Source organism: Pseudoalteromonas sp. 5Ae-yellow (genome assembly GCF_014077565.1).
In the GTDB taxonomy this organism is placed as follows: Bacteria; Pseudomonadota; Gammaproteobacteria; order Enterobacterales; family Alteromonadaceae; genus Pseudoalteromonas.
Genome location: NZ_JACGWD010000028.1, coordinates 1 through 47,679, shown reverse-complemented (window position 1 = coordinate 47,679; position 47,679 = coordinate 1). Strand labels below are relative to the sequence as shown.

Sequence of the window (47,679 nt, the reverse complement as noted above, 5' to 3'; positions counted from 1 at the left end):
CCAGTACAGCAACGTTAACTATCACTATTACACCTGTAAATGATGCTCCAATAGCAAATGCTGACACGGCAACTATGGCGGAAGATGCAGCGCCAATACTGATAAACGTATTAGCCAATGACTCAGATGAGGATGGCGACAGCCTGACGATCAGTGCTGCCTCAGCTGATATTGGCTCAGCCTCAGTAGTTGGCAATCAAATTCAATATACCCCAGCTGCGAATACCAATGGACTCGCCACGGTAACTTATACTGTAAGTGATAATAATGGTGGAACCAATACAGCCACAGTCGCTATTACAATAACTGCCGTGAATGATGCACCAGTGACTAATAACGATACTGCAACTATGGCTGAAGATGCAGCGCCAATACTGATAAACGTATTAGCCAATGACTCTGATGAAGATGGCGACAGCCTGGCGATCAGTGCAGCATCAGCCGATATTGGCTCAGTCTCAGTAGTTGGCAATCAAATTCAATACACCCCTGCACCGAATGAAAATGGACTCGCCACTATAACTTATACTGTTAGTGATAATAATGGTGGAACGAACACTGCTACACTCACTATTACGATAACTGCAGTAAACGATGCGCCTGTTGCCAATAACGATACCGCGACCATGGCTGAAGATGCTGCACCAATACTGATAAACGTATTAGCAAATGATACTGACTCTGATGGCGATAACCTAAGCATAACAGCAGCGTCAGCCGATAGCGGTTCAGTATCCGTTGTTGATAACAAACTACAGTACACACCGGCTGCAAATACCAACGGTATTGTTGTTGTCAGTTATACTGTTGATGATGGGAATAACGCTACAGATACTGGTAGTTTGTCAATTACGATTGCTCCTATTAACGATGCTCCAGTTGCGTCAAACCAAGGTTTTAATATTAGCGAAAACGCAACCGATGGCGACACTATTGGGTCTGTTAGTGCCTCAGACATTGAGAACCAAAATTTAAGTTACACCATACTCAGTGGTGCCCCCATATTCGAAATAAATAATGATTCTGGCTTATTAACTGTAAAAGGTGAAAGCCCGTTTGATTTTGAAACAACTCCTCAGTACATATTGAGCCTAGCTATTACTGACGACGGTACGCCTAACGAAACAACTCCTATTAATATAATAATTGATATCACTGATGATATGGAGCCCCTAGTTCCTGTTGAAGATGAAACATTTGGTCGCCCTATAACAGGTGAACTTGAGCTTTCTGGAGTTTTTTCAAGCGGTGAATTTAATGACAGTATTGAGCTAAATAATAACCTTTACTTTGTAGGTTTTAGTAATAACAGCGACAAAGATATTGTTATTGCATCGTATACAACGAGTGGTGTGATAAATACAGCATTTAATGGTGATGGCGTTAAAGTATTAGATTTAGAAAATGATGAACAAGCAACAGCTATCATCTCTGATGGTACAAGCCTCTTTGTTGCTTACACTAGTTTTGATGGCACAAATACCGAAGCATGTTTGTTGAAAATGAATACCGCTGGCGTATTAAGTAATAACTCTGGAGATAATAATTCAGGTATTCACTGTACCGCATTAGCAAGCACCCTCGTGATTAATGACCTTGAATTTAGCGACAATAAAATTCAGGCTGTTGGTAAGTCATTTAATGGTAACGACAACGATAGCTTATGGATAAAATACGACATATCTACGCTCGCTTATGAAGCCGGAAGCCCTAAAATTGTCGATGTGAGCGGCGCTAGTAGAGATGACGAAGCGTTTGCTATTAAAAACTTTAATAGCTCTGATCTTATGGTTGTTGGCAGTGTCACAAGTGCAACTGGTGATAAAGACGTACTTATTCGTTATTTAATTTCTGATGGTGAAAACAATGGAAGCTTTAATGGTAGCGCAGCATTATCGCTCGACTTGTCCAAGAATAATAAAGATGACGAACTATTTGCAATTGGCGGCGCTAAAAACACCGAATTTACAGCTTTTGCAGGTGGTTACATAACTCGTAACAGTGGTGAAAAAGAAGCCGTGGTTTTGGCTATTGATAAAACGGGTACTCTTATAACGAGTTTTGGTGATGCAGGTACTGCTATTTACGATATTGATGGTAACGGTGGTGCAGGTAATGGTGGCGCGAACGTAACAGGCGTAAAATACGAGCCAATTAAAAATGGAATTACTTTATCTGGCACTACCGGTGTTTCAGCTAACGAAAAGTTATTTTCTGCCCGTATTTTAACTTCAGACGGCTCACTTGATAGTACTTATGGTGCATCAGGTATTAATATCATTTCAGATATCAATGGAAAACAATTTGCCAAATCAGCAACTATAGATGCTAATGATACTGTATGGATATCGGGTGTTGTTGACGACTCAACCACCAAACCATTTGTTGCTGCAGTTGACGAGCAAGCCACATTATTTACCAACTTTGCAGACGTTGGTTATCTTGCTTTTGATACTATAAGCGCAGAATCTGACGATCAATCAATGCACGTTTTACAACTTAGCAATGACCCTCATGCCGGTAAGTACATTCTTGCATCAACGGCTAAATCGGACTCAATTACTAAGTTAGTATTAACACGCTTTACGAGTGCAGGTGATATCGATACTAGCTTTAGCGAAAGTGGCCATAAAGAAATTGCCATAGATTTAAGCGCATCTAATATAGCGTTGGTTGAACACAATAGCGGAAGCTTATTTATTGTGGGATCTAAAAGCAAAACTGACGGTGAAGAGGGCTTTATAGCTAAAGTTGAACAGTCTGGTAATTTAGACACTTCATTTGCAACAGACGGTGTATACACAACCTCTGTCAGTGGCGCAGAATTGGTAAACCTGACAGATATTGCACTTGATAACAGCGGTAACATTATTACTGTCGGGTCAATAGTAACAAGTGGTACTCCTAGCCCAATCGTTATAATGTTGACTCCAGAAGGCACCCTTGAGCCTAACTTTGGCACTGGCGGAAGTATCATAGGCTCAGCTTTTGAGTACTATAACCGCGTACATACCGACAATGCAGATATTTTCATTGGTGGTAAGTCTGTATTAAGTGGCACTTCAAAGCTAATCGCATTGAAGTTGAGCTCAAACGGTACTGAAATCTTTAAATATGTAGGTCAAGAAACTACAGATACCGACAATAAAATAGTGCAGATTTTAACTGACACAACGGGTAAGTTATATTTAATAGCAAACCTTATTGATTCGCCAAATAAAGCCAATGTTATTAGGTTGCTTGTTACGGGTACGCTTGATACTAGCTTTGCCGCAAATGGTGTCGGTGAATATACTTTGGCCTCAACCGGTAACACTGAGCTAAGTGGTGCAGCGCTAGATAGCAGCAATCAACTTATTTTAGCAGGCAAGGCTAACAATAAAGGCATGTTAGCGCGCATTTTAACTGACGGTACTTTGGATAATACGTTTGGAGCCAGTGGTGCCGGCTTTTATGAAGCAAGCCAATGTGTCAGTACACATGTGTTTACTTCAATCATCCTGCAAAATGATACCCAAGTTGTTGTAAGTAGCACCTGTAATGACACTAACTCTAACAATGTTAGTATTTCTAAATTCAATTTTGAAGCAGATGGAGCTTAGCCTTAAATTATGAAAGTTGAATTTTTTGGTGTTAGAGGCTCGATGCCTTCAGCTGGAAGTAATACACACATTTTTGGGGGAAATACCTCATGTGTGTACATTGAACAAAACAACGGTAAAGATCTTATTTTAGACTCTGGTACCGGTATTGTAGAACTCGGTACACGTTTACTAGAAACACAAAGTCCTATCAATATTTTGCTAACGCACAATCATTGGGATCATATTCAAGGGTTTCCTTTTTTTAAACCTATCTACCAGCCCAACCGCAATATAACCATTGTAGCTGGCAACGTTGATGATAAAAAAAGCCAAGATGCCATATTAAAGCAAATGAGTGGTTCGTACTTTCCTGTGTGTTATCAGGATTTACCTGCCAATATTACGCTTAATACTGATTTATCGTCTCAAAAGCAATTTACACTTAACGGTTTTTTGGTTTCTACTGCTCCACTGAATCACCCTGGTGGCGGTACTGCTTATTGCATTAAAGCAGATGAAAAAAAGATAGCTTACGTTACCGACAATGAGCTAAACCCACCAGATAAGCTAAACACAAGTATTTGCGAATGGAGTAATTTTATTGAAGGCGCTGATTTACTAATTCACGATGCTCAATTTATAGATGCAGACTTGCCTCTTAAGCATGGTTGGGGTCATAGCACCATAGATCAGGTTGCTGAGCTTGCTATAAAAGCGAGTATTAAAAATGTGATTATTATTAGCCACGATCCATCAAGAACCGATGAACAGTTAGTCGCTATAGAAAAGTATTTACACACGCAGTACGCTCAACAGGTAAAAATAGAATGCGGCCGAGAAGGACGAGTTTTTGATTTTTAGTCTATCAAGGAGCGTTACTCATTAGCTTCTTAAAACCCATTACCTCAAAGCACTTTTTTATTGGCGCTGTTATTACATTATTAATTGCATCAATAGAGTTATTTTCAACTGGGTCGCTTGCAAAGTTAGTTAACCGTGTAGAAGGCATAATATACGACTCTCGGTTATTACTGACGCTTTCAGAGACGCCTAGGCGCATCGATGAAACCGTTGTAATAATTGATATCGATGAAAAGAGCATGCAAGAACAAGGACGCTTTCCTTGGAGTCGCTCAAAATTAGCCGACCTTGTTACAAAGCTTAGCGATGCAGGTGTTATTGTTATTGCATTCGATATATTTTTTTCTGAACAGGAAGAAAACCCTGTTACAAAAATTATGTCTGAGATTCCTGATTTATCAAAAAAGTACACCATCCCCTTTGCTGAAATTACTAAACAAGTCGATGCAGACTCAAAGCTAGCAAGCGCATTATCTAAAAATGATACTGTTCTTGGTTTTTTATTAATTGATGAACAACTCACAAATCAAAACTTGCCAGCTAAAAGCAGTGTTGTATGGGCAAATGCAGATCATACTAATTCACAAATAAACCAGTTTCCTGGTGCTATTGTAAATATTCCTCAGTTACAAAATGCGACAACGGGTACCGGTTTTATCAATGCACATAGCGATGAAGATGGTTTTATACGTAAAGCAGCTCTTGTAAATCGAGTTGGCGATACACTCTACCCTTCTTTAGCACTTGAAGTTGCTCGGCTGTATACCCTTGCTGAAAACATAGAAACCCGTTCCAATATGTTAGATGGTATAACCTTATTCGAAGGTATAAAGTTTCAAGATAAGTGGATTCAAACTGATGAGTATGGGCAAGTATTAATTCCTTACAAAGGCCGTGCGCATAGCTTTCCTTATTATTCGGCTACCGATATTTTGACTCAGCGAATTGGCTCAGAGGAATTAGAAGGCACTGTAGCGTTTATTGGCACATCGGCAATTGGGCTCGCTGATTTAAGATCAACACCGGTTGGTTTGCAGTACCCTGGTGTTGAGGTACATGCCAACATATTTGAAGGATTAATGCACCCAGAACTACTTCCATCTAAACCTAATTGGTCACTGGGGGCAAGCTTACTCATCATTGCATTAACTGGTGGCGTATTATCGTTTTTTAGCCACGGTAAGAGCGCACGTTTTATTATTATTTTGTCTCTTATAGTCACAAGTGTCGTTATATTTTCAAACGTTTATTTATGGTCAGTACAAAAAATTAGTTTACCTTTATTAATGCCTCTTTTACTCATCATTATATTAGCCGGTTATTACATCATTGTAGGCTCTATCGCTGAAATGAAACACAGCCGAAAAATAAAATCTATGTTTGACCAATATGTTCCTCCTGAGCGTATAAACCAAATGATACTGCAAGGTAAAAGTTTATCTCAAAAAAGTGAGCGAAAAAATATGACTGTGTTGTTTGCCGACATTCGTAGTTTCACTTCACTATCAGAAAGTATGACCCCTCATCAGTTAAGTGAATATTTAAACGAATATCTTACGGCTATTACCAAAATCATATTTGATCATCACGGAACTATTGATAAGTACGTAGGCGATATGGTGATGGCATTTTGGAATGCCCCACTAAAAGATGAAAATCACGCTCGCCATGGTGTTGAAGCCGCAATGTCTATGATCCACGGGTTAACGAAAATAAATCAGTTATTTGCAGAAAACAACCAGCCTGCAATAAAAATAGGTATCGGTTTAAGTACTGGCGACATGAATGTAGGTGATATGGGTTCGGTTTACCGTAAAGCCTATACAGTTCTTGGTGATACTGTTAATTTAGGTGCTAGAGTAGAAAGCTTGACCAAATTTTATGGCGTAGCTATTCTTGTTACAGAAGAAACGATGAAGGAATGCCCTCATATTTCATTTCGTCTAATAGATAAAGTGCAAGTTGTTGGTAAAACAGCTGCTGTACAGTTGTTTGAACCTATAAACTTTACAGATAAGCTCGATGAAGAGCAGTTAAATGAAGTTAAAAAGTCGCAGCAGGCCATAACGCTTTTTTATAATAAAAACTGGCCACAAGCACTTAGCTTATTTAAAGAACTACACAGTACAACCGTATTTAGCCCCAACATTTATGCCATTTTTATTGAACGTATTAAGGGCACTGATTTGCAAACACTAGCTAAGGATTGGAATGGTGCCTTTAAACATACTCAAAAGTAGTAAACATATGCGACAGCACATTAAAGACAAAACAAATCTTCAACACTTTATCGATATTAGCATTAGACTAACAACCGAAAAAAACTCGTCTAAGTTACTTGATGAAATACTGCAAGTTGTAATGTCGATAGCAAATTCTGATGCTGGCAGCATTTACTCTATTACCTCAAACAAACAACTAAAGTTTGAAACAGTAATAAACAAATCATTGAATCTTTATTTAGGCGGCACATTAGGTGGTCCTGTTGATTTTCCTAATATAGAGCTTTTTATTGATGGCAAACCAAATGACACCGCTATTGTTGCGCATTCTGTTAATACAGGGGAAGTAATAAATATTCCTGACGTGTATGATGCCTTGCCTTTTGATATGAGCGCTGCACGCAAAATGGATGCTCGCACGGGTTATCGTTCTGAGTCCATGCTAACAATTCCTTTAAAAGATCATGAAGATGACATTATTGGTGTAATCCAGCTTATAAATGTAAAAGATGCGCAAAATAAAAACATTCCTTTTAGTGAAGAGCTCGTCACTCTGATTCGATCTTTTGCCTCTTTAGGCGCTATTTCACTAACTAACTCTACTTTAGTTAAAGATATGGAAGTGCTTTTTTCAACGTTTGCCGAAGCTATCGCAATGGCAATAGATGAAAAGTCTCCTCACACGGGCGGCCACTGTAAGCGGGTACCAGCACTGACGTTAATGCTTGCTGATGCAGTGCATAAAATAGATAAAGGTCCACTAGCAGATTTTATAATGAGCCCAGAGGATCGCCATGAACTAAGTGTTGCGGGATGGCTACATGACTGTGGGAAAATTGCTACTCCTGATCATATTATGGAAAAGTCGACCAAGTTAGAGACTATTTTCGATCGCATAGAGTTTATTGATGCTAAGTTTGAAATAATTAGTCGAGATTTAGAACTCTCTTATCAGCAGCAAATTATTTCAGCAATAAAACAGAACAAGTCGGTTGAGGTTTTACAATTTGAACGATTGCTTGAAACTGAGCTTAAACAACTAGCCCTCGACCGTGCATTATTACAGCGGGTGAATATTGGCGGTGAGTTTTTGGGCGAAGAAGAACAAGCCCATATACTGAGAATATCAAAACAGTATTCGCTTAAAATAAACGGCGAAGAAACACCTCTACTGACTGATGATGAAGTAGAAAACCTCATGATACGACGCGGCACACTTACCCAAGGTGAGCGCGAAATCATGAAACGCCATATGGATATAACTAAAAATATATTAGATATTTTGCCGTTCCCTAAACATCTTAGTAATGTAGCTGAATATGCATTAGGTCATCATGAAAAACTTGACGGTACTGGTTACCCAAGAGGTTTAACCAAAGAACAAATGTCGGTGCCTGCAAGGTTAATGGCTATTACGGATATTTTTGAAGCACTCTCTGCCGTAGACAGGCCCTATAAAAAAGCAAAACCGGTAAGTGAATGTTTGAATATTCTAGGGAACATGGTTAGTAATAATCACCTTGATCCTGATATTTTTGCTATTTTTATTGAGTCAGAAGTCTATAAAAATTATATCAACGAATATGCTAACCCAGAGCAGCTAGATGAGGTAGATTTTGATAACTTACCTGGTTACACACCTATAAGTTAGCACCTATAAAGTAATATCTTTATTCAAAATGTGCTTATTACAGTCTATGACTATTCAAACAAAAAAATGCCACCTGACGGTGGCATTTACACACGGGGTTATTTCTACTTATAGAAATACTTTTACTTTTTATTTGTTTTTTTATGTTGTTTTATTAACAAAAAATATGGCTCCAAAGGTAGCATTTAGTGCTTTGTGTAGCAACAGTAAAAGATAAAGTTCATATATCTGCCATATTAACGTCATAAAAAAAGCGCGAAGTAAATTCGCGCTCATAAACTTAACGGGCGTTATATTTTAATACACACGTACTTTTCTTCTAAGTACTCATCAAGCCCTTGATGACCGCCTTCTCGGCCTAAACCAGATTGCTTAACACCACCAAATGGCGCTACTGGGTTTGATATAACACCTTCATTTACGCCGACCATACCAAATTCAAGCCCTTCACTAACTCGGTAAATTTGCTTAATATTTTGGCTGTAAAAATAGGCTGCTAGGCCAAATGGTACATCGTTAGCAAGTGCAAGCACTTCACTTTCTTCATCAAAAGGAATAACCGTCAATACTGGACCAAATACCTCTTCGTGGTAAATATCCATTTCTGTGGTGACATTGTTTACTATTAATGGATTTTGAAAGCTGCCACCTAAGTCGCTATTATCGCCAACCAGCGTCGCGCCTTTATCGAGTGCGTCTTGTACTAACTTCTGTACTTTCTCTTTGGCTTTAGGGTAAATGAGTGGACCAATATCAACATCGTCTTCAAAACCATTTGCCACTTTTAACGCTGCAACCTTAGGCGTGATTTTTGACAGTACTTTGTCGAGAATATTACGCTGTATAAAAATACGGTTTGCAGCAACACATGCCTGCCCACTGTTTCTAAATTTAGCCGCCATTAGCCCTTCAACAGCTTCATCTAAGTCAGCATTATCAAAAATAATAAAAGGTGCATTACCGCCAAGCTCCATCGAGGTGCGTTTAATTGTGTCTGCACATTGCGATAGCAACTGCTTACCTACACCGGTAGAACCGGTAAATGTAAACTTACGCACAACTTCTGAATCAGTCAGCATTTTGCCTACTGTTTTGGCATCTTGAGAAACCAGTACATTAAATGCACCTTTAACAAAACCAGCTTGATCAGCTAAGTAAGCAAGTGCGATAGCACAAAGTGGTGTGTGCTCAGAAGGTTTTAATATAAAGCTACAGCCCGCAGCGTAAGCTGGCGCTACTTTACGAGTAACCATAGCAATAGGGAAGTTCCACGGCGTTATACCAGCTACAACACCTACAGGCTGCTTAAAGCTAGTTAAACGATGCGAGTCATCTGTTGGCGGAATTACATCTCCGTAACTACGTTTGGCTTCTTCTGCAAACCATTTGATAAAACCTGCACCGTAATCAATCTCACCAAGGGATTCTTTGAGTGGTTTGCCTTGCTCTTTAGTCATCAGCTCTGCAAGTGTTTGCTTGTGCTTTATTACTAGCTCATACCAGCGCATCAAGGTTTCGCTTCGCTCAGTGGCATTTGTCGTTTTTAACTTAACAAAAGCCCCTTGAGCTGCGGTTATTGCGCTATTTACACCCTGCTCGTCAATATCACTTACTTCAACAATACTTTTTTCGGTAGCGGGATCGTTAACGCTAAAGCGCGTATCAGTTTTATAAAATTCGCCGTTAATAAATGAGTCTGAGAAAATAAGATTACTCAAAATAAACCTCCGAAATAGATTTTAGGGATTGGGTTGAACTCGTAGCAGCGGGTTTAACCCGCGTTTATATAATCTAAAAAATACGTGATCATTTTGATGTTCAAGTTTGAGATTAGAAAAATTTAACTTAAAACGTTTGATATTTAAAAACGCGACATAAAGTCGCTGCTACGTATTTATAAATGCTTTCTTGAAACAAAAAAGCCGCTGTATCAAACAGCGGCTTTTAATATATACATCGTTAAAAACTAGTGCTCTTCATTAACGATATTGAGATTGTACTTAGGTATTTCAACCACTAGGTCTTCATCTCTTATAATTGCTTGGCAACCAAGGCGTGATTCAGGCTCTAAGCCCCATGCTTTATCTAGCATGTCGTCTTCTAGCTCATCACTTTCTTCAAGTGAATCAAATCCTTCACGAATCACTAAGTGACACGTAGTACATGCACACGATTTTTCACAAGCATGCGCAATGCTAATACCATTTTTAAGCGCAGCGTCGAGTACCGTTTGACCTGTAGGAGCTTCAATTGCAGCGCCGTCAGGACATAATTCAGGATGTGGAAGAAAAACAATTTGTGGCATTCTAATCTCTCTTAAATGTTGTCTACTGACTGCCCTGTAAGGGCCTTTTTAATTGATGCATCCATTCTACGCGATGCAAAGTCGCTACTCGCATTATCGACTTTTTCGATAGCTGCTTTAATTTCGCCAGGCTCTTGTGCATTTTCGCGCACTTTTACCAGTTCTGCAATTTCAGCGCGTAAGTTAGCTAGTTGCATATCGTCAAGTAATGCACCATCGGCTTCAAGTGATGCGTTAAGCGCTTCTATTACGCGCAACGCTTCTACTTGTTGCTCTTTAAGCATACGCGCTTGCATGTCGCCTTTAGCGTAGCTCATTGATTCTTTTAGCATGTTAGCTACTTGGTCATCAGATAAACCAAACGAAGGCTTAACTTGAATCTCAGCTTGTACACCTGTTGATTTTTCCATAGCTGAAACACTTAATAGGCCATCAGCATCAACTTTAAAGGTTACACGAATATGCGCAGCGCCTGCCGCCATTGGTGGAATACCTTTTAAGCTAAACTTAGCAAGCGATCGACAATCATCAACAAGCTCACGCTCACCTTGCAGCACATGTAATGACATGGCTGTTTGGCCGTCTTTGAACGTTGTAAATTCTTGCGCGCGTGCTACCGGTATCGTGGTATTACGCGGAATGATTTTTTCAACCAAACCGCCCATCGTTTCAAGGCCCAGCGACAACGGCAATACATCAAGTAATAACATGTCAGAATCGGGCTTATTGCCAATTAACACGTCGGCTTGAAGCGCGGCACCTAAGGCTACAACACGATCAGGATCGATTGAAGTTAGCGGCTCTTTATCAAAAAAGCTTTGTACTTGGCTACGTACCAATGGCATACGGGTTGAACCGCCTACCATAATAACTTGCAGCACTTCTTCATTTTCAATGCCAGCATCTTTTACAGCACGACGACACGAGCGCAGCGTTTTTTTAATTAGTGGCATAGCCATTTCATCAAACGTTTCGCGCGTTACTTCAACGGTGTATTTTTGATCGTCAAACTCAAGGCCCACGTTTACTTTAGCGTATTGGCTTAATGCTTCTTTACACGCTTTTGCTTTATTGATGAATAAACGTAAAACTGAAGGTGATAATGCTGACACACCTGTTTGCTGCTTAAAGTAATCAACAAGGAGCGAATCAAAGTCATCGCCGCCGAGGCTAGAGTCGCCACCGGTTGCCATTACTTCAAACACACCTTGGTGTAATCTAAGTACTGATATATCAAACGTACCACCACCTAAATCGTAAACAGCAATAATACCTTCTTGACCTGAATCTAAACCATAAGCAACCGCTGCTGCTGTTGGCTCATTTAATAAACGTAGTACGTTAATACCAGCAAGCTCTGCGGCATCCTTAGTACTTTGGCGCTGTGCGTCATCAAAGTACGCTGGTACTGTGATTACAGCCCCTAAAATTTCTTGGTTGCCAAAACTTTGCTCAGCTCGTGCTTTTAATGCAGCTAAAATATGGCTTGATGCTTTAATTGGACTAATTTTACCTGCCGCAGTTTCTATTGCTAGCGCACCATTGTGCTCACAAAATTCATACGGTAGTTGCCCATAACTTTGCTCTATTTCAGCCTGAGTTTTACCTAAAAAACGCTTAACCGAAATAAGTGTGTTAGCAGGGTCTTGCGTTGCGGCTTGTGCAGCTTCTGCGCCAACAGTAATACCGCCTGCTTGATAACGAACAACCGACGGTAACATAGCCGCGCCAAGATCATCAGTTAACGTGCGGGCTTCGCCACTTTGTACTGTTGCAACTAATGAATTGGTTGTACCAAGGTCAATACCAATAGCTAGTTTATGTTCGTGTGGTGCCGCGCTCTGCCCCGGCTCAGCAATTTGCAATAATGCCATAATGCTCTTTAAACTCGTGTTGCTCGCTTTGCAGCAAGTAATTAATCGTCAAATAAACTGTCTTCAATGCGCTCTAGTTCGTCACGCAACTTATAAACAAACTTCAGTTTACGAATATTATCTGCGGCAAGTTGATATTGCTGCTCATCGTTACTCGCTAGTTGCTCGGCAAGTTGTGCACTGTACTGCGCGTTTAGTTGCTTAATTTGTTTTTCAAAATTTGCAATGGCGGTATCAGGATCGCTTGATGATGTTAGCTCTTCAAGTTCTTCGCGAAGTTCCATTTGCTGCATTAAAAACATTGGATCTTGCAAGGTTTGCTGCTCTGCACGAATATCAACGCCTAGCTCGCTCAACATATATTCGGCACGTTTTACTGGGTGCTTTAACGTTTGTAGCGCATCGTTAATTTCGGCAGTGCTTTGCACAGCCATTAACTTATCGCGGTTGCTCGCATTCGCGTGGCGATCGGGATGTACAGTACGCTGTAATTCCAAGTAGTGCTTGTTAACCGTTGCTAAATCAATATTGTAATCAACGGGGACTGCAAATAATTCAAAGTAACGCATAACTTCAACCAATAATATTCAGAAATAACAAAGCCCTACATTAACTGGCAGGGCTTATTTATACTACAAAGATATTTAAAGCTTAAACGGTAAAGCTTTCGCCACAACCACACTCATCTGCTTGATTCGGGTTATTAAATTTAAACCCTTCATTTAAGCCTTCTTTAGTGTAGTCGAGCTCTGTGCCATCGATGTAAACTAAGCTTTTAGCGTCAACAATTAATGTGACACCTTTAGCCGCAAAAGTTTCATCGTCTTCGTTTAAATCGTCAACAAACTCAAGTACATAAGCAAGACCTGAACAGCCCGTCGTTTTAATGCCAACGCGCAGGCCTAAACCTTTACCGCGGTTTGCTAAAAATGATTGTACGCGGTTTGCTGCCGCATCTGTCAATGTCACTGCCATGAGTTTCTCTTCTTACTTCGCTTGTTTGCTTTTGTAGTCTGCAATTGCTGCTTGAATTGCGTCTTCGGCTAAAATTGAACAGTGAATTTTCACTGGTGGCAACTCAAGCTCTGCACTGATATCAGTGTTTTTAATTGTCGCTGCTTCGTCTAGCGTTTTGCCTTTAACCCACTCTGTTACAAGTGAAGATGAAGCAATTGCGCTACCACAACCGTAGGTTTTGAATTTTGCATCTTCAATAACGCCAGTGGCAGATACTTTAATTTGCAGTTTCATTACGTCACCACATGCTGGTGCGCCTACCATACCCGTTGCCACTGACGGATCGTTCTTATCTAGAGTACCTACGTTACGTGGGTTTTCTACGTGGTCGATTACTTTATCACTATAAGCCATTATTCTATCCTCATTACCTGCTAGGGTATGTGCCCACACTATTAGTGGTGAGCCCATTCAACTGAATCTAAATCAATACCTTCTTGATGCATCTCCCAAAGTGGAGACATCTCACGTAGGCGACCGATAGAGTTTTTCATTAATTCGACGGTGTAATCAATCTCTTCTTCGGTAGTAAAGCGACCAATACTAAAACGAATTGAGCTATGTGCTAATTCGTCGTTACGGCCAAGTGCACGTAATACATAAGAAGGCTCTAAGCTTGCAGATGTACAGGCTGAACCTGACGATACTGCAATGTCTTTTACTGCCATAAGTAACGACTCACCTTCAACAAAGTTAAAGCTGATGTTTACAATACCCGGTACTGATTGGTCTTGTGTGCCGTTAAAGTATACTTCGTCCATATCAGCCATAATGCCGTCGATTAAACGATTACGTAAGGCGCTGATGTGTGCGTGATCTTTTTCGAAATCTTGCTTAGCAATTTTAAACGCAGTACCCATACCCACTAATTGGTGAGTTGCTAGTGTACCAGAGCGCATACCGCGTTCATGTCCGCCACCGTGCATTTGCGCTTCAAGGCGAGCACGTGGTTTACGACGAACGTAAAGTGCACCAACACCTTTAGGTCCATACACTTTATGTGCAGAGAACGACATAAAATCAACTTTAAGCTGTTGCACGTCGATTAATACTTTGCCCGCGCTTTGCGCTGCATCTACGTGGAACATAATTTTACGTTCGCGACACATTTCGCCAATAGTCGCGATATCTTGAATCACACCTAGCTCGTTATTAACGTGCATGATGCTTACAAGTACTGTGTCGTCACGCATTGTGTCGGCAAGTTTTTGTAAATCAAGTAGGCCGTTTTCTTCAACGTCCATGTAAGTCACTTCAAAACCTTGGCGCTCAAGCTCACGACATGTGTCGATTACAGCTTTATGCTCAGTTTTAGCGGTAATAACGTGCTTACCTTTTTTCTTGTAAAACTGTGCAGCACCTTTAATAGCAAGGTTATTTGATTCTGTTGCACCCGATGTGAAAACAATTTCACGTGGGTCTGCATTAATTAAATCAGCAATATCTGTACGCGCTTGGTCAACAGCTTCTTCTGCTTGCCAACCAAAACGGTGTGAGCGTGACGCAGGATTACCAAACTTACCGTCCATTGTCAGGCATTGCATCATTTCTTTAGCAACACGTTCGTCAACAGGCGTGGTCGCTGCGTAATCTAAATAAATCGGTAACTTCATTTCTCTCTCCGCTGCAGGTCAACCTTAAAGTTGACAGCTTACTTGAATGTTTTCCAACTGCTTAATTGCATTATTGATACTGTTATCTTGGCGCGATGCTATTTCTTTCACATCTGATTTTTCCACCAATTCAGCAAGGGTAATATTATTCAAAAATTCTTCTATGCGTGCGCTTAAGTCTGACCACAAATTATGTGTTAAACAGCGCATACCACTCTGACAGCCGGTATCGGCACCTTGGCAACGTGTTGCATCGACCGATTCGTCTACGGCGCTAATAATATCGCCAACAGAGATAACGCTCGCTTCACGTCCTAGTAGATAACCTCCACCAGGTCCACGAACAGAACTTACTAGGCCATTTTTACGTAAACGAGCAAATAATTGTTCAAGGTAAGACAAAGAAATTTCTTGTCTTTGTGAAATATCAGCAAGGGCTACAGGACCTACACCTGTGTGTAGTGCAACATCCAGCATAGCTGTAACGGCATATCTGCCTTTTGATGTTAACTTCATAACGCCCCCTGCACAAAAGAGTGCAAATTTTAATTACCAGAGTAAATTAGTCAAGTATTATCACTTGATAAAAATTTGATTTAGAAACTCTTACTTTTAAATTGTAGAGTTAACAAATTTTCAATACTTGACCTCTTTGGTCAAGTATTACAGCCATTGTAATTACCTGAGTAATTTAGTCAAGTATTAGCGCGTTAATTAGTCTAGGTCTTTTATAACTAATAGCTATACCTAAGTTACTTAGGGATAGCCTTATTAATTGAGGTGAGAATACCGCGTAAAATATTCATTTCAGCATCTTCAGGGTGAGCTCGGTTAAACAAACGGCGCAATTTAGTCATAACTAAACCAGGGTGTTGCTTGATGATAAAGCCTGTTTTAAACAACGTGTCTTCAAGGTGATCATAAAACAGCTCAGTTTGCTTTGAGCTTGGGTAAACTGCATCGTCTTCTTCAACCTTTTTAGGTTGTTGATTTAAAAATGCCATGCGAGTTTCGTAGCTAAGTGTTTGTACGGCCATAGCTAAATTAAGCGAGCTGTACTCTGGATTAGCAGGAATACATACATGGTAATTACAAAGCTGTAATTCTTCATTAGTTAAACCACTGTTTTCACGACCAAATACTAGCGCTACAGGACCATTTACGGCTTCAGCAACGAGCTTTTCACCACATTCACGTGGTTCAACCATTGGCCACGAAAGCGTACGAGAACGCGCACTTGTGCCAATCGTTAATGTACAGTCAGCGATAGCTTCTTCAACAGTACCTACAATAACTGCATTGCCTAAAACATCAGTTGCGCCTGCAGCTAATGCACTTGCTTGGCTGTCTATTTCGCAAGCAGGATCAACTAAATAAAGTTTTGATAAACCCATGGTTTTCATGGCGCGAGCCGCCGAACCAATATTGCCCGAATGTGACGTGTTAACTAAAACAATGCGAATATCATCTAAGATCATTACTGTGCTACTTTGCTATGCCAAAAAATTGCGCAAATTCTAACATGAAAGTACAATAAGATCCTAGATTCAAAAGGCTAGATCCAAAACTCCACTAGCTAATACAGTAAAATAAAAAGCTTCTTTGATGTGGAGGACTGCTTGAATTAGCGAAGTTATTATAAACCAGCACAACTAAATGCACACACAGGTAGATTGCGTTATTACTAGAGAAAAACGTAAGCTACTTAGCATTATAAATTAATTAGATGACTCTGTTTTCGAAAGATGTTCAAAACACAACCCTCTAAAGTAGTATTTCACAGTTAACACTAATTTTTGAAACTTTAGGAAAAGTTAAATATATATTTACAAGCTCAGAAGTATAATATCTTTAATAGCAGCGAAAACCCCAAAAACGGATTGGGGCTTAATACACCTAAACAAAAAATTTACTATTAAGTTCAGTTATTTTGTGGCCTTGATAATTCTATGTAACTTCAAATCTTTTGTATCCGGATGTTGAAAATCAATCGTTTCTTCGTATACATTAAAGCCTATATCTTTCAATTTATTGATTATCTTTTTCGTATGAAAAGGATATTTATTATATACGTAATCATTATATATAAAGCTTCCACCATTTCTAAGCACTCGATATAGTTCTTCGAGCTGGTTATCATAAATGGTAAAATGCATTACAAAACTAGAAAGTATTGCATCAATAGAGTTACTTGGAACAGGCAATGGTTCAGAACCATCGAATACAAATGCAAAATGCTCAAACTCCTTATACTTTTTCTTAGCCGAAGCTACAGCAAAGCTTGAAATATCGAGACTAACAATTTTTTTCACTTTATTTCTGTAATCTGCAACTTCAAGAACTTCAGACAGAATTCCTCCCCCACACCCAAAATCAATGATGCTATTTATAGGTAAACCATCGACTTTATTTATCAAAGTATTAATTAGCTCTTTCGTATAAGAATAATCAATTACCTGATCATTTAACTTAATTCTAATCTCAGAAAGTGCGGCAACATCTTCCATGCTCAATTTTGAAGGTGTATTAGGTATATAAATAGTATCCATGTATCGATAATAGGTCCTATTATCGTAAGTTAGCTCTTCCGCTAAAGTGTGCTCTCCTCCAACAGGAGTTTTTACATAAATTAAGTTTTTATAAATTTCCATTACAACTCCCCTTTGAGTACTTTGATAATTTTTTTAAATTTAATTTTAAAATTACTAAGTATTTTTATTTTTTCGGATAATTTTATAGATACACCCCCAATAAGCAAAATACTAGCTATTACAATATTGGATTTATACAAAAAATGAGAAAAGGCAAGTCCAATATTGCTTACAAGTATTTCATTACCCCAAATACTCCCATTTAAAATTAAATAACTAAAAAACCATAAGGAAATTGGTGAAATAGCAATAATTTTAAACCTCAAACGCCATGTGAAATTCTTGAGAGAATAATAAAAAATCAATATACCAATGCATACTATCAGCCAATTAACATCTATAGATAGATAGTTTGAAAATGGAAAAATGTCTTTAAACCCTACATCACCTTGCCTGGTTCGATCAAATCCAAAAGACGCAAAAAGAGAAAAAATAATACTAAAAATTAATAAATTTATTTCTCTACGACGAGGAAGCTCTAAATCTTCAAGTTCAGCAGTAACAGATATAGACTTTAACCCACTCTCTTTAATTGCTTTTTCTGCAGTTGTACCAGGGCTTGCTTTAAATAAGGATGAACTATAAATGCCATGTTCAGCCCACTCTGTAAAGTATTTAATTTTGGACTGAGAGAAAACTTTAACCACTTCACCGAAGTAATCAGTTTTCTGGCCAACTACAGTAATTTTACTACTTCTTAAGTCGTATTTTTTTCCTGTTTGAATATATATTTTAAAGTCAGGCGATTTGAATTTTGATTTATTAGAAAACTCTAATCTCGATTCAATATTAAATCCACTAGGCCCCGTATTTAAATCAAGTTCAAACTCAGCTTTAAACCAATAGCCATTAGAGAGTAATTTAGGACTATCTTCTTGTTTACTTGGAAAATGACACGGTAGCTTTACTTGGCCCGTTGAAAACTCAGCTGTCGATGGATTAATTATAAAGTTTTCTATAGAATCTTTATTTTCTGAAACACCAAATACACCACTAGAACAACAAGCACTTAAAGCCTCCTGTATCTTAGTTCTTTCTTCAGATTCTAAATCTTTAGCGAAATTGTTAATTGTAGCTGAAATGTTAGCAGAGTATTCTGAACTTTTCCCCCAGAATTGCTTGAGGATATTAGTTTCTTCATAAAACTTTTTGTAGTCCATAAATTTCACGCTGGAAATTTGATCATTTTTTTGATCAAAAAATTCTATGACTAATTTACTATGATCGCCATCATTACTAAATGAAATTGCATTATATATAGACACTTTACAACGATTTCCATCCAATTTATCAATAATAATAAATTGGAAGAATTTATCTAAAGTAGTTGTAGTATCGTTATTCTGAGAGTCGAATTTTATTTTTGTTGTAAGTATCATTTTTATTTTTAAGGACTTTTAGTTAGTTTCTAATACGTAGAAGCGTAGATCATTACATCGTTAATAAAGCTAAAAACATCGTATGATTAATAGTATTCTGATGATTTAAAAGCTAATATTTTGATATCCTATTTTAGCGAATTAAGAAAAATCATTTTTTAAAATAGGTTTCTTATTTCCAAGAGTATTTATTGCAATTTTGCACTAAGTTTATATATTTCAAATAACATTTTCGCATACAAATACCAATCTATTTTAGTGTTTAAACCATTGCTGCCTTTACATAGACATCAAAACGGTTCTTTTTGGTTTTGATCTGCATGCTTGGGGTTTTGTCATTTAAAAATGGGGCGTAATCGGGGCGTTTTACTACTACGCGCTTACTGGCGAGTGGGTAGGCGAATTCGAGTAAATCGTCAGCGTCGGTATCTGCACCAACAAGCTCTTGAAACACACGCATTTCTTTTTTAACTAATGCTGATTTTTCGCGGTGCGGGAACATAGGATCTAAATAAACAACATCAGGCATGCTTTCGCATTGAGAGAGCAAAGTATGGCTTGAGCCAAATATTAGGCTCATGTTTTCTTTCATCCACAAACCAATTTCAATATCGCTATAGGCTCGCTTTAAACCATCGTATAAAAGTGCAGCTACAACCGGGTGACGTTCATGTAATATAACTTTGCACCCTAGCGAGGCAAGTACAAAACCATCTCGCCCTAAGCCTGCGGTAGCATCAAGTACAACAGGCGTTGCGCCTTTATTTAAACCCACCGCTTTGGCAATTGCTTGCCCTTTACCACCGCCAAACTTACGCCTATGGGCGGCAGCACCGGTTACAAAATCAACGTTAATTGCACCTAGTTTAGGCTCGTCGGTTTTAAATAGACTTAACCCTTTATCATCGTAATGTAAGCTAAAGCCACTACAATTTTGCGCCCATTGGGCTAAACCAAAGCGTGTTTCTAATTCATTTAAATAAGGGCGTAACTCTTTAAAAGCACACTGAATAACCACAATAAACTCCGACGATAAAATACGCCTGTAGTATATCAACCGCTTTACTTTAAAGCACTAAAATAGCTCTATATCACTATGATGATTCGTATTGACCTTTGCGGCTTCCCCTTTAGTACGTAAATTGGATATAAGTTCATTGCGGCTTTCGGCAACTTGTTTAAGCTGATATTTGATAAAGGCTAAATCACTATTAGCCGATACAAATAACTGCATTGTTTGATCCAATTGAGATATATATAAAGTGAGATCCGCAGGATTTGCTTGTGTTTGTTGTAGCTTAATAGCGCAGTCAAGTTCATGTAGCTGCTCTATAAACTCTTTAGTACTTTTGTTTTGCTCTACATTTTGAGTAGTTAACTGCTTAACAATATCTTGAAGGGCTGTACTTATTTGAGCTGCCTGCTCATAACTGCTTTCGCTTCTTTCCATGGTAACAACCTTCTCGTTGGTTACTTCTAATATATGCGGGAACAGATCTTTGTAGCGCCCATACAAAGCATCGTTATCAACTGGCATATTTTTTATCAAAAGGGACACTTTGGGATAATTAATGATAGTGCTGCTACCAATATCAACAAATCGTTGAGCATTTCGATGTTGCTCAAGCAGCTCTTGTTCTAACGGGCAAACACCACTTTGCTGGCTGTAAAAAATACCTTTTCCTTGATACCAAAACACAACCACAACATCTAAATTTAAAGGAGCAAAAAAGGTAAAAAAGTATTCACTCAACGATTGAAAGTTATTAGCGTGATAACTTTGTCCAACGTAGCGCATTATACGGCCCATATCGCCTGACTCTGTCATTGCCATTTCAGCTGTTTTATTCGCTTTGACTATATCCAGTTTTAGTTTTGCGCATTTTTGCCTATATTCGTAAAGTACCTTTATTCGCGCTATTAACTCTTCTGCATTAAAAGGTTTTGTAATGTAATCAGATGCGCCGACGCTGTAACCTTTTACCCGATCGCTTAGCTCTATTTTAGATGAGAGAAACATAACGGGAATATCCTGAGTATTTTGACTTTGCTTTATTGTTTTACATACGTCATAACCTGACATACCTGGCATTTCAATATCGAGTAAAATAATATCTGGGTTGTATTTATTGGTTAGCCTTAATCCTTCATCGCCATCTTTTGCATGAATTATTTTACAAAACCCTGCTAAAGACTCTTCAATTATATGATGAACATACTTGTCGTCATCAATTGCCAATACCAACTTTGCCATGCCTTAGTCCATTTTATTAGGTGTGCTAAAAGCATAGTACGGTAGGATGAAATTACTAAAAATTATTAGATAATAATTTTAAAATAATAAAAAAGCGCCATTAAGGCGCTTTAATTTGATTTGTGCTAAATATTAATTTTTAAACAGCAATACCGCTATGGCGTAGTAACGCGTCGACATTTGGCTCACGACCACGGAACTTTTTAAATAATTCCATTGGCTCTTCACTGCCGCCTTTTTCTAAAATATTTTGCATGAAGGCTTGCCCTGTTTCAGCGTTAAAAATACCTTCTTCTTCAAATTTAGAAAATGCATCAGCAGAAAGTACTTCAGCCCATTTATACGAATAGTAACCTGCACTATAACCGCCGGCAAAAATATGACTAAAACCATTTTGAAAACGGTTAAACTCAGGCGGTTTAACGATTGATGTGCGGCTACGTACATCGTTTAGTACTGCTTGAATTTGGCATTGCTCACCCACTTTGTAATCGTTATGGATTTTAAAGTCGAATAACGAAAACTCAATTTGACGTAGCATTTGTACGCCTGAGTTATAGTTTTTAGCAGCAAGTAACTTATCAAGTAACTCTTTAGGTAACGGCTCACCCGTTTCATAATGACCTGAAATAAAGCTCAGGGCTTCTTCGTCATAACACCAGTTCTCTAAAAACTGACTAGGAAGCTCTACCGCATCCCATGCAACACCATTAATACCCGCAACAGGAGCTGCATCAACTTGTGTCAACATGTGGTGAATACCATGACCAAACTCATGAAATAAAGTAGTTACTTCGTCATGAGTAAACAGCGCCGGTTTATCGCCAACCGCCTTATTAAAGTTACACACTAAATAAGCCACTGGAGTTTGTAGTTCGCCGTTAGCACGTACTTTACGACCCATACAGTCATCCATCCACGCACCACCACGTTTGTGGTCGCGTGCATATAAATCTAGATAAAAGCGCCCACGAAGCGTATTGCTACTATCTACAATTTCAAAAAAGCGCACATCTTTATGATAAGTATCAAAATCAGTAACTTCTTTTACGCTAATACCAAATAAGCGATTAACGGTTTCGAATAATCCACTTAATACTTTATTTGCAGGGAAGTAAGGACGTAGTACTTCGTCTGAAATTGCATACTTTTCTTGCTTAAGCTTTTCGCTGTAGTAACCAAAATCCCATGCTTCTAATTCAGAAATACCGTGTTTTTGTTCAGCATACGCTTTTAGCTCGGCCACTTCTTGCTCTGCTTGTGGTTTTGATTTAGCCGCTAGGTCTTCTAAAAATGAGAATACTTGTTCTGGTGACTCTGCCATTTTAGTCGCGAGTGACTTTTCAGCGTAGCTGTTGAATCCTAGTAACTGTGCAAGTTCATGACGAAGCGCAAGCTCCTCTCTCATAATATCTGAGTTATCAAACTCACCGGCGTTAGGGCCTTGATCTGATGCGCGCGTAGAAAACGCAGTGTAGGTTTCCCTGCGTAGTTCGCGGTTATCTGCGTAAGCCATTATTGGTAAATATGATGGAAAATCGAGTGTAAATAACCAGCCATCTAATTCTTTACTTTTTGCGGTGTCGGCTGCAAGTGCAAGAGCTGATTCTGGCAAGCCAGCTAAGTCGCTCTCATCAGTAATATGCTTGTGCCACGCTAAAGTCGCATCCATTACATTGTTGCCAAATTTTGAGGCAAGCTCAGATAAACGTGCGCTTATTTCACCATAGCGTTTTTGTTGTTCTGGCGCTAAAGCAATACCCGATAATTTAAAATCACGCAGCGCATTAGTAATTGTTTTCTGCTGTGCTGTAGTCAGCGTTTTAAATTCGTCGCTGTTATAAAGCGTATTATACGCGTTGTATAAACCTTGATGCTGACCTACAAATGTTGAATATTCAGATATTAACGGTAAGCACTGCTCGTAAGCTTCACGTAATTCGTCGTTATTCATTACTGAATTTAAATGCGATACAGGGGAAAACATGCGCGATAATTTATCGTCAGCTTCTTCAAGGGGTAATACTAAGTCATCCCACGTGTACGAACCTTTAGCTAACACGTCATCAATGGCTTTACGACAAAGCTCAATACCGTCTTTTAGTGCGGGTACTACATACTCAGGCTTTATTTTTGAAAATGGTGGTAAGCCTTCAAGGCCAATTAATGGGTTGCTCATAAATACTCTCTTTGCGTTAATGCATTACGTTTTAAATTGGGTCTAAAAGTAAAAAAACAACTCAACTGCTTTTAAGTTGTGTAATTTTAATAGGGTTGCTCCAGAGCAAAACACAAATAACCCATTAATGAGTCAGCCACTTTATAACGCTCTAGTACCGTATCAACTAAATTATTGCTACATACTTGCTTTTGAGTCAGCGGGCTAATAGCTATAAAGTCTTTTCGCTTGAGCTCATTTATTAATGGGTGCTCTTTTTCAAAACCTCTTGGTGGGCGTTTTAGCGACTCTCCTGACATTTCAAAAATAGATTTAAATTGCTCATCATAAATTGCTTTTTTATAGCTATTTGGGTTTTCATCTATGCAGGTTCTAATTGCATTAAGCGCCTTTGATTCTGGTCGCCAAATACCAGCACCTACAAAACATTCGTCATTTGCTAAGTGAAAATAAAAACCAGGGGCATGTACGTCTTTTCCCATAAAATGGCGAAATTGAATTCCTACATTAATTTTATATGGGGTTTTATCTTTACTAAAACGCGCGTCTTTATGGATTCTCATTAAACTACCGCCGACTTTTTTATCTGATGCGACAAAATGGCTAGAAACCTCAGCAAGTGGTGCTTGCATTTGCCTAATGAAATCTAAAGCGGGCTCTCTTACGTATTCCTCATACTGTGATTTATGGTCGTTAAACCAGTCTCTATTATTGTTTTGATCAAGCAGAGCAAGAAATTCGAATGTTTTTTTACTAAACATAGGTCACCTAAACACTCTTTATTTTTAAAACTTAATGTTATGCTAATGCGCATAAAACTCAACGCCTAAGGACATAAAATGACACAACACTTTGATTATATTGCAATCGGTGGTGGCAGTGGTGGTATTGCCTCTGCAAATAGAGCGGCAATGCGTGGCGCTAAAGTAGCACTTATAGAAGCAAAACACATGGGCGGCACGTGTGTAAACGTGGGCTGTGTACCTAAAAAAGTAATGTGGCACGGTGCTCAGGTTGCTGAAGCAATTAATTTATATGCCCCAGATTACGGCTTTAATGTTGAAGTTAAAGGCTTTGATTGGAGCAAGTTAGTAGAAAGCCGTGAAGCCTATATAGGCCGAATTCATAAAGGTTATGACAGTGGCCTTGCTAGCAATGGCGTTACTGTAATCAAAGGCTTTGCTAAATTTGTAGATAATAAAACAGTTGAAGTAAACGGCAAGCACTACACAGCCGACCATATATTAATTGCAGTAGGTGGACGCCCAAGCATTCCGCATATTGAAGGTGCTGAACACGGTATCGATTCAAATGGCTTTTTTGAGCTAAAAGAGCAACCTAAGCGCGTTGCAGTAATAGGCGCAGGCTACATAGCCGTTGAGCTTGCTGGTGTATTACATGGTTTAGGTACTGAAACACATTTATTTGTTCGTAAGCATTCTCCACTTCGTAACTTTGACCCATACATAGTTGAAACCCTTGTTGATGTTATGGCTGCCGAAGGCCCTACTCTTCATACAGAATCTGTACCTCATAAATTAGTTAAAGAAGATGATGGCTCTGTAACGCTACATTTAGATAATGGTAAAACTCATAACGTTGACCAAGTAATTTGGGCCATTGGCCGCCAGCCAACAACAGATGCAATTAATGTAGCTGCTGCCGACGTAGAAGTTAACAGCGATGGTTTTGTTAAAGTTGATGAGTTTCAAAATACCACAGCTAAAAACGTTTATGCTGTTGGTGATATTATCGAAAACGGTATTGAACTTACGCCTGTAGCAGTTAAAGCAGGGCGTACTTTATCAGAACGCTTATTTAATAAAGAACTACCTGATGATTTAAAAATGGATTACAGCCTAGTTCCTACTGTTGTATTTAGTCACCCACCAATTGGTACTATTGGCCTTACTGAACAAGAAGCTATTTCTCAATACGGCGAAGAAAACGTTAAGATTTACCAATCTGGTTTTACAGCTATGTACACAGCGGTAACTAAACATCGCCAACCTTGTAAAATGAAGCTTGTATGTGCCGGCCCAGACGAAAAAGTAGTTGGCCTACATGGTATTGGTTTTGCGGTTGATGAAATGATTCAAGGTTTTGCAGTTGCCATGAAAATGGGCGCTACTAAAGCTGATTTTGATGCCGTTGTTGCGATTCACCCAACAGGTTCTGAAGAGTTTGTTACTATGCGCTAGGCGCTAAACTCTAAGCGCTCAATTATAAAAAGCCCTTGTTAAGTAATTAGTAAGGGCTTTTTAATGCTTGTTATATTTTGCACAATAAACCACTTAAAACGTCACATTAAAAACATCGATTCAACATTAAAAAAACATCTAAGCCATTATTTTAAAAGCAAAAATTTTAGACCAATAAAAAGGTTAAAAGTTTAAATTTTGTTTTGGCTTTAAAGCATTTTAACGATTAGAATCCCGCGCATTTATAGTTTCTCTTGGTTATTTATGTTTTTACTGCGATCTTTTATTTATTTATTATGCCTAGCGGGTGTTGCTCATTTAATTCAACTTGAAGGGTTTGAATTAAAACAGGATGCACTTTACAGTGAAGAAACTCTTACCGAACATATGCAAGATGTTTTAACTTTTTTAAGCTGTATTTTATTTTTTTACGCTTCGCGAATTAACTTTCAACTCAAAATACCGGCTGTATTACTAGCTGCGTTATCGGCAATGATGTTTGTGAGAGAGTTTGATACCTACCTCGACTTATACTTTTTTGATGGCGCTTGGCAAAGTATCGTCTATTCAATTTTAGCTGGCGTGTTTGTTTATTTAATAACAAACAGAGGAAGTATTTTTAACGCTTTAAAAGCCTATAGCCTCACTCCTAGTTATGGAATTTGCTTATCAGGCATGGTTACTTTACTCGCATTTTCGCGAATGATGGGCAAAGGCGCATTTTGGCATTCAGTAATGGGTGATGACTATGTACGTGCGGTAAAAAACATTGTTGAAGAAGGTATAGAAACGCTTGGCTATACTTTGATTTTTATTTCAGCCATTGAGCTTGTACTCATATGCCGAAAAAGAATGGCTAAAAATCACAAGCATTGCACTGATCAAGTAACTCAATAACGTAGCTAAATTTTTTATTGGTTACTTTTTTTACACTAAATTTGCTAATTGGTTTAATAAATCAATATACTGAGCCTGTTTTTATCAACTCACGTTTAATTGGATACCATGACTAAAGATATATTGCTGCATCCGTTTCTTCTTTCAATTGTAATGATCACAATTGCATTTGTACTAAAAGTGCTTGTTGATAAGCTTGCTAAAAGTCGCGCAGAAAAAAAAGAAAAAGACATCCGTTACATCGCACACAATATTAAGCACTTTATTAATTTTGTAATGATGATATCGCTGCTATTTGTGTGGTCGACCGAAATTCAAAACTTTGCACTTTCTATTGCTGCTTTTGCCGTGGCGATTGTACTTGCAACGCGTGAGTTTATTCAGTGTGTAATAGGCTTTTTTTACCTCGTAACAACTCGCCCGTTTAGAGTGGGTGATTGGATACAAGTAGGTGATTACTTTGGTGAAGTAGCTGAAACGGATTGGATAAAAACAACCATGCATGAAATTGATATACATACTTATCAATTTTCAAGAAAAACCATATACATACCTAATAATAAGCTGATTACCAGCTCTATTAAAAACTTAAATTTTGTAAAACGCTTTGTTACACATCATTTTATTATTGTCCGAAGAGAGAGCTTTAACCCTTACCCTATTCACGACACACTCACTGAGCAAGCTAAACTGTACTGCGAAGAGTTTCAAGAAGTAGCAAGCCGTTATAATTCGATGATTGAGCGTAAACTTGATGCAAAAATATCTGGCCCAGAGCCGGTAATTCACTTTGGTACAACCGATTTAGGTGAATTTAAAGCAAGCTTTACCTTGTTTTGCCCGACAGAAAAAGCGCTTGAGATAGAGCACAAATTAACAGAGTGCTTTTTTGCGTTATGGTACAAAGAGGCTGAAAAAAATAAAGAAGGTGAAGGAGAGGCATAAACCTCGCCTACACAAAGTAAAAATACAAATCGTAGGTGCGAATTTATTTCGCGCTCTATTTCTAAGTCTGTATTTAAAAAGCGAGGTATAAAACCTCACCTACCCAAAGTAAGAATGCAAATCGTAGGTGCGAATTTATTTCGCGCCCTATTGCGTGAGCGTATATTTAAAAGGCGAGGTGTAAAACCTCACCTACAATAAACATCAAGCACGTAGGTAGGAATTCACTTCGCGCTTGAGTAATATTTAAGCTGTACCACCGACCGTTAACTGATCAATTTTAAGGCTTGGTTGGCCTACGCCTACCGGTACGCTTTGACCATCTTTACCACAAACACCAACACCTTTATCAAGTGCTAAGTCGTTACCAACCATAGATATTTGCTGCATTACTTCTGGTCCATTACCAATAAGCGTTGCGCCTTTAATTGGTTGGGTAATTTTACCATTTTCGATTAAATACGCTTCTGATGCGCTAAATACAAACTTACCTGAGGTTATATCAACTTGTCCGCCGCCAAAGTTAGGCGCGAATACCCCTTTTTTAACTGAGCTTATAATATCTGCTTGACTGTGCTCACCACCTAACATGTAGGTGTTAGTCATGCGAGGCATTGGTAAATGCGCATAAGACTCACGACGTGCGTTACCGGTAGGATTTACACCCATTAAACGCGCGTTTAGCTTATCTTGCATATAGCCTTTTAAAATACCGTTTTCGATAAGTACGTTGTAAGCGGCTGGTGTGCCTTCATCATCAACATTAAGTGACCCACGGCGATCAGCCATGGTGCCATCATCAACAACAGTACACAGCTCAGATGCTACTTTTTGGCCCACTTTACCACTAAACGCAGACGCGCCTTTGCGGTTAAAGTCGCCTTCAAGTCCATGCCCTACTGCTTCGTGTAAAAGCACGCCAGGCCAACCATTACCAAGTACAACTTCCATCGTGCCTGCAGGTGCATCAATAGCTTCAAGGTTTACTTTAGCTTGGCGTACAGCTTCTTCAGCAAATTCCATCCAACGTGGTTTACCATCAACAAGCTCTTTAAAGTAACCATAATCTAAACGTGCACCACCACCTGCGCCACCGCGTTCACGGCGACCATTTTTTTCAAGCAGCACTGAGCAGTTTAAACGAATAAGCGGGCGAATATCGGTGGCAAACGTACCATCACTTGCTGCGATTAATACTTCTTCGTATACCGCTGACATTGAGCTAATTACTTGCTCTGCATCGGGTGCTAGTTCACGAATATAGTTTTCAAGTTCGCGTAATAAACTCACCTTGTCGGTATCGCTCATACTCGAAATTGGCTGATGCGCTGCAAACTGCTCTTTAGCTTTAACATCACTAAATACTTTAATCGCTCTATCTTCGCCAGCATCTGCGATGCTACGAGCCGCTGTAGCCGCTTTATTAAGTGCTTCAAGATTTATTGCATCAGAGTAAGAAAAACCTGTTTTTTCGCCGCTTACAGCACGTACACCAACGCCACGCTCAACGTTATAAGAGCCTTCTTTAACTAAGCCGTCTTCAAGCACCCATGATTCGTGGTGGCTTGATTGAAAATATAAATCGGCGTAATCCACTTTATGCTGATGTATGTAAGCGAGCGTTTTTTCGAGCTCTTCTCTATTTAGCTGGCTGTCTTGTAGTAAATGCTGTTCAACCGAATTCATAATAAATGCTCTCTAAATCGTTGATGAGACTGCACGGGCATATCTCGTCTAATTTTTTGTAACTGGTCTAAATCTGCGTTGCAGCTTATAAAACCGGTGCCTGTTGGCAATTCACTCAGGGTATTGCCCCAAGGTGAAATAATAATACTGTGGCCATATGTTTGTCGGCCATTTTCATGTGTACCGTACTGAGCAGCTGCAACTACATAACATTGTGTTTCTATTGCGCGAGCTGCTAATAGCGGTTGCCAATGCGCTTGCCCTGTAGGGACTGTAAATGCACTGGGTACTAAAATAATATCGGCGCCTTGGCGTACTAGTTCGTTAAATAAGCCACTAAAGCGCAGATCATAACATACTGTTAAGCCAATTTTACCAAAGGGAGAATCAATAACCACTACATCGCGACCTGCTTGGGTAAAATCTGACTCTCGATAGCTACCAGTTTTATCATCAACGGTTACATCAAATAAATGTATTTTGTTATACGTTGCAACCAGCTCGCCTTGATTATTATATAAGTGCGATGCTGCGTAATACTTATGTTCGTTAAATGGCTCAGGCATTGTGCCTGCATTTAACCAAATATTATGGTGTTGGCACAATTCACTAAGTTGTAATTTGTATTGATCAACTTGCTTAGCAACACGTAACGTATCGTTACCACTTTTACTAAACACTAAAAAAGCTTCTGGCAAGCAAACAAGTAATGGTCTTGTTGCTGGCAGAGTTTTAAGTGCGCGCTTTAAGCTTGCTATGTTGTCATCAGGGCTTAGCCCTGAACACATTTGTAGGGCAACTATTGTGGGTGTGCTTATGCTTGCTGTTTTGTTCATTGCATTACTGTTACTTGAGCATCTTTAAGTTTTAAATCGACTGATGCTTGTGGCTGATTTTGCGCAGCTTGAGGTAGTGTAACTTCACGACTTTTTCTGTCGAGTTCTTGAACAATAGGATCGTTCATTTTACCCGTTACTTTAAAATTGATCTCTGAGATGACGCGCGCAGAATGAATAACTTTATCAAGTGCTAAAGCAGCAAGCCCTGTTACTGGATTAACCATCCACGCAACTATAACCGGAATGCTTGAGGTTACTTGTGGCGCTACAGCAAGGTCGTAATCTATATCTAGCGTGTTTAAATTTGCATAACCTTTAATGGTTAAATCGGCGGGTACGCCGTCCATTTTAGTATCTTTAGTGTAAGCGATACCGTTTTCTAACTGCATAGAGCCTTGCATGCTGTTATAAAAAAAGCCCTTTGAAAATACATCTCTAAAATCAAGTTTCAGTTTGCGTACGAGTGAATCAAGGCTCAACAGCGAAAATACGCGTGCACCACCATCACTTATTTCAGTTAAGTGACCTTCCCCTAAATCCCAAGTAACTTCACCACTTAAAGTTTTCACATCAAAGTCATAAGGTGCAGCTTGCCAAGTAAGATCATAATTTAGATCAGCTTTAGAATCCTTAATTGCAGAGGTAATATCAAACTCGCCAAACAACGCGCCTATATCATCACTTTTAAGCTCACCACTTAGCGTTGTTAAGCCATTTTGCCATAGCCCTTTAGTGCGCAATACATGATCTCCTTTATCGATTACAAGTTCTGATATCGATAAGCGCTCGCCATCACCTAATAATGACGCACTCACTTTATCAAGCTGATAGCGATCAATTTTGCAGTCACTACATTCAAACTCAATGGCAGGTATTTTAGTAAGCCAGCTCAAGTCTTCCTCAGGAAGTACATCTGTTATTTCAATCAATTGCTCGCTAGGCTGTGCAAAATTAAGCCTTAAGTAATCGGCATTAATTCGTATAGGCTGGCTAGGTTGTGATGTAGGAATAAAAACCCCAGCTCTAAGTTCTTTAGCATTTAGCTTTAGGTATAAATCGTCTTTTGATGGTGCTAAACGCATTTCAAAATCATTAAAGATGATGTTACTCGCATCAAGCATACCTATATTTGCGACCACCTCATTAAGCGGTGGCATAATCCCTTTTGATTTTTTATCTGGGCTTGATGTACCTGCTTTAATTATTTGATCTATCAGATCAAACCAAGGCACTAATTCACTCTGCTCAAGATTTATATTTACGCTTAAGTCTTTTTGGTTTAATCCTAAATCTTGTTTTCCGAGCACAAAATGGACATTACTAAACTGTGATTTTCCATTTTCTAAAATAGCATTAAAGTAAAACTGTTGATTAGCGTTTGCTGTAATGAGATTAGAAATATCATCACCTTGAACTACTGCATCAAGCGCCCACATTTGTTCGCTATTTTTATTATAAGGTGCGGGTAAGTTACTCGTTAAGCCAAGTAGTTCTGAGTTTACCTGTGCACGGTAATTAAAGCCTTGTTCGGTAAAATTAAGTACTAAACCAATATCAACATCGCTTTGCCCGCTTAAATAATTTTTTAATATACCTTGTCCACTGTCAATTAATGTATCGGCGTCAATTTTGGCGTTTATATCTATGTTTGCTTGGTAATTTTTAGCATCACTTTTGCTGCTGTAATTAATATTTAGCGGCATGCCCAACCACTTCGCAGTCGCATTTTTAAGTGTGATGTTGTCGTTTTTAAAATTAAGCTCGCCAGTTAAGTTTTTAAGCTCAATACCTGGCGTTGCTATAAATACTGGCAAGTCATTTAAATTAACTTTGCCGCTAACACTGGCTCCGCCTTTAAACTTAGAGCCTACTAAAAGCTCAATACTGGCATCGGCTTCGCCTTTGCCCTGTACAACTTTAAAAATTTCAGCAAGAGGTTTGGCAATAGGTGTCGCTGCAAAAAAGTCATGTAACTTTTCCATCTCTGCTTTTTTATCAATTTGCACAATAAGTTCATCAGCATTCATTAAATCTGCAATGCTCACCTGTACACTATTACCAATATCTAAATTAACCAACTTGCCTTGCTGGCTATATATGTCCATCCGCTCATTAGCAAAATGTAGCTGTACATTAGCATTAGTGACCGCAGGCCAATCAGGGTCAAACTCATAGGTTGCATTGTCTATTTGTGCTAATACATCAAACTGACCACTACCATCAGTAAATGGGAAACCAGACAAAGGCCCTGCAAATAAGACCTGTGCTTTAGATACTTCTCCGCCTTTAATTGCACCATTTAAATAGCTAATAAGTTCAGAGCTCATCGCTTTTAATGGGAAGTAATGACCTGCAATATTGGCATCTGGAGCGAACGCTTCTGCGTAAAGATCTAATCGAGGATCATCTGTTAGGCTAATTTGTAATTCTGCAGCAAGAGTAACTTCATCATTATCAAACCAGATATTGTCACTACTTATATGCCAGCCATCATCTCGCTTAGCTAAATCTAGCTCTACATTTAGCTGATTATAATTTATGTCGTTACTAAAGCTTTCGCCTGTAACTAATGTGCCGTTTTCACCAAATAAATTTATTCGACCACTACTTTGATTAAGTAAACCACTTACTCTAAGTTCTTGTGCTGCAGGTACCGACCTTAATTCTTGCCAACCAATATTGTCAGCCTCAAACCATAATTGCCATTGCTGTGCATTAGAAAAATTTAAATAAGCTTGATCTATTTGCCCGCTAGGTTGGCGCTCTAAAAATGGTTCAAGTGCATTAAAATTACTTAGCCCTGCTAGGTTACTCAGTAATTCAAAATCAACTTGGTGGAGCCACACTTTATTTTGCGACCCTAGTTGAGCTTCAAACTCTAAACTTGGCCATGCTTTATCGTTACTATTAAATGTTAAACCAGTGCTTTTTAAGTGCCAGCTATTTTGTTCTGGATATAAATGGAATCCACCTTCACTCAGGCTGACTTGTTGGCTTTGCTCTTCTCGCTGCCAACGCACAAAGCTTGGTAGCCACTGCATTTTTATATCGCTTACAAGGCCTTTATCTAGTTTTAGCCAGGCTTGTAAATTAATATCGCTATGCAGTTGTTGCTTTTGCGTATTTATATATTGTGCTAACCAGTTAGATACATCGACCTTATTAGCCTGCACATAAATGTCGCCCGCAACTTGCTCTAGGGTATCGCCAGTAAGCGCAATGCGCGCATCAAAGTCACCAACCGAAATACCCGGCAGTGCTAAGCTCCCACTACCAAGATGCTGCTCATCTTCATTTTGCCAAACAATATTTTTGAGAAGTAACTTACGTTCTTTACCATCTTCTAAAATAAAGTTAATACTGGAATTTTCTATTGCAAAATGACCCGTTTTACCCAAAAACAGTTCTTCAATTAGCTCTTTTTGCTCAAAAGAAACTTCGTCGTTGTCACCGGTTTTAAATAAGTTGGTGATATTTACACTGGTATGAAAACCATTAATAACAAAATAATTAGATCTAAGTTGCAGTGCTTTTAAGCTTTCCCATAGGTTTAGCTCTAAGCTGGTTTTAGCAATGGTGAGTGATATTGGTGCGGTTTCGTTATCTTTAAACGATAAATTTTCTAGCACTAATGCAGGACCACTGCCCTGCCAACTAGCTGATATTTCACCGATAGATAAGCTTATTTCAAACTTTTCGTGTAAATAGCTTTCTATGTCACCTTTGTATTCGTTTGCATACGGGAGGGTATATTTTAAAATTGAAACAATAACGGCCAGTAATACCAAAATTATGGCGCAGGTCTGCCATAACTTTCTAAAACAAAAAAAACAGACCGCTTTTGCTTTCATTACATCATTACCACATCAAACTGTTCTTGGCTGTATAAGCTCTCTGTTTGAATATTGACTTGCTTACCAATAAATAGTTCAAGCTCAGCAAGGTTATGATACTCATCGTTTAGTAGGGCCTCACTTACCGCAGGCGCTGCATACACCATAAACTTGTCCGCTGCGTATGCTCGGTTAACACGTACTATTTCACGTAGTATTTCGTAGCAAACCGTTTCAACTGTTTTTTGCGAACCACGACCGGAGCATGCAGGGCATACATCACATAAAATATGCTCTAAGCTTTCGCGTGTACGTTTACGCGTCATTTCAACAAGGCCAAGCGCTGAAAGCCCATTAATATTCGTTTTAGTGCGATCTTTTGCAAGGGCTGCTTCAAGTGAATGAAGCACCCGTCGCTTATGATCTTCACTTACCATATCGATAAAGTCGATAATGATAATACCGCCTAAGTTACGCAGCCTGAGCTGGCGGGCAATTGCAGAGGTTGCTTCTACGTTGGTATTAAAAATGGTTTCTTCTAAATTACGATGCCCTACAAATGCGCCAGTATTAACATCAACAGTCGTCATTGCTTCTGTTTGGTCAATAATTATATAACCACCCGATTTTAGCGTAACTTTACGGTGTAGTGCTTTTTGAATTTCGTTTTCAACGTCAAACAAGTCAAATATAGGCCGCTCGCCTGGGTAGTATTCAAGCACTTGAGAAAGCTGTGGAACAAACTCTTCAGTAAATAACTTTAGCTCTTCATGAGTAAGTTTAGAGTCAACGCGAATGCGCTCCATATCTTCGCCTACGTAGTCACGTAGGGTTCTAAAGGCAAGCGTTAAGTCTTCATGTAGAATACTGGCTTTACTGGTTTTTTTGCGACGAGCTGTAATTTTTTCCCATAGTTTTCTTAAAAAACCGGCATCGTGTCGTAATTCTGCTTCGCTAGCGCCTTCGGCTGCTGTGCGAACAATAAAACTGCCATTTTCATCGCCATATTCTGCGACTATTTTTTTAAGGCGCGAGCGCTCTTCTTCAGTTTCAATACGCTGACTAACCCCTACGTGGGTCGCATCTGGCATAAACACTAAATAACGAGAAGGAATAGTAATATCAGTGGTAAGTCTTGCGCCTTTAGTGCCTAGCGGATCTTTTACCACTTGCACCATAATGTACTGGCCTTGACGAACTAACTCTCTAATATCTTGTACTTTTTTTATTGGTACGTCGTCTACGCCTTCAACAATAGAGGCACTATTTACAATATCGGATGCATGCAAAAATGCAGCTTTTTCAAGGCCGATATCAACAAAAGCAGCCTGCATACCCGGAAGTACACGGCTTATTTTTCCTAAGTAAATATTGCCTACAATACCTAGATTACCGATTCGCTCTAGCTGTATTTCTTGCAGTACACCGTTTTCTATTAGGGCAACACGGCTTTCGCTCGGTGTGACATTGATCAGTAATTCTGTACTCATGTTACCTTCTTAAGAATGTTTTTAATAATTGTTCGGTTTCATATAAAGGTAAGCCTACAACAGAAAAATAGCTACCCGCAATGTGAGTTACAAAGCGGCCGCCTAAACCTTGGATACCGTAGCCACCGGCTTTATCTTGTGGCTCACCTGACTCCCAATAAGCATTAATTTCTTCATCTGTTAAGGTTTTAAAAGTAACATCTGTGCTTACAACACAGCTAAGCACATCATTTTGCGTCGCAAATGCAACTGCGGTAAGAACTTGATGCGTGTTACCTGACAGGCGTTTTAATGTGTTTGTAAAATCGTTTTTATCACGAGGTTTACCCAGTGATTCGTTGTCGATAACAACCACGGTATCACTACCAAGCACAGGACGATCAGTATATCCAAGCTCAACACCGCTTTGTGCTTTTAAGCGCGCTAAACGCTCAACAAGAGCTCTAGGTTGCTCGTTTGGAAGTGGGCTTTCATCTGCATCAACACTAAACTGTGTAAATTCGACACCTAATTGGCTTAATAACTCTTTACGGCGGGGAGAGGCTGATGCCAAATATATTGAGGTAGTCATTACCTGATCCTAAAATGTCTGCGATATTTACGAAGCAGTAAAAAAACCCAAAACCAGCTAACCATTCCGGTTGCTACTGGCCATAAATACTGTGGATTAAAGTAAACATCTAACAAAAAATGATTTAGCCAAAATTGCATTAAATGGTACAGCGTTAAAAATAAACCAACTAATAAGCTTTGTTGCCAAAGCGAAAAGTTACGAATTTTTTGAAAGTTACTTGCGGTTATAAATATACATACTGAGAATGTAAGCGAGTTCACACCTAGTGGTGAGCCAGATGCTAAATCTATTAATAAACCAACAACCCATGCAGTACCAATATTTAAACGATGCGGTACTGCCAATGACCAATACATAAGTACAAGTAAAACCCAATCAGGCCTAAATGGTTCAAATGAAAATGGCAGTGGCATTAGTGCCATTATTAACGCAAAAAAGATGCTTAGCGCAATTAACAATGAATAACGGTTAATCATCGCTGATTTGCTCCTGTTGATTACGCCATAAAATAACCAGCAAACGAATGCGATCTAACTGTGCAATAGGTTCTGCAAAAACTTGTGCAAATGGGCGGCCTTCATCACGATTTATTTCGGTTACTACAGCCACAGGGTATCCTTCAGGAAATGTGCCACCTAAACCTGATGTAACAAGTACATCGCCAATTCGCACATCTAAACTGTGTGGAACGTGCGAGAGCTTAACGACGTTAATTTTACCTATGCCTTCAACAACCGTTCGTACATCGTTACGAAGTATACGCACAGGTGTAGCATGTGTGGTGTCGGTCATTAGTAGCACGCGTGAAGTTGTTGAACCAACCTTTGTGAGCTGCCCTACTACACCCATTTCATCAATTACAGCTTGGCCTTCACTAAGCCCGTCAGTAGTACCACGGTTAATAACAACCTGATGACTATACGGGTTTGAATGTACAGAAAGTACTTGAGCAATAATTTTACGATTTGATTGCTTCGCAGATGAGCCCAATAAGGCGCGCAGTTTTTGATTTTCTCTGGCTAGAAATTGATACTGCTGAAGTTGCTCGCTTTGTAGCATTTGCTTTTTTTTCAGCGCTTCGTTTTCAGTAAGAAGCTGATCCCGCGTATGCAGGCTTTTAGCACTTAAGCTAAATAATTCGTAGGGTAAATTAGCAACATAGATTAGTGGGCTAACTAGAGTATTAAGGCTGGTACGAACAACGGTACCACCTTGCGTATATCTGTCTCCAACTATGAGTACGATACTCAAAAGCACTGCGACAAAAAGTCGCAGTTGCAAAGAGACTGTGCGTCCAAACATTAATTTCATTAGTCGTAACTAAAAACGTCACCACCATGAACATCGATCATTTCTAATGCTTTACCACCACCACGCGCAACACACGTAAGTGGATCATCAGCGACAACAACCGGAATACCCGTTTCTTCCATTAATAAACGGTCTAAATCTTTTAACAATGCACCACCGCCAGTAAGTACCATGCCGTGCGCAGAGATATCTGATGCCAGCTCTGGTGGTGATTGCTCAAGCGCAACCATTACTGCACTCACAATACCCATTAACGGCTCTTGTAGAGCTTCTAGGATTTCGTGTGAGTTAAGCGTGAATGAACGCGGGACACCTTCTGCAAGGTTACGGCCACGTACTTCAATTTCGATTGGTTCATCAGTTTTAAACGCAGAGCCAATTTGATGCTTAATATTTTCAGCTGTCGCTTCACCAATTAAGCTACCAAAGTTACGGCGAACATAATTAATGATAGCTTCGTCAAACTTATCACCACCAATACGAACAGATGATGAGTAAACAACACCGTTAAGTGAAATAATAGCAACTTCAGTTGTACCGCCACCAATATCAACAACCATAGAACCTGTTGCTTCTGATACTGGTAAACCTGCGCCAATAGCTGCTGCCATTGGTTCTTCGATTAAGTAAACTTCACGAGCACCAGCACCCATTGCAGATTCACGTATTGCACGTTTTTCTACTTGAGTAGCCCCACACGGCACACAAATTAGTACACGCGGACTTGGGCGCATAAAGTTATTGTTATGCACTTGCTTAATGAAGTGTTGTAACATTTTTTCAGTTACATAAAAATCAGCAATTACACCGTCTTTCATTGGACGGATTGCTTTAATATTTCCCGGTGTACGACCTAGCATTTGTTTTGCTTCTGTACCTACAGATGCAACACTTTTAGGTCCACCAGCGCGTTCTTGGCGAATAGCAACAACAGAAGGTTCGTTTAATACAATACCTTCTTCTTTTACATAAATTAGGGTATTGGCTGTACCCAAGTCGATCGATAGATCGTTAGAAAAAATACCACGGAGTTTTTTAAACATGAGGCTGGATGACCTTTGAAATACGTTCTTATATTAGCTGCCTCACTTTAACATGCTCAACTATATGAGCAATATAAAGCGCAGCGCCTTTGTGAATTTGTGAATTTGTGAAAAAAGGAAGCAAAGCTTCCTTAATTGAGTTTATCGTTCGCGAACTAAGCGAAAACCAATGTAGTTAGATCTAAAATCAGGCGCTAATATTAAACGCGTAGATGCACGAGCAAGGCTTGGTGCAAAGTTCCACGCTCCGCCTCTTACTGCTACATCAGACTCACCTGATTCTTTATCGGTCCATTCCCATACATTGCCTACGGTATCGTATAATCCAAATGCATTTGGAGAAAAAGAACCTACTGGTGATGCACGTCTGTTTGACCATTCACTACCACACCAACCACAGTTAGCTAGGTTTTTACCAATTTCGTTACCCCAAGGGTATTCTGTTTCAGTTCCTGCGCGTGCTGCGTATTCCCACTCAACTTCGTTAGGTAAACGAAATTGCTGTCCTGTTTGACCCGATAACCACTCAGCGTAAGCTTTTGCATCGTTATAAGTTAAACATACAGCAGGAAAGTCACTGCCTTGCTCAAAACCAGGATTACGCCAATTTAAATTTGCTTCCCATACTGGTTCGCCATTTAAATAATACGCACACCCTTTATTTTTTTCCGCTTGAGTTTTATAACCTGTATTTGCTACAAACTTTTCGTAGGCACCTACGGTTACTTCTTTACTTTGCATAGCGAAAGAATTTGCTATTACTTTTTCAATTACTGGACGTTCATTAGCTAAACCATTGCCATTGATATCGCCCATTTTAAATTTGCCTGCAGGAATAACGACAACCGGCGTTTCAACGTTTGCATTTAATACATTAACGTTTTCACTAACCTGGCGTGTTGTTACTTCTGGTTGCTCTCGAGTATAGGTCGGTGCAGCAATCGACTTAGGCTTTTTTACCAAATTTGCATTAATTGTTTGTGCTTTATTCAAATCAACACGTGCTTGATAAGGTTTATAACCAAGTTTACGTATTTCAATGTTGTGAATACCCGGCGGTAAACGTGTGATCAAGCGTGTTGAGCCAAAGCTTACACCATCGATAAACACTTCATCGTCGTATACGTTTGATCGTAATGTCAGCTCTATTGATTGATCCTTCTTCTTATTAAGGATAGAAGGGTAATCTTTTTTCGCCGATGCAGGTTTAACTGAATAATCACGTACTGGCTGCTTTTCTAAACGAGAAACCGACACCGTGTTGCTATTATCCGCGCTATTACTGAATGTTAACTGACTATCGGTAAATGTATTGTTATACGCGGGTTGATAAGCCGCGGTAAGTGGCGTGCCGTACTCAGAACAATAACGATTGTCTATACTTAATAAGCTACATAAACGGCTACTATTAACTTCACCGCGCATGGTTACGCTTAAATTAACGTTGTAGTTACCTTGGCCGCTAAATGCACTGTTAACTACATGGCTACTTAATATTTGTACTTGAGCGCCCGCCAAATTACGTTTTGGCTCAACAATGCGCTCTTCTGTTAAGTTTGCAAATATTTGATCTACAAAGCGTTTAGTTGCTTTTTGTAGCCCCATTTGCTGACCGCGTTGCTCACACGCCGCTAGCGTTTCTGTTCGCTTACAGTTAATCGTATGGTTAACTTCAAGCGTGCCTTCACGTGTAAACTCGTTACGTAAACGCTCTACTCTGGCTGTAGTTAACTGCTCTTTTAAACTTTCTAAAGTATTTAAAAGCGTATGCTTAGCAACACGAATTTGCTCTATATCTTTACGGTGGGATGCAATTGCCGCCAACTGCATAGAAATATCATCTTTGTTTTGCTTATGATCAATCACCGCTTTTTGATAGCGTGATTGAGCCGCACTAATATTAATAGTGGGATCGTCAATTAAACGACGGTACATTTCGTTCATCGCATCGAGCGCTTGGTTTTTTTCTTTATCTAGCTCTGTAGAACGAGAACGAAGTAGCTCTAGTTGATTTTGTAACTGACTTTCTTCTTTAAGATGTTTTTCAAGTATTCTTGTCGAGTTATCGTATTCTGTCTGTTTAACACTAATCTCTGACTCAATTCCAGTTACTGTAGCTGTGTCTTGTGCAAATGCACTACTAGCTAACAAACTAGCTGAAATTAACAGAGATAAAGGAGTAATTCGCATATATTCCAGTCCCAAAAAGCGGCAATTATTTGGTCGTTATTATTTTTTATAATTAAAACCTTATGCTATGTACTTGCAGCACAAAACACAAGCTTTGTTCAATTATTATCTTAGTTTACAACTATTCGCGTGTTTCACGCCAGTAAATAACCCGATCATTTCCTCGAAAGCGTCCAAATTGTAAAATAGTACGAGGATCAAGCTGTGTTTCATCCCCCTGCCAATCCCACTTTAACCAATCATAAGTATTATATTCTAAGGTAAATTCACCCAAACCATTTGGCTGTGCATAAATACCATTGTTTGCCGGATACACTCCCGCCTCTAACTGGCCAGATACACCCGTTCCATATTCATAGGCTAACTGCGGGCTGTTAGGTGATATTTGAGTGATTTGGGTATGATCAAATACACTACAGTTATCTTCTGCGTTATTTACAAATCCACTGCCGTTGTAATACTGAGCCTGCATAGGAATAAGTAAAGGGTCGAGATCGGAGCCTGCGTTATTACCAAGGACTAAGCGTCCAAATTTAAACTCTATTGGTAATGTATTTAGTCTTACGCTATTACAGCCACCCGAGCATGCTGCTTGTGTATTAGGTTTATCATTTGCATCAATGAGCGTTGCTCCTTCTATGTTAGAAAGCGTTGCCATTAAACTCACCATAGCAAACGGTCCATCTGCTTGCCCTACACCTAATCTTTCGAGTGTCGTGTTAAGTTGGCTCATTTGCCACTGGCCGTCGCTTATATCTCCCCAGTTATTATTTCCTAGGTTTACTAATCTGCTAGCAAAATTAGTTGCGGGTACATAGTTAGCTACTTCATTATTTTCGGCATTAATGGCTACACTGGACTTATCAAAGCCCTCTTTATAATTAGCCATTAGCTCACCATTTTGATTTAGCGCTTGTACTGTAAAGCCAAGTTCAAAAGGTTGATCAAGGTAAGTTAAATTACTGCCGTATTGCGTGCATTGTGCGGCAGCTTGAACCCCCACTACCTGAAACTGCGAAGGTGCAAAACGACCAATATTATATAATTCACCTTTTACATCTCCCTCGCCAAAGTAATCTGCATCTTGCAGACCTGCTGTTAAATCAATGATGCCAACTTGGTCGTAATTATACTGCGATATAGATTCACTCAAACTGCCTGTGTCACTAAAGGCAACAGTGCTCATCGCTTCAAGCGTACCTTGAACGCCTGGCGTAGGCGCTTTAAGTAATGCCTCTACAAGTGGTTGCTCTGTAATAAAGTGCTTGGCAATGGTGTTATTTGTTATATTGCTGTAGTTATCTGGGTAACCATCGTTGTTAGTGTCTTGCCCTGTTTGCCATTGCACCGCATTCATCTTTAAATCAAATGCTTCGCCAGTTAATCTAAATAAACTCCCATTGGCATCTGCTGCATAGCCATCACTTGCAACTTCTATCGCTAATCCAAATGGCTTTACAACATACTCATTTGAACTCCCCGTTAGATTTACTGATAAATTAGTGACTGGGTCTAAAATTAAATTGGTATTTACATTTAAACTCAACTTTCCTGCGTCGGGATAATTTATAACAATCGGGGCTTTAGACTCACTATCAAAGTTTAGCGTGAACGATTTAGCTGCTTGCTCGACCGCAAAGGTATTATTGTTGTTACTAAGTGAAACCGTATCAGAACAACTTGCACCAGCACTGCATGTATACGATAAATCTAAGCTTACATCACCACCAGCGGGAAATGCAGCTTCGCATACGCCCGTAGTGGTATTTGTTTTTACCGCTTGAATAGATAGCGCTTTTGCATTAAATCCAGTATTTGAAGGCTTTGCTGATAACTGAGTAGGAATTGTAGTATTTCCATCTGTATCATTATTAAAAATAAATCCAGCATCAGAAAACGTAACTTTACAGCCACTCAAACCAACATTATTACCACCGATATAACAACGAAGAGGTGCAGAAGGATCAGCAGTGTTATATCCAAATGTAACACTGCCTGTGGTGCGTTTAGCAAATTCGACAACCGCTGATCCTGTAAAATTAATATTCTCCCCCGTAACCCAACTTTGCTGACCACTATTATCTGGAGAAAGGTTTAAACTAGACGGCTCAGCAAATAATAAATCGCAGGCATCATTAGCGCAGGCTGTGAGTGTCATCTCTTTAGCTTCACACATTAGAGCATTGTTATCGCTTATTGTTAAACGATAATGATCCAGTGTTTCTGGTGTATAAATGCCACAAAAACCAGGGATACTTTCGGGTACTGGTAGAGCGTCAAACGTTGAGCTCCCTTCGGTAATAATTTGAGTAGCCGATGTAATTGACCCCTGATACGTTACATTTTGTGCGATTCTTACCTCACCAGTGGCAACAATATAGGCCGCAATATTGGCATCGGCTGCAATAGCAATCGCACCATCAACATAAATAGCTAAATACGCGCCGGTTTCGACCACTATACTTGTTTTACCTATATTCAAAAATGAAGTTGATAATAGTGAGGTTGTGTCTTTTAAAAATATACGTGTAGGCGCTGTTACTCTGTACTCTGTTTCCAGCATACTTAACTGCAACTCATCGTAATAATAGTCGCCAGCTAAAGAAGTAGGTACGGGCCCTGTTGAGCTACCATCATTTGTAACCGTTGGCACCTGCGCCGCTTGATTAGGCTCTAAAGAGTTATAACCACCAGCAACTCACGCCTGACCATTACATAAAGGAGGGCTCGTCAGCGCTGTAGAAATTAAATTTGTGGTGGTGACAAACTGCGCATTACCATCGGTTATTTCTACCCCCTGCACCAGCTGTACTTCACCGTTGTTATAAGTAGAAATAGCGCCTGGGAATAACGTATCACAATCTAAAATATCACCATTAAATACAAAGGTACTGGTCATGGCGAGTATTGATGCTTCCTCGTTTACGTGACGGCGCTCGTTATCGCCATCACGGTCTTCGTCAACAACAAGCCCTAGCCTGTCAGTTCTTAGGTTACAGCTGCGTAGCCACCCGCCATCATCTTCTTGGCGTGAGTTTTTACTTGCAACCACCAAAGGAGCCACACTAAAGTTATTAGTAAAACTAAAGTAATTACAGCCATCGCTCCAACCGTCAATTTCAAAGCCTGTGAAAAAAGTTTCCCACGATACCTCAACGCCATTATCGTCAGTAAATGTGCGGTTACTTCCTGGCTCCACTGCCATGTAAGCAACAGTTTCGTTTTTTATGAGCCCAAGTGCTGTTTCAGATGCCTCTAAAGCAATATTAACGCTGCTGGCAGATAGCGAATTACTTTCTACTGCAACTGTTAAAAACGGAATTAATGCCTCAGAAGGTGGATTGCTGTCTATGCTATTGAGTGTTTGTAACGAATGGAAAAAGTTTGGCCTTTGAGTAAACGGTTCAGCAAATGTTAAAGACTTATAGCCTTTAGGTGTCAGTGGAGCAAAGCCAGACTTAGAGCCATACTGTAATTCGAGTAATAAGTCTGTACTGCCCACTTACATAATTGTGCCGTCTGGAAATTGATGCACACCATACTCAACAGCTAAATAGTGCGCCCCCATACTAATATGTCCACCATCTTCTCCTGAAGGTTCAAGCGGTAAGGCCTCAAAGCTAGTTGTGGTTATATTACGTATTCTTATTATTGCAGGGTTTCCACCTTGGTTTGTTGAGAGCATAAATACAGCAGGAGGCGTTATATATTGCTGTTGAAAATTTACTTTTGTCCAAACAGGCGATGTGTATGTATCTTGCAGCTCTATATAACGGCCCTCGATTTTTGGAGGCACTGCATTTGCGTGATTACAAAGTAACACGCAGCTAAAAAATATAATGACTAATGCACTTTTTATCATGGTAAAGTTTTAGCCTCCACACTGAGTGTTCTTTGTGTTTCCCAATAATCCTTTCTGCAATCATTTCCTGCAGGGCAATCAATTGCGGCGCACGTTGCACTACTTTGTAAGTAATAAATATTAACAAGCCCGTTTGTTGTGCTGCTGTCGGGTAGGTCTATATATTCATCGCAACTCACCAGCACGTTACACTTTGCCAAGTTGAAAACTAATAAATATGCATAAATCATTTGAAACTAAAGAAAATAACTATATTCAGCAAATAGATACAACGTTTCTAAAAAAGAGAAATATTTGTTTAGGTATAAAACGTGACGATCTACTACATCCGCTAATAAGTGGCAATAAATGGCGTAAATTAAAATACAATTTAGCGTATATGCAAAAGATAAATAAAACAGAGCTTCTGACTTTTGGTGGTGCGTTTTCAAACCATATTCACGCCTGCGCAGCCGCAGGAAAAGAATTTAATATAAAAACTCACGCGATTATTCGCGGACCAGAACTGGATAACAACAACCCAACAATCCAATTTGCAAAACATTGTGGTATGAACCTACATGTTGTTAATCGTATAGAGTATCGAAAACGCCAAGACACCGATTACCTTAATGCTTTGCAAGAGCGCTTTCCAAATGCTTATATCATTCCTGAAGGTGGTACAAATGAGCACGCTTTATTAGGATGTAAAGAGTTAGTACAAAGCTTACCTGAGCATAACTACTTAGTGTGCCCTACCGGTAGTGGTGGCACGCTTGCTGGATTAATAGAAGGCAGTGCTTCAACAACACAAATTATTGGTATAGCGGTATTAAAACAAGCTGATTATTTAAATGAAGAAATAAAAAAGCTGAGCGCTAAAGCTAATAATCAAACTAACTGGCAGTTACTCACAGAGTTTCATGGTGGCGGCTATGGTAAGTTTTCACCTGAGTTATGGCAGTTTTGCCAAGAGGTGGGCCGCACACACAACCTACCGCTTGAGCCTATTTATAGCGGAAAAATGATGTATGCATTGTGGCAACTCATTGAGCAAGATTATTTCCCATCTGGGAGTAAGATTATTGCGGTCCATACTGGCGGACTTCAGGGGCTAAATGGTCTTAAATATAGAGGCTTAATTTAATGAAATACCGCTTGCGTAAACTCTTGAAGTGGCTCTGAAAAGTAAAACCCTTGAGCTCCAACCACTCCCAACTTGGCAAGCGTAAACAACTCTTTTTGAGTCTCTACACCAACGGCATATACAGGTAAATTTAAAAGGTTTGCGGCTTCGACTATCTTTTTTATCTGCCTTTGATTTTGAGTTTTTTCATTTAACAAATGAATTAATTCGTATGATAACTTAAGTCCGCAAACTTGGTTATAATCAGCTAATACAGCTACTTTCTCACTGCTTTTTACATTATCAATTACAATTTGTGAACGGCTTTTTTTAATTATATTTAGTGCATTAGTTATCGATTTTCTATGAGTAAAAAATTCTGTCTCGCTTATTTCAAATTGTAATTTAGCACTTAATTTAAGTTCAGCTATTTGACTAGGTAGCCACTCCCAAAATACATCGTTAAACCAATTTTTAGGGTGTAGATTTACACTAACTGTTTGAGCCGAAGATTCACTCAGCATTAGCTTTTTAACTTGTGTTATTACGGCTTTATCTAATATTAAAGCGTCTTGATTACTATAAACCTGATTAATAAAATAACGAGCAGCTAGTAATCCAAGTTGGCTATGCCTAACCCTAATAAGCGCTTCATGTTGTAAAATCTCCCCACTAGAGAGCTCAAATAAAGGCTGGAAGAATAATATAAACTTATTCTTTTTAATATTTTCGATAACCTGTTTACTCGAGAGTGGTTTTTCTTGGTAATAATTTAACGCTAAGCGGTGATAGTGCTGTACTGAGCTGCTTTGCGATAGCATAAGTGCTGATTTTGCTAACTGATAAACCGCAATTTTATCTGCGCCTACTCGATAGTCGCACGCACCTATTTTAATGTTTTTATGAGTCATACTTTTTTGGTAATTTTGGCATAGTAAAAACACACTCTGATGAAGCTTTTCAACGTAGCTGTCTAACTCGGGAGTAGATATATGTGGCAAGGTGATGGCTAAGTAATTGGAATTTAGTATTTTTACCGACACATCTTTAAATCCAGTCAATTTTCTAGTGATTAACACTTTAAAAATAGCTTCTTTATCGGTTTTCTTATCAAAGTCACATTCAATGAGTAAAAATAAGCTATGTGATGCTCTATTAACCCCATACAAAGAACTTAATTCGCATTTTTTTACTTGTTTAATTAATCGTATTTTATTTTGTTTTTGTTTAATAATTTTAGTAGGTTGTATCATTGTATTTTTGGGCGTAATTTTACGACTTACATTCAATAACCCCCACCAGCGATAAGACCAGCCAGCGGCGCCTAATATGATCAAGTTTAGCAATATAAATAAGTAACTTTGTGTTACCCAAGCAGGATAGTGATAGAGGCTCAGATTTAATGTTTTGTAAGAAAAAACTTCGCGCTCTATATTCACTAAATGCTTAAAATGCTCTGCAGGCTTTGGCACTTCCAACATAAAACCTTCACTTTTAGCTAATGCAGCCAACGCTTCATTGTTCATAGAAGGAGATAAATTCAGCTCGTAAACGTGTTTAACGAACTGCTGCCCAGAAGCATGAATTTTTTGATGTAATGCATCATTTAAAATAAAATTAAAACTAATAAGTATCATTAAAAATAAGACAAAAGAGATACCTTTGAAGTACTTGAAAAGCCAGATTTTACTCTTTTGCATAGCCTGCCACTCGTTAAATTATTAACTAAAGTGTTGTTCAATATCTATAGAAGTACAAGGCTATAAACTAAGTTTAAACGTTTATTAATAGTGCTAAACAAAAAACACTCAGATAAACGAGAACTTACATAAACAAACAACTATGCCCTTTATTTTATAAATAGATTAAATTGAATCCTCAAGCTTAAGCGCGTTTTGTTTGTACTATATGCAGCGAAGCTGTGTGCTTTGTTTATAGTGCCCAGCTCACTAACTTCTGACATTGATAATTCAACCTTTGCTGAAATGTAACTATTCACCAAGACAAATTATTTTCTAAGGATCTTTTTTAGCTATTGACTGATCCTGCCAGTATGCCAAGCTAGAGCTATTACCCTATCGCTCTAGCTTTAATGAATTTAAACAGCATAAAT

At 39.1% G+C, this 47,679-nt stretch carries 36 protein-coding genes; 8 read left to right on the top strand and 28 right to left on the bottom strand.

What is annotated here, in order from left to right:
• The 4 genes from H4J63_RS09545 to H4J63_RS09530 all read left to right on the top strand — a co-directional run.
• The coding region (locus H4J63_RS09545; protein ID WP_182196176.1) for a cadherin repeat domain-containing protein at window positions 1-3,602 on the top strand (3,602 nt) is incomplete at its 5' end.
• Window positions 3,603-3,611: 9 nt separating this feature from the next.
• Window positions 3,612-4,445 carry an MBL fold metallo-hydrolase gene (locus H4J63_RS09540; RefSeq protein ID WP_024605050.1) on the top strand — a complete coding sequence of 278 codons (834 nt, stop codon included), beginning with the start codon at window positions 3,612-3,614 and terminating at the stop codon, window positions 4,443-4,445.
• A 20-nt stretch (window positions 4,446-4,465) separates the two neighbouring features.
• Window positions 4,466-6,685, top strand: coding sequence for a CHASE2 domain-containing protein (locus H4J63_RS20530; RefSeq protein WP_290191944.1), 2,220 nt, complete (start codon window positions 4,466-4,468; stop codon window positions 6,683-6,685).
• Entirely contained in the window at window positions 6,657-8,318 is a 1,662-nt protein-coding gene (locus H4J63_RS09530) for an HD-GYP domain-containing protein (protein ID WP_154903978.1), read from the top strand. The genes H4J63_RS20530 and H4J63_RS09530 overlap by 29 nt, the downstream gene beginning before the upstream one ends.
• Window positions 8,319-8,608: 290 nt before the next feature.
• On the opposite strand, the gene H4J63_RS09525 is transcribed toward H4J63_RS09530, so the two are convergent.
• From H4J63_RS09525 to H4J63_RS09455, 15 genes are all read right to left on the bottom strand, one after another.
• Entirely contained in the window at window positions 8,609-10,036 is a 1,428-nt protein-coding gene (locus H4J63_RS09525; protein WP_182196173.1) for an NAD-dependent succinate-semialdehyde dehydrogenase, read from the bottom strand.
• A gap of 248 nt (window positions 10,037-10,284) precedes the next feature.
• On the bottom strand, window positions 10,285-10,623 hold the full coding sequence (gene fdx / locus H4J63_RS09520) for an ISC system 2Fe-2S type ferredoxin (protein ID WP_002958430.1): 339 nt from the start codon (window positions 10,621-10,623) through the stop codon (window positions 10,285-10,287).
• An 11-nt stretch (window positions 10,624-10,634) separates the two neighbouring features.
• Window positions 10,635-12,497, bottom strand: a complete 1,863-nt coding sequence (gene hscA / locus H4J63_RS09515) for a Fe-S protein assembly chaperone HscA (protein WP_182196170.1) — start codon at window positions 12,495-12,497, stop codon at window positions 10,635-10,637.
• Between the two features lie 41 nt (window positions 12,498-12,538).
• Window positions 12,539-13,066: a co-chaperone HscB gene (gene hscB / locus H4J63_RS09510; protein ID WP_182196168.1), complete on the bottom strand. Its 528-nt coding sequence runs from the start codon at window positions 13,064-13,066 to the stop codon at window positions 12,539-12,541.
• 82 nt (window positions 13,067-13,148) lie between these two features.
• Window positions 13,149-13,472, bottom strand: a complete 324-nt coding sequence (gene iscA / locus H4J63_RS09505) for an iron-sulfur cluster assembly protein IscA (RefSeq protein ID WP_002958427.1) — start codon at window positions 13,470-13,472, stop codon at window positions 13,149-13,151.
• A gap of 12 nt (window positions 13,473-13,484) precedes the next feature.
• Complete coding sequence (gene iscU / locus H4J63_RS09500; RefSeq protein WP_002958426.1) at window positions 13,485-13,868, bottom strand: Fe-S cluster assembly scaffold IscU; 384 nt, start codon at window positions 13,866-13,868, stop codon at window positions 13,485-13,487.
• Between the two features lie 41 nt (window positions 13,869-13,909).
• Window positions 13,910-15,127, bottom strand: coding sequence for an IscS subfamily cysteine desulfurase (locus H4J63_RS09495; RefSeq protein ID WP_002958425.1), 1,218 nt, complete (start codon window positions 15,125-15,127; stop codon window positions 13,910-13,912).
• Window positions 15,128-15,151: 24 nt separating this feature from the next.
• Window positions 15,152-15,643, bottom strand: a complete 492-nt coding sequence (iscR, locus tag H4J63_RS09490; RefSeq protein WP_007586371.1) for a Fe-S cluster assembly transcriptional regulator IscR — start codon at window positions 15,641-15,643, stop codon at window positions 15,152-15,154.
• A 236-nt stretch (window positions 15,644-15,879) separates the two neighbouring features.
• A complete protein-coding gene (trmJ, locus tag H4J63_RS09485; RefSeq protein WP_024589846.1) occupies window positions 15,880-16,605 on the bottom strand; it encodes a tRNA (cytosine(32)/uridine(32)-2'-O)-methyltransferase TrmJ in 726 nt (241 codons plus the stop codon).
• A 447-nt stretch (window positions 16,606-17,052) separates the two neighbouring features.
• Entirely contained in the window at window positions 17,053-17,778 is a 726-nt protein-coding gene (locus tag H4J63_RS09480; protein ID WP_165728141.1) for a class I SAM-dependent methyltransferase, read from the bottom strand.
• Window positions 17,778-19,157: a hypothetical protein gene (locus H4J63_RS09475; protein ID WP_165728140.1), complete on the bottom strand. Its 1,380-nt coding sequence runs from the start codon at window positions 19,155-19,157 to the stop codon at window positions 17,778-17,780. Before H4J63_RS09475 ends, H4J63_RS09480 begins: the two co-directional genes overlap by 1 nt.
• 262 nt (window positions 19,158-19,419) lie before the next feature.
• A complete protein-coding gene (locus H4J63_RS09470) occupies window positions 19,420-20,175 on the bottom strand; it encodes a class I SAM-dependent methyltransferase (protein WP_024598033.1) in 756 nt (251 codons plus the stop codon).
• A 57-nt stretch (window positions 20,176-20,232) separates the two neighbouring features.
• A complete protein-coding gene (locus H4J63_RS09465) occupies window positions 20,233-21,411 on the bottom strand; it encodes a response regulator transcription factor (protein WP_165742887.1) in 1,179 nt (392 codons plus the stop codon).
• 139 nt (window positions 21,412-21,550) lie between these two features.
• On the bottom strand, window positions 21,551-23,590 hold the full coding sequence (gene prlC, locus H4J63_RS09460) for an oligopeptidase A (protein ID WP_165742886.1): 2,040 nt from the start codon (window positions 23,588-23,590) through the stop codon (window positions 21,551-21,553).
• Between the two features lie 86 nt (window positions 23,591-23,676).
• Complete coding sequence (locus tag H4J63_RS09455) at window positions 23,677-24,351, bottom strand: DUF2461 domain-containing protein (protein WP_165742885.1); 675 nt, start codon at window positions 24,349-24,351, stop codon at window positions 23,677-23,679.
• Window positions 24,352-24,429: 78 nt separating this feature from the next.
• Here H4J63_RS09455 and gorA point away from each other — a divergent pair, with 78 nt between their 5' ends.
• The 3 genes from gorA (at window position 24,430) to H4J63_RS09440 (ending at window position 27,633) form a co-directional block, all read left to right on the top strand.
• The gene (gene gorA / locus H4J63_RS09450; protein WP_165742884.1) at window positions 24,430-25,791 is read left to right on the top strand and encodes a glutathione-disulfide reductase; all 1,362 of its coding nucleotides are present in this window, start codon (window positions 24,430-24,432) and stop codon (window positions 25,789-25,791) included.
• Between the two features lie 264 nt (window positions 25,792-26,055).
• A complete protein-coding gene (locus tag H4J63_RS09445; protein WP_165742883.1) occupies window positions 26,056-26,688 on the top strand; it encodes a hypothetical protein in 633 nt (210 codons plus the stop codon).
• A gap of 108 nt (window positions 26,689-26,796) precedes the next feature.
• The gene (locus H4J63_RS09440) at window positions 26,797-27,633 is read left to right on the top strand and encodes a mechanosensitive ion channel family protein (RefSeq protein ID WP_024597410.1); all 837 of its coding nucleotides are present in this window, start codon (window positions 26,797-26,799) and stop codon (window positions 27,631-27,633) included.
• A 246-nt stretch (window positions 27,634-27,879) separates the two neighbouring features.
• On the opposite strand, the gene tldD is transcribed toward H4J63_RS09440, so the two are convergent.
• The 12 genes from tldD to H4J63_RS20285 form a co-directional block, all read right to left on the bottom strand.
• Complete coding sequence (gene tldD / locus H4J63_RS09435) at window positions 27,880-29,319, bottom strand: metalloprotease TldD (protein WP_024597409.1); 1,440 nt, start codon at window positions 29,317-29,319, stop codon at window positions 27,880-27,882.
• Window positions 29,316-30,155 (bottom strand): carbon-nitrogen hydrolase family protein, encoded by an 840-nt coding sequence (locus tag H4J63_RS09430; RefSeq protein ID WP_182196165.1) that lies wholly within the window; start codon window positions 30,153-30,155, stop codon window positions 29,316-29,318. Before H4J63_RS09430 ends, tldD begins: the two co-directional genes overlap by 4 nt.
• A complete protein-coding gene (locus H4J63_RS09425) occupies window positions 30,152-34,009 on the bottom strand; it encodes a YhdP family protein (protein ID WP_182196162.1) in 3,858 nt (1,285 codons plus the stop codon). The genes H4J63_RS09430 and H4J63_RS09425 overlap by 4 nt, the downstream gene beginning before the upstream one ends.
• Entirely contained in the window at window positions 34,009-35,481 is a 1,473-nt protein-coding gene (rng, locus tag H4J63_RS09420; RefSeq protein WP_182196160.1) for a ribonuclease G, read from the bottom strand. The genes H4J63_RS09425 and rng overlap by 1 nt, the downstream gene beginning before the upstream one ends.
• A gap of 1 nt (window position 35,482) precedes the next feature.
• Complete coding sequence (locus tag H4J63_RS09415; RefSeq protein WP_182196157.1) at window positions 35,483-36,052, bottom strand: nucleoside triphosphate pyrophosphatase; 570 nt, start codon at window positions 36,050-36,052, stop codon at window positions 35,483-35,485.
• Window positions 36,052-36,531 carry a rod shape-determining protein MreD gene (gene mreD / locus H4J63_RS09410; protein WP_024598042.1) on the bottom strand — a complete coding sequence of 160 codons (480 nt, stop codon included), beginning with the start codon at window positions 36,529-36,531 and terminating at the stop codon, window positions 36,052-36,054. Before mreD ends, H4J63_RS09415 begins: the two co-directional genes overlap by 1 nt.
• Window positions 36,524-37,366, bottom strand: coding sequence for a rod shape-determining protein MreC (mreC, locus tag H4J63_RS09405; protein WP_173400216.1), 843 nt, complete (start codon window positions 37,364-37,366; stop codon window positions 36,524-36,526). Before mreC ends, mreD begins: the two co-directional genes overlap by 8 nt.
• Complete coding sequence (locus H4J63_RS09400) at window positions 37,366-38,409, bottom strand: rod shape-determining protein (RefSeq protein ID WP_002958401.1); 1,044 nt, start codon at window positions 38,407-38,409, stop codon at window positions 37,366-37,368. The genes mreC and H4J63_RS09400 overlap by 1 nt, the downstream gene beginning before the upstream one ends.
• A gap of 141 nt (window positions 38,410-38,550) precedes the next feature.
• Complete coding sequence (locus H4J63_RS09395) at window positions 38,551-40,599, bottom strand: formylglycine-generating enzyme family protein (protein ID WP_182196154.1); 2,049 nt, start codon at window positions 40,597-40,599, stop codon at window positions 38,551-38,553.
• A 121-nt stretch (window positions 40,600-40,720) separates the two neighbouring features.
• Entirely contained in the window at window positions 40,721-43,252 is a 2,532-nt protein-coding gene (locus H4J63_RS09390) for a DUF6701 domain-containing protein (RefSeq protein ID WP_259365599.1), read from the bottom strand.
• 45 nt (window positions 43,253-43,297) lie between these two features.
• The gene (locus H4J63_RS20290; RefSeq protein WP_259365598.1) at window positions 43,298-44,101 is read right to left on the bottom strand and encodes a hypothetical protein; all 804 of its coding nucleotides are present in this window, start codon (window positions 44,099-44,101) and stop codon (window positions 43,298-43,300) included.
• Window positions 44,102-44,461, bottom strand: a complete 360-nt coding sequence (locus H4J63_RS20285; protein ID WP_259365597.1) for an H-type lectin domain-containing protein — start codon at window positions 44,459-44,461, stop codon at window positions 44,102-44,104.
• A 217-nt stretch (window positions 44,462-44,678) separates the two neighbouring features.
• Here H4J63_RS20285 and H4J63_RS09385 point away from each other — a divergent pair, with 217 nt between their 5' ends.
• Window positions 44,679-45,587: a 1-aminocyclopropane-1-carboxylate deaminase/D-cysteine desulfhydrase gene (locus tag H4J63_RS09385; protein WP_182196152.1), complete on the top strand. Its 909-nt coding sequence runs from the start codon at window positions 44,679-44,681 to the stop codon at window positions 45,585-45,587.
• Here H4J63_RS09385 and H4J63_RS09380 read toward each other — a convergent pair.
• The gene (locus H4J63_RS09380; protein ID WP_182196149.1) at window positions 45,584-47,203 is read right to left on the bottom strand and encodes an EAL domain-containing protein; all 1,620 of its coding nucleotides are present in this window, start codon (window positions 47,201-47,203) and stop codon (window positions 45,584-45,586) included. The two genes, H4J63_RS09385 and H4J63_RS09380, sit on opposite strands and share 4 nt — an antisense overlap.
• Window positions 47,204-47,679 lie beyond the last annotated feature (476 nt).

Bases quoted from the DNA above. Each gene is read 5' to 3' on its own strand.
- H4J63_RS09540 (WP_024605050.1), top strand. From the start codon at position 3,612: ATGAAAGTTGAATTTTTTGGTGTTAGAGGCTCGATGCCTTCAGCTGGA.
- H4J63_RS09530 (WP_154903978.1), top strand. From the start codon at position 6,657: ATGGTGCCTTTAAACATACTCAAAAGTAGTAAACATATGCGACAGCAC.
- fdx (WP_002958430.1), bottom strand. From the start codon at position 10,623: ATGCCACAAATTGTTTTTCTTCCACATCCTGAATTATGTCCTGACGGC.
- hscA (WP_182196170.1), bottom strand. From the start codon at position 12,497: ATGGCATTATTGCAAATTGCTGAGCCGGGGCAGAGCGCGGCACCACAC.
- hscB (WP_182196168.1), bottom strand. From the start codon at position 13,066: ATGCGTTACTTTGAATTATTTGCAGTCCCCGTTGATTACAATATTGAT.
- iscA (WP_002958427.1), bottom strand. From the start codon at position 13,472: ATGGCAGTGACATTGACAGATGCGGCAGCAAACCGCGTACAATCATTT.
- iscU (WP_002958426.1), bottom strand. From the start codon at position 13,868: ATGGCTTATAGTGATAAAGTAATCGACCACGTAGAAAACCCACGTAAC.
- H4J63_RS09495 (WP_002958425.1), bottom strand. From the start codon at position 15,127: ATGAAGTTACCGATTTATTTAGATTACGCAGCGACCACGCCTGTTGAC.
- iscR (WP_007586371.1), bottom strand. From the start codon at position 15,643: ATGAAGTTAACATCAAAAGGCAGATATGCCGTTACAGCTATGCTGGAT.
- trmJ (WP_024589846.1), bottom strand. From the start codon at position 16,605: ATGATCTTAGATGATATTCGCATTGTTTTAGTTAACACGTCACATTCG.
- H4J63_RS09480 (WP_165728141.1), bottom strand. From the start codon at position 17,778: ATGGAAATTTATAAAAACTTAATTTATGTAAAAACTCCTGTTGGAGGA.
- H4J63_RS09475 (WP_165728140.1), bottom strand. From the start codon at position 19,157: ATGATACTTACAACAAAAATAAAATTCGACTCTCAGAATAACGATACT.
- H4J63_RS09465 (WP_165742887.1), bottom strand. From the start codon at position 21,411: ATGGCAAAGTTGGTATTGGCAATTGATGACGACAAGTATGTTCATCAT.
- prlC (WP_165742886.1), bottom strand. From the start codon at position 23,590: ATGAGCAACCCATTAATTGGCCTTGAAGGCTTACCACCATTTTCAAAA.
- H4J63_RS09455 (WP_165742885.1), bottom strand. From the start codon at position 24,351: ATGTTTAGTAAAAAAACATTCGAATTTCTTGCTCTGCTTGATCAAAAC.
- gorA (WP_165742884.1), top strand. From the start codon at position 24,430: ATGACACAACACTTTGATTATATTGCAATCGGTGGTGGCAGTGGTGGT.
- H4J63_RS09445 (WP_165742883.1), top strand. From the start codon at position 26,056: ATGTTTTTACTGCGATCTTTTATTTATTTATTATGCCTAGCGGGTGTT.
- H4J63_RS09440 (WP_024597410.1), top strand. From the start codon at position 26,797: ATGACTAAAGATATATTGCTGCATCCGTTTCTTCTTTCAATTGTAATG.
- tldD (WP_024597409.1), bottom strand. From the start codon at position 29,319: ATGAATTCGGTTGAACAGCATTTACTACAAGACAGCCAGCTAAATAGA.
- H4J63_RS09430 (WP_182196165.1), bottom strand. From the start codon at position 30,155: ATGAACAAAACAGCAAGCATAAGCACACCCACAATAGTTGCCCTACAA.
- H4J63_RS09425 (WP_182196162.1), bottom strand. From the start codon at position 34,009: ATGAAAGCAAAAGCGGTCTGTTTTTTTTGTTTTAGAAAGTTATGGCAG.
- rng (WP_182196160.1), bottom strand. From the start codon at position 35,481: ATGAGTACAGAATTACTGATCAATGTCACACCGAGCGAAAGCCGTGTT.
- H4J63_RS09415 (WP_182196157.1), bottom strand. From the start codon at position 36,052: ATGACTACCTCAATATATTTGGCATCAGCCTCTCCCCGCCGTAAAGAG.
- mreD (WP_024598042.1), bottom strand. From the start codon at position 36,531: ATGATTAACCGTTATTCATTGTTAATTGCGCTAAGCATCTTTTTTGCG.
- mreC (WP_173400216.1), bottom strand. From the start codon at position 37,366: ATGAAATTAATGTTTGGACGCACAGTCTCTTTGCAACTGCGACTTTTT.
- H4J63_RS09400 (WP_002958401.1), bottom strand. From the start codon at position 38,409: ATGTTTAAAAAACTCCGTGGTATTTTTTCTAACGATCTATCGATCGAC.
- H4J63_RS09395 (WP_182196154.1), bottom strand. From the start codon at position 40,599: ATGCGAATTACTCCTTTATCTCTGTTAATTTCAGCTAGTTTGTTAGCT.
- H4J63_RS20285 (WP_259365597.1), bottom strand. From the start codon at position 44,461: ATGATAAAAAGTGCATTAGTCATTATATTTTTTAGCTGCGTGTTACTT.
- H4J63_RS09385 (WP_182196152.1), top strand. From the start codon at position 44,679: ATGCATAAATCATTTGAAACTAAAGAAAATAACTATATTCAGCAAATA.
- H4J63_RS09380 (WP_182196149.1), bottom strand. From the start codon at position 47,203: ATGATACTTATTAGTTTTAATTTTATTTTAAATGATGCATTACATCAA.